Genomic DNA, 54,354 nt, shown 5'->3' on the forward strand with positions numbered 1-54,354 from the left:
AGATTCATGGGGTGCGGCTTCCAGCCGAAAAACACGATCCATTCCTTGCGCTTCTCGGCCCGGCGCACGGCGGTGAGCATGCCCGCCTCGCTGGATTCCACCAGCTGGAAGTCCTTGAGGCCGAAGCGGTCGGTCTTGATCATCTCGGCGGTGCCGCGATTGGCGCCGCTACCCGGCTCGATGCCGTATATCTTGCCGCCGAGCTTGTCCTTGAAACGGGCGATGTCGGCAAAGGTCTTCAGACCGGCCTGGTAGACGTACTCGGGTACCGCGAAGGTGGACTGGGCATCGGCCAGCAGCGGCGGGGCCAGCACCTTGACCTGACCCTTGTCGACGAAGGGCTGCACCACCGGCTGCATGGTGGGCTGCCAGTAGCCGAGGAAGACATCCAGGTTCTTGTCACCCATGGCCGCCATGATGATCTGTTGCGAGGCAGTGGTCGGCTTGACCCCGTAGCCGAGGCCTTCGAGCATGACCTCGGCCAGGGCGCTGGTGGCGACCACGTCGGTCCAGCCGACGACGCCCAGGCGCACGGTCTGGCAGCTGTCGGGATCGGCGGCGCGGGCGCTGCCTAGGGTGGCGGCGAGGAGGCCGCAGGCGAGGAGGGTGGCACTAAAGGTCTTGTTAGGCATGGCGAACTCCCTGGGTCGGCGGGCCGAGGATGACTGCCGGTGCCTTCTACCCTAGGCGCCTTGCCGGACCGGCATGCGCAGTCCGACGACCGGAATTTGCACCCTGGCGACCTTCTTGCTTGCCAAAGCGGATCGTTACCGAGGACGCCCCACCCATGCCGCAGTCCTTTGCCTTTCTCCTGCTGCCCGGCTTTTCCGCCCTGGGCTTCATCGCCACCCTGGAACCCCTGCGGGTGGCCAATCGATTCCGCCCAGGCAGCTATGACTGGCGCATCCTTGGACGTGACGGGGCAGCGGTCACTGCCAGCAACGGCATGTCGGTCAATGTCGACGGCGGCCTGGACGCGCTGGCGCCGGGCACCACCCTGTTCGTGGTGGCCGGTTTCGAGCCCCTGGCCCATTACGACGATGGCCTCGCCGGCTGGCTGCGTCAGGTCGCCCGCCATGGGCATCCCCTGGGCGGCATCGACACCGGCGCCCTGGTGCTGGCCCGCGCCGGCCTGCTCGATGGCCATAGGGTCACCCTGCACTGGGAGGCGGTGGCGGCCTTCCGCGAAGCCTGGCCGCAGCTGGCGGTGACCGGCGAGCTGTTCGAGATCGACCGCGGCCGCATCACCTGCGCTGGCGGCACGGCCAGTCTCGATCTGCTGCTGGAGCTGATCGGCCGCAGCCACGGCAGCGAACTGGCGGTGCAGGTCTCCGAGCAATTCGTGCTGGGCCGCATCCGCCCGCCGCGGGAGCACCAGCGGCTCCAGGTGGCCCAGCGCTATGGCATCGCCAATCGCAAGCTGATCCGCGTGGTGGAGCGCATGGAGCGCCATACCGAGACGCCCCTGGGTACCCTGGAGCTGGCCGCCGGTATCCAGGTGACCCGCCGCCAGCTGGAGCGGCTGTTCCGGCTCTATCTGCAGACGACGCCCTCCACCTTCTATCTGCAGCTGCGCCTGGACCGGGCGCGCCAGCTCCTGCAGCAGGGCGAGGCCAGCGTGCTGGACGTGGCTCTGGCCTGCGGCTTCGAGTCCGCCTCCTATTTCTCCCGCTGCTACCGGCAGCGCTTCGGCCTGAGTCCGCGGGAGGATCGGCCCCGCCGCGAGGGCCGGCTGTCGGCGGACGAGCTCGCCACGGTCGCTGACCGCTAGCGCGCGCCCAGGCCTGACGCTTCTGGTGATACCCCTGTCGTTTTTGCATCCGGTCGGCCGGAACCCCGGGGCTATGCTGGCCTCGAATCGCCGGCACCCGTTCCGGCGCGAGACCTACGCCGGAGCCCGTCATGAATGCCACCGAACTCCACGCCGACAGCATCGTCATCGACGGGCTGATCATCGCCAAGTGGAACCGCGAACTCTTCGAAGACATGCGCAAGGGTGGCCTGACCGCCGCCAACTGCACCGTCTCGGTATGGGAGGGCTTCCAGGCGACGGTCAACAACATCGCCGCTAGCCAGAAGCTGATCCGCGAGTGCAGCGACCTGGTGGTCCAGGTGCGCACCACCGCCGAGATCCGCCAGGCCAAGGCCCAGGGCAAGACCGGCATCCTGTTCGGCTTCCAGAATGCCCATGCCTTCGAAGACCAGATCGGCTACGTCGAGATCTTCAAGCAGCTCGGCGTGGGCATCGTGCAGATGTGCTACAACACCCAGAACCTGGTGGGCACCGGTTGCTACGAGCGTGACGGCGGCCTGTCCGGCTTCGGCCGCGAGATCGTCGCCGAGATGAACCGCGTCGGCATCATGTGCGACCTCTCCCACGTCGGCTCCAAGACCAGCGAGGAAGTCATCCTCGAATCCAAGAAGCCGGTCTGCTACTCCCACTGCCTGCCCTCGGGCCTCAAAGAGCATCCGCGCAACAAGTCGGACGAAGAACTCAAGTTCATCGCCGATCACGGCGGCTTCGTCGGCGTGACCATGTTCGCTCCCTTCCTGGCCAAGGGCATCGACTCGACCATCGACGACTACGCCGAAGCCATCGAGTACGTGATGAACCTGGTCGGCGAAGACTCCATCGGCATCGGCACCGACTTCACCCAGGGCCACGGCCATGACTTCTTCGAGTGGCTGACCCACGACAAGGGTTACGCCCGCCGCCTGACCAACTTCGGCAAGATCGTGAACCCGCTGGGCATCCGCACCGTGGGCGAATTCCCCAACCTGACCGAGACCCTGCTCAAGCGCGGCATGCCCGAGCGCACCGTGCGCAAGGTCATGGGCGAGAACTGGATGCGCATCCTCGGCGACGTCTGGGGCGAGTGATCCCGACGAACCCTTTCCACCCCTTTGTGATCGTCGGGCTTCGCTAGCGCTCAACCCGACCTACGACCCTCTGTTCTGGAGTATCCGCATGGCCAGCCACGCCCCCGAAATGCCCATCCAGGTCGACGACGAAACCGGCGTCTGGACCACCGACGCCCTGCCGATGCTGTACGTACCTCGGCACTTCTTCGTCAACAACCACATGGGCATCGAAGAAGTCCTGGGCGCCGACAAGTACGCCGAGATCCTCTACAAGGCCGGCTACAAGTCGGCCTGGCACTGGTGCGAAAAGGAAGCCGAATGCCATGGCATCAACGGCGCCGCGGTATTCGAGCACTACATGAAGCGCCTGTCGCAGCGCGGCTGGGGCTTGTTCGAAACCCAGAAGCTCGACCTGGAAACCGGCTACGCCGAGGTCAAGCTCAAGCATTCCGCCTTCGTCTACGTCTACGGCAAGGTCAATCGCAAGGTGGACTACATGTTCACCGGCTGGTTCTCCGGTGCCATCGACCAGATCCTGGCCGCCAAGGGCAGTGCCATCCGCACCGTCACCGTGCAGGAATACAGCGGCTCCGAAGAAGGCCATGACGACGGCCTGTTCGTCACCCGTCCGAAGTAACGTCACTCCAGCGGGTGGGGGGCGACCCGGTCGCCACCACCCCCGCGACACCCAAGAGCAAGAGCGCGGCTCAAGACCGCGCACCAGCCGATCGAGGAGAAGGTCATGGCCTTCGAAGCAATGTTCCAGCCGATCCAGATCGGCAAGCTCACCATCCGTAACCGCGTGCTCTCCACGGCTCACGCCGAGGTCTACGCCACTGACGGCGGCATGACCACCGACAGATACGTCAAGTATTACGAAGAAAAGGCCAAGGGCGGCATCGGCCTGGCCATCTGCGGGGGCTCCTCGGTGGTCGCCATCGACAGCCCGCAGCACTGGTGGAGTTCGGTCAACCTGGCCACCGACCGCATCATTCCGCACTTCCAGAATCTGGCCGACGCCATGCACAAGCATGGCGCCAAGATCATGATCCAGATTACCCACATGGGGCGCCGCTCGCGCTGGGATGGCGGCCACTGGCCGACCCTGATGTCGCCGTCGGGCATCCGCGAGCCCGTGCACCGCGCCACCTGCAAGACCATCGAGCCGGAAGAGATCTGGCGGGTGATCGGCAACTTCGCCCAGGCCGCGCGCCGGGCCAAGGCCGGTGGCCTGGACGGCGTCGAGCTGTCCGCCGTGCACCAGCACATGATCGACCAGTTCTGGTCGCCGCGCGTCAACAAGCGCACCGACGAATGGGGCGGCAGCTTCGAGAACCGCATGAAATTCGGCCTGGAAGTGCTCAAGGCCGTACGCGCCGAGGTCGGTGACGACTTCTGCGTCGGCATGCGCATCACCGGGGACGAATTCCACCCGGATGGCCTGTCCCACGACGACATGAAGCAGATCGCCAAGTACTACAGCGACACCGGCATGCTCGACTTCATCGGCGTGGTCGGCTCGGGTTGCGACACCCACAACACCCTGGCCAACGTCATCCCCAACATGACCTATCCGCCGGAGCCCTTCCTGCACCTGGCCGCGGGCATCAAGGAAGTGGTCGATGTCCCGGTGCTGCACGCCCAGAACATCAAGGACCCCAACCAGGCCACCCGCATCCTGGAAGGCGGCTATGTCGACATGGTCGGCATGACCCGTGCGCACATGGCCGACCCGCACCTGATCACCAAGATCAAGATGGGCCAGATCGACCAGATCCGTCAGTGCGTCGGCGCCAACTACTGCATCGACCGCCAGTACAACGGCCTGGACGTGCTGTGCATCCAGAACGCCGCCACCAGCCGCGAATACATGGGCCTGCCGCACATCATCGAGAAGTCCACCGGACCCAAGCGCAAGGTGGTCGTCGTTGGCGGCGGTCCCGCCGGCATGGAGGCCGCCCGCGTCTCGGCCGAGCGCGGCCATGACGTCACCCTGTTCGAGAAGCAGGAGCAGCTGGGTGGCCAGATCACCCTGGCCTCCCGTGCACCGCAGCGCGACCAGATCGCCGGCATCACTCGCTGGTACCAGCTGGAGCTGACGCGCCTGGGCATCGATCTGCGCCTGGGCACCGCTGCCGATCCGGCGACCATCCTCGACCTGCGGCCGGATATCGTCATCCTGGCCAACGGCGGCCACCCCTTCCTGGAGCAGGTCGATCACTGGCATGCCGCCGAGGGCCTGGTCGTCAGCAGCTGGGACATCCTTTCGGGCAAGGTCGAGCCAGGCAAGAACGTGCTGGTGTACGACACCATCTGCGAATTCACCGGCATGTCCGTGGCCGACTACCTGGCCGACAAAGGGGCCCAGGTCGAGATCGTCACCGACGACATCAAGCCGGGCGTGGCCATCGGCGGGACCACCTTCCCGACCTACTACCGCAGCCTCTATCCCAAGGAAGTGATCATGACCGGCGACCTGATGCTGGAAAAGGTCTACGCCGAGGGCGACAAGAAGATCGCGGTACTGGAGAACGAATACACCGGCGCCCGCGAGGAGCGCGTGGTCGACCAGATCGTCATCGAGAACGGCGTACGGCCGGACGAGGGGCTCTACTACGCCCTCAAGGAAGACTCGCGCAACAAGGGCCAGATGGACATCGAGGCGCTGTTCGCCATCGAGCCGCAGCCTGCGCTCGGCGAGACCGGCAACGGCTACCTACTCTACCGGATCGGTGACTGCGTGGCCCAGCGCAACACCCACGCCGCCATCTACGACGCCCTGCGCCTGTGCAAGGACTTCTAAGACGGCCTAATCGCTGCTCGAAAAGTCGCGGCCATGGGCCGCTCCTACAGGCTCCGAACGTCCCTCGTAGGAGCGGCCCATGGCCGCGATAGCTCACCTTCTGCGGCCTCCGGCGCTTTGCTACCCCGGCCGCGCCTGCGGGGCCCGCCCTGTGAGGATAGATCGATGTTGAACACCATCCTCCCCATCCTGCTCTTCGCCGCCCTGGCCCTTACCGTGATCGGCGCCGTGCGGCGTTTCAGTCTCTGGCGACAAGGGCGTCCGGCCGAGGTCGACTGGCTCGGCGGGCTGTTGAAGATGCCGCGGCGCTACCTGGTGGATCTGCACCACGTGGTCGACCGCGACAAGTACATCTCCAAGACCCACGTGGCCACTGCTGGCGGTTTCGTCCTGGCGGCCCTGCTGGCCATCCTGGTGCACGGCTTCGGCCTGCACAGCCGCATCCTCGGCTGGGCGCTGCTGGCGGCCACCGCCTGCATGTTCACTGGCGCCCTGTTCGTTGCCAAGCGCCGTCGCGATCCGCCGGCGCGGCTGTCCAAGGGCCCCTGGATGCGTCTGCCCAAGAGCCTGCTGGCCTTTGCCGCAAGCTTCTTCATCGCCACCCTGCCGGTCGCCGGTATCCTCCCGGAAGGCTTTGGCGGCTGGATTCTGGCCGCGGTCCTGGCGGTCGGCGTGGCCTGGGGCGTATCCGAGATGTTCCTCGGCATGACCTGGGGCGGCCCCATCAAGCACGCCTTCGCCGGTGCCCTGCACCTGGCCTGGCACCGTCGCGCCGAGCGCTTCAGCACGCCGCACAACGCCAGCGCCGCGCGCTCCAGTGGCCTCAAGGCCCTGAACCTGCACGATCCCAAGGCGCCGCTGGGCGTGGAAAAGCCCGCTGACTTCACCTGGAACCAGCTGCTCGGCTTCGACGCCTGCGTCCAGTGCGGTCGCTGCGAGGCCATGTGCCCGGCCTTCGCCGCCGGCCAGCCGCTCAACCCCAAGAAGCTGATCCAGGATATGGTGATCGGCCTCAAGGGCGGCAGCGATGCCCATTACTTCGGTTCGCCCTATCCGGGCAAGCCGGTCGGTGAGCACGCGGGTGGTCCGCACCTGCCCATCGTCGCGCGTCAGGGCAAGGCCCTGGTGGACGCCGAGACCCTCTGGTCCTGCACCACCTGCCGTGCCTGCGTCGAGGAATGCCCGATGATGATCGAGCACGTCGATGCCATCGTCGACATGCGCCGGCACCTGACCCTGGAGCGCGGCGAGACGCCGAACAAGGGCGCCGAGGTGCTGGAAAATCTCATCGCCACCGACAACCCCGGCGGCTTCGCCCCCGGTGGCCGCCTGAACTGGGCCGCCGACCTGGACCTGCCGCTGATGAAGGACAAGGGCCAGGCCGAGGTGCTGTTCTGGGTCGGCGACGGCGCCTTCGACATGCGCAACCAGCGCACCCTGCGCGCCTTCGTCAAGGTGCTCAAGGCGGCCAAGGTGGACTTTGCCGTGCTCGGCCTGGAAGAACGCGACAGCGGCGACGTGGCCCGCCGTCTGGGTGACGAGGCCACCTTTCAGCAACTGGCCAAGCGCAATATCGAGACCCTGAGCCAGTATCGCTTCCAGACCATCGTCTCCTGCGATCCCCACAGTTTTCACATGCTCAAGAACGAATACGGCGATCTGGGTGGCCACTACCAGGTGCAGCACCACAGCACCTTCATCGAGACCCTGCTCAGCCGTGGCTCCCTGCATCTCGGGCAGCATGCCCTGGCCGAGCAGGGCGCCACCATCACCTATCACGATCCCTGCTACCTGGGCCGCTACAACGGCGAGTACGAGGCGCCGCGTGCGGTGCTCAAGGCGCTGGGCATCGCGGTCAAGGAGATGGAGCGTTCCGGCTTCCGTTCGCGCTGCTGCGGCGGTGGCGGCGGAGCGCCCATCACCGACATCCCCGGCAAGCAGCGGATTCCCGACATGCGCATGGCCGACATCAAGGAAACCGGCGCCGAGCTGGTGGCCGTGGGCTGCCCTCAGTGCACCCTGATGCTGGAAGGCGTGGTCGCCCCGCGTCCGGAGATCAAGGACATCGCCGAGCTGGTGGCCGAAGCCATCGTCGAAGCACCGGTGGACAGCAAGCCGGCCGCCGCGCGGCGGCCAGTGGCGGAGGCCTTGTCGTGAGTGCGGTTTGTGGCCCCCTCACCCTGACCCTCTCCCCAGGGGGAGAGGGGATGGCTACCTGCGTCCGGGCAGTCCAGTCGCTTTTCACCCCCTCTCCCCTCAGGGGAGAGGGCTGGGGTGAAGGGGCCACCACCCCCATCGCCCAACATTCCCACACGGAGCGCACAGCATGAGCATCATTCGTCGCGACCCGCGCCGCGAGTGGATCGCGCGCAACCGTCTGCATCCGCTGCATGCGAGCATCGCCAGCAGCGCCGATGCCGAAAGCCGCTGGATGGGCCCCAATGGCCTGGTCCGCAAGAATCCCCACGCTGCTGCCGCCGGTTTCGTCGGTCCCCAGGGCGTCAAGCGGATTGACCGCAGTGGCGCCCAGCAGGGCGGCGGCCGTCGTGGCGCTGCCCAGGCGGTGGAAGAACAGCTGCCCCTGCACCGGATCGCCGAGCCGGCCTTCTACATCGCCGTGGTGCCGGACCTGGTCAGCGGTCGCCTGACCGCCCACGACCGCGACCTGCTGGGCCTGGCCCGGCAGCTGGCCGGAGCCGAGGGCGCGGTGCTGGCGGTGGTCTTTGGTGAGGTCAAGGAAACCGCCTTCGACACCGCCGGGGTGGATCGCCTGCTGCATCTGGAAGGCGAGCAATTCCAGGGCTATGCCCCCGAACAGCGGGTACTCGCGCTGCGCGCGGTCAACAACGAACTGCAGCCGCGCCACTGGCTGCTGCCCGACAGCCGCAGTGGTGGCGGTGAACTGGGTCGGCGCCTCGGCGCTGCCCTGCACGAGCGGCCCGCCACCCGTGTCTGGCAGGTCAAGGACGGCCTGGTCACCGGCCGCGCCGGTGCCGGTCGCCAGGATCTGCAGCAGCCGCTGCCGCGCCTGGTCCTGGCCCTGCCGGAGTGCGCGGAGCCGGTCGGCGAGACCCGCCACGAAGTCCTGCCCGTGCAGCTGGAAGGCAACATCGCCCGTCACCTGTCCCGCATCGAGGATCTCGGCCCGGTGGCGGTCGATCCCATGCAGATCCCCCTGGGCGAAGCCGAATTCATTCTTTCCGGTGGCAATGGCATCCGCGACTGGGATCTGTTCCACAGCACCGCCGCGCTGCTGGGTGCCACCGAGGGCGCCTCGCGGGTGGCGGTGGACGACGGCCATATGCCGCGCAACCGCCAGGTCGGCGCCACCGGTACCTGGGTCACCGCCCGGGTCTATCTGGCCGTGGGCATCTCCGGCGCCGTGCAGCACCTGCAGGGCATCGCCAGCTGCGACAAGGTCATCGCCATCAACACCAATCCGGGCTGCGACATGGTCAAGCGTGCCGATCTGTCGGTGATCGGCAATGGTGACGCCATCCTGGCCGCCCTGGCGCGGCTGGTCGAACAACAGCGGGCAGGGGAGTTGCAGGATGTCGCTTGAGCAGAAGCTGCCGTCGCTGGACGGCGTCAATGTCGTAGCCCTGGTTTCCGTTGGTGCTCACCCGACCTCCGGGCGGGCACGGCGGGCGGAACAGGATGCCCGCGCGGTGGAACTCGGCCTGCGCCTGGTCGGCGAACGTCTGCGCGTGCTGCATGCCGGTAACCCCGCCGAAGAGGCCCTGCGCGGCTATCTGGGCATGGGCGTGCCGGCTCTGCACGTGCTGGAGCAACCGGCGGGCGCCGATGCCCTGCCGGCGCTCGGCGATACCCTGCGTGACGTCGGTGCCGGCCTGGTGCTGACGGGCAGCCAGGCGGAAACCGGTGAGGGCTCCGGCCTGTTGCCCTATCTGCTGGCCGAGACCCTCGGCTGGCCCCTGGTGGTCGGCCTCGCCGCGGTGGAAGCCGTGGAAGGCGGCCAGGCGACCGTGCTCCAGGCCCTGCCGCGTGGTCAGCGGCGTCGGCTAAGGGTGCGTCTGCCCTTTGTCGCCAGCGTCGACAGCGCCGCCCCTTCGCCCCGCCAGAGCGCCTTCGGCCCCGCCCGCCGTGGCGAGCTGCAGGTGGAGACCACCGAGGTGGTACAGGACAGCTTGTTCGCAAGCGGCGAACTGCAGCCTGCCAAGGCACGCCCCAAGCGTCTCAAGGTGATCAAGGCCAAGACCGCCGCCGACCGCTTCAAGGCCGCCACGGCCAAGGCCTCGGGCGATGGCGGCCAGGTCCTCAAGGACCTGACCCCGGAAGCGGCAGCAGCCGCCATCTTCAAGGTGTTGCGCGAGGAAGGGGTAGTACGCTGAAGCTGTACCTCCCTCTCCCTCTCCCTCGCCCTCTCCCTCAGGGAGAGGGCCGGGGTGAGGGCGCCCTTCGCACCTGAGTTTCAGGTGGAAAAGGCTGCGCCGTTTTCCATGCTACGGAGCTACCACGACCTGCAGGACCCGTAGGTTGGGCTGAGCCTGCGAAGCCCAACGATCCCAACCTCCGGCACTCATCAGTGCGCCTCATCCCAGTTACCACCCACCCCAGACTCCACCAGCAGCGGCACGTCCAGCTCGCCGGCACCGCTCATTAGCGGTAGCAGGCCTTCGCGCAGGCGCTCCACCTGGTCTTCGCGGACTTCCAGCACCAGTTCATCGTGTACCTGCAGGATCACCCGGGCATCCAGGTCCGGGGTCGACTGCAGCCAGGCATCCACCGCGATCATGGCGCGCTTGATGATGTCCGCCGCGGTGCCCTGCATGGGGGCATTGATCGCCGCCCGCTCGGCTGCCCGACGCAGGCCCTGATTCTTGGAATGGATGTCCGGCAGGTACAGCCGGCGACCATAGAGGGTTTCCACGTAACCCTGGTCCACCACCTGGGCGCGGGTACGCTCCATGTAGGCCAGCACGCCGGGATAGCGCTGGAAATAGCGATCGATATAGGCCTGGGCCTCGGCCCGGCCGACACCGATCTGCTTGGCCAGGCCGAAGGCGCTCATGCCATAGATCAGGCCGAAGTTGATGGCCTTGGCGCGGCGGCGATCCTCGTTGCTGACCTCTTCCAGCGGCACGCCCATCACCTCGGCGGCAGTGGCGCGGTGCACGTCCAGATCGTTCTGGAAGGCGTGCAGCAGGCCTTCGTCCTGGGCCAGGTGAGCCATGATGCGCAGCTCGATCTGCGAATAGTCCGCCGCCAGCAGGCGATAGCCTTTTGGCGCGACGAAGGCCTGGCGAATGCGTCGGCCCTCGGCGGTGCGGATCGGGATGTTCTGCAGATTCGGATCGCTGGAAGACAGTCGGCCGGTGGCCGTCACCGCCTGGTGATAACTGGTATGAATGCGCCCGGTACGCGGATTGATCTGCTGCGGCAGCTTGTCGGTGTAGGTGCTCTTGAGCTTGCTCATCTGCCGGTACTGCATCAGCACCTTGGGCAGCGGGAAATCCTGATCGGCCAGTTCCTGCAACACCGCCTCGGCCGTCGAGGGCTGGCCGGAGGCGGTCTTGCTGACCACCGGCAGGCCCAGCTTGACGAAGAGGATCTCGCCCAGCTGTTTGGGCGAACCCAGGTTGAATTCCTGGCCGGCCAGCTCATAGGCCTCCTTTTCCAGGGCGATCATCTTCTCGCCCAGCTCACGGCTCTGCACCCCGAGCAGCGCCGAATCCACCAGGGCGCCGTTGCGCTCGATGCGCGCCAGCGCCGGCACCAGCGGCATCTCGATGTCACGCAGCACCCCAGCCAGGCCGGGGATGGCTTCCAGCTTGGGCCAGAGCGTCTCGTGCAGGCGCAGGGTGACGTCGGCATCCTCGGCGGCATAGGGCCCGGCCTGCTCGATGGCGATCTGGTCGAAGGTCAGCTGCTTGGCGCCCTTGCCGGCGATGTCCTCGAAACGGATGGTGCTGTGGCCCAGGTACTTGAGTGCCAGGCTGTCCATGTCGTGACGGGTGGCGGTGGCATCCAGCACATAGGATTCGAGCATGGTGTCGAAGGCGATGCCCTGGATGCCGATGTCGTAGCGGGTCAGCACATTGAGGTCGTACTTGCCGTGCTGCATGACCTTGAGCTTGGCCGGGTCCTCCAGCAGCGGCTTGAGCGCTGCCAGCACCGGCTCCAGCGCGAGCTGGGTCGGCGCGCCCATGTAGCTGTGGGCCAGAGGCACATAGGCGGCCTGGCCCGGCGCCACGGCAAAGGACAGCCCTACCAGCTCGGCACGCTGGGCGTCGATGCTGGTGGTCTCGGTGTCGAAGGCGAAGCAGTCGGCGGCCTGCAGCCGCGCCAGCCAGGCGTCGAAGTCGGCCTGTTCCAGCACGGTGTCGTAGTGGGTTTCCACCTGGGTGGTGGCGGCATCCTCGGCCAGCGGCAGGGGCGCGCCCTGGCGTTTGGTGTCGCGGATCAGGTCATCCAGCCAGGACTTGAACTCCAACTCCTGGTAGAGCGCCATCAGGGCTTCCACATGGGGCTCACCGACTTTGAGCTCGTCGAAGGTCAACTCCAGCGGCACGTCCAGCTTGATGGTGGCCAGCTGGTAGGACAGGTAGGCCTGCTCGCGATGCTGGTCCAGCTTGGCGGCCAGCGACTTGGCGCCGCGCAGGGGCAGGGCGGCCACGGCGTCGAGGTTGGCGTAGAGGGTATCCAGGCCACCACCTATGCCATTGAGCAGGCCGGCGGCGGTCTTCTCGCCTACCCCCGGCACCCCGGGGATGTTGTCGATCTTGTCGCCCATCAGGGCCAGGTAGTCGATGATCAGCTCGGGGCCCACGCCGAACTTGGTCTTGACCCCTTCCACGTCCAGCACGCTGCCGCTCATGGTGTTGACCAGGGTGACAAAGGGGCAGACCAGCTGGGCCATGTCCTTGTCGCCGGTGGAGATCACCACCGGGCGCTCGGCGCTGGCGCAATGACGGGCGAGAGTGCCGATGACGTCGTCGGCCTCCACCCCTTCGATGGCCAGCAGCGGCAAGCCCAGGGCGCGGATGCAGGCGTGCAGCGGCTCGACCTGGCCGCGCAGGTCGTCGGGCATGGCCGGACGCTGGGCCTTGTAGTCGGCGAAGAGGGCGTCGCGGAAGGTCGGGCCCTTGGCGTCGAAGACCACCGCGAAGAGGCTGTCCGGATACTGGCGGCGCAGCGAGAGCAGCATGTTGAGCACGCCCTTCACCGCGCCGGTCGGCTTGCCGGTGGAAGTCATCAGCGGCGGCAGGGCGTGGAAGGCGCGATACAGATAGGAGGAACCGTCCACCAGGACGAGAGGGGCGTGGCTCATGGTCTAGACCTTTGTCGTGGCGTGTGCGGCGTCTGTCCGGCCAGTCTCGACGACGGCAAGGCCGGGTTCTAGAATCGACCACTCGCTCCGTTCAAAAGGTCAAAGGTTACCATGGGTGCTCGTCGCTTCCTCTTCGCCGCGTTGCTGCTGGCCCCGCTGGTGCAGGCTGCGGAACCGCTGCCGCCGGGGGAAAAGCCCCTGCCTGACGAGATCAAGGTGATCCGCTACCAGGCCGGCGACCAGACCATCGAGGAGACGCGGATACGCGGCGTGCTGCAGTCCACCCGGGTCATCCCCAAGCACGGCGCACCCTACGAGCTGGTGCCCGCCGATGGCAGCAGCACCGCCGCCAACGACAAGCCGACCCTGCACGTCCCCAGCTGGCGACTGTTCAGCTGGTAGGCGCAGGGCGCCTGGACCGGTAAACTGCGCGCCGCTCGCACACTCTCCCGCCAGGCCCTGTCATGTCCGTCTTCACGCCCCTCGATCGTCCCACCCTCGAAGCCTTTCTCGCGCCCTATGGCCTGGGTCGGCTGCGGGATTTCCGGGGCATCGCCGAGGGCTCGGAAAACACCAACTACTTCATCAGCCTGGAAGGCGGCGAATTCGTCCTGACCCTGGTGGAGCGCGGCCCGGTGGCGGAAATGCCGTTCTTCATCGAGCTGCTCGACGTCCTCCACGACGCCGACCTGCCGGTGCCCTATGCGGTGCGTACCCAGGATGGCCAGGCGCTGCGCCAGCTGGCGGGCAAGCCGGCGCTGCTGCAGCCGCGCCTAGCCGGTCGCCATGAGCGCGCGCCTAATCCCCATCACTGCAGCGAAGTCGGCCACCTGCTGGGGCATCTGCACCGGGCCACTGCCGGCGAGCGGCGCATCGAACGTGCCAGTGACCGTGGCCTGGCCTGGATGCTGGCCGAAGGCGAGCGCCTGGCGCCGAGCCTGGACGCCACGGCCCAGCCGCTGCTGGAGCGCACCCTGGGGGAAATCCGCAGCCTGCTGGCCGAGCAGCCGCCGTTGCCCGAGGCCAACCTGCACGGCGATCTGTTCCGCGACAACGTGATGTTCGATGGTCCGCAGCTGTCGGGCGTCATCGACTTCTACAACGCCAGTTCCGGCTGGATGCTCTATGACCTCGCCATCACGGTGAACGACTGGTGCTCCACCGCGGATGGCGCGCTGGACCTGCCGCGCGCCCGGGCGCTGCTGGCGGCTTATGCCGCCGACCGCCATTTCACGCCCCGTGAAGCGGAACTGTGGCCGGTGCTCCTGCGGGTGGCCTGCGTGCGTTTCTGGCTGTCCCGGTTGATCGCCGCCCAGGCCTTCGCCGGTCAGGACGTGCTGATTCACGACCCGGCCGAATTCCAGCAGCGCCTGGCGGCGCGCCAGCAGACCCTGCTGGAATTGCCGCTGACCCTGTAAGCCGGGTTCCACGTGGAACCTGTCGGCTGGCCGCTCGCTACAGCTGCAGCCGACGCTCGATGACCGGCTGCGCCTGCCCTTGGCGTTGCCAGGTCAGGGTCGCGCGGATCAGGCTGCCTGGCGCCGCGCCCAGGCGATTGGCCAGCGGACAGCTGTCGCCCTCGGCCTCACCCGCTTGCCGGGTACGGGCGACGCCAGCGGGTCCATGCAGTTCGACGACCAGCTCATAGCGAAGCGGCGCGCTCTCGTGGACGAAGCACAGTTGGACCCGAGCGCCATCTCCCTGGGCTTGCAGCTCCAACTTGGCGCTGGCAGTGGCGCCTCCCGCCAGTGGCAGGAGGACGGGCAGCAGCCAGGTAGCGCGGTTCACCGCTGGTTGATGGTGGCGTTGTTGCCGAAGCCGTTCTGCGAGATCCGCGCGCTGTCGTTGTAGCTGTTGAAGTTGGCCGAAGTCTGCAGAATGCTCGCGTGGTTGCTGTTGCCGACCTGGTCGATGGTGGCCGTGCTGTAGGCGCTGGTGGTGTCGAGGCGTGCCTCGTTGCCATTGCCGTTCTGCACGATGCTGGTGGTGTTGCTGTCGCCCTGGACGTTGAAGGTGGCCAGGTTGTCGTCGCCCGTGGAGCTGCCGGTGGTGTGGTTGCCACGGCCCGACTGGTCGACCTTCAGTTCATTGCGATTGCCATCCTGGGTAAAGGCCAGCTCGTTGAACTTGCCGGACGACGAGGCCGTGATGCTATTGCCCTGACCCCGCTGGGTCAGCTCGGCAGTGCCGCCGGGATAGCCGATCTGGGTCAGCTCCATGCGGTTGTCGCTGCCGAGCTGGGTGAGGGTGGCCACGGCGCCGTCGCCGCTCTGGTCGACCCGCACCTGGTTGTTGTCGCCATTCTGGTCCAGGGTCAGCTGGGCGCTGGAGGCCGACTGGACCAAGGTACCGCTGTTGCTGCCCACCGAGGTGACCGTGGCCTGGTTGCCGAAGCCGTCCTGGGTCAGGGTATGGACGCTGCTGCCGCCTTCCTGGCGCAGGGTCGCCACGTTGCCCTGGGCATAGCCGTAGATATCGCCGCCCTGAGTGATGGTCGCACTGCTGGCGCCGGTCTGGACCACATTGATCTCGTTGCTTTCACCCTGCAGCTGATAGAGGGCGGCGCTGTTGCCGGCGCCGCTCTGGTCCAGGGTGATGGTGCCGCTGTTGCCATTCTGCTGGACAGTGGCGGTGCTGTTCTCGGCGAGGGCGTTACCGGCGACGAGGGCCAGCGTCAGGGCGGCCAGGGGCCTGAGTAGAAACATCTGTCTGATCTCCATGAGGGTCATCAGCGGTACTGCCGTACCACCGTGTTCTGGTTGCTTCCGTACTGGACGATGCGGCTGGACAGGCCCGAGCCGTGTTGTTCGATGCGGGCGTTGCCCTGGACGCCGAGCTGAAGGATGTCCGCCTGGTTGCCACTGCCGACCTGCTCGATACGCGCGACGTTGCCGTAGCCGCCTTGCAGGATGACCGCGCTCAGCTCGGAGCCGTCCTGCAGGATCGTGGCCTCCTGGGCCGCGCCGCTCTGGACGATCTGGCCCCGTAGCGCGGTGCCGCGCTGGTCGATGAGCGCCTGGTTGTTCACACCGAGTTGGCGGATGGCGGCGTCGTGCTGGGCCGCCGGCGCCTGACCCAGATCGCCGGTTTCCATGAGATCGGCGGCCGAGGCCGTAGCCGTCAGGCCGAGTGCCAGGGTGAGGATCACGGCCAGGCCGCGGGGTAGGCTGCGCATCTCTATCACCGTCATTGCCTGAATTCTCCGTCCGGCATTGTCCGGAGCCGCCTGGCCCATCGCTATCGCTCCAGGGAGCGAAACCCCGGGGGGAGGCGGCTTAATCCCTAGCGCCGGGTCGGCTCCAGGTACTTGGTCAGGGCCGGGTCACGGGGATCGCGTCCGTCCGCCACCAGCCATAGCCGCCGCTCGACGCCCTGGGCAACCAGGTGAGCGACGGCCGCCTCGATGGCCGAGAGCACGCACAGCTGCGCCGGCTCGTTGGTGGTGTAGCCGGACTCGGCTTCCAGCAGCTTCTTGAATTCGATGAATTTGAAGACGCCGGCCTGGCGACCGATGGAATAGATGGTCTTGGAGGTCATGACATTGGCCAGCACCCGGCCGCTGCGGGTATCGATGGCGCGCAGATTGACCGTGACCTGATCCACCCGATACTCCTCGGACAGGCCGATGCCCAGGTAGCGGGCCCCTTCGCCGCCGCTGCGCACATTGGTGTCATAGGCCACCACGCCGCCTTCGAGCAGCAGGTTGGCCGCCTGCAGCGACGGCAGCGCCTGCTGCAGGTTTTCCGGCAGATCCGGCTTGTTCTGGGTGGCGCGGATGATCTTGCGCTCGGTCAACAGGTTCTGCAGCCCCTCGCGTTCGAGCACCACGAACCAGCCGCTGGCTTGCAGGGCGTCCACCAGCATGCTGCCGGCCCCCTGGGTCACAGCGGTGGAAAAGGAGCTGGCCGGGTTGGGCTTGTACTGCCCGGTCTGATCGCGGAAGCCGTAGACGGCGGCTACCAGCGGTCCCTTGGGTGGCGGCAGCGCCAGCAGGTCGTAGTAGGTGGAGGCGCGCGGCGTCAGGGTTGGGGCGGCGTTCTGCTCGGCGGGCATGGGGTCGCGTACGCAGCCGGTCAGGACGAGAGCAGCGGTCAGGGCCGCCGCCAGGGAAAAGGCGTTCATGGGTGGCGTCCGTGCTCAGGGTTGGTTGAAGCCGTTGACGGAGATTTCCGAAATCTCCCCGGTACCGCGGTCAGTGATCTGCACGGTGAGGTTGCCGGAGTCGTCGACGATGTTGACGATGAACTGGTCGGTAGACAGCGTGCCCGAGTTGCCATCCTTGATGTCGGTCAGCACCTGGGACAGCAACCGCGATTCCAGCTGGCTGGTGAAGCGTTCCAGCGCCGACTGGCTGTTGGCGCTGCTGCGCAGGTCCGGATCCTTGTGGCGATCCTGGGCGGTGGCGTTGTTCAGCAGGTAGGTACCATTGAGCGGATTGCCGCCAAAGGACGGATTCACCGGCGAGTAGACCAGTTCGGTCGCCGCGGCCGAGGCGATTCCCAGAGTCCAGAACAGGGGCAGGACCTTCCAGGCGTGCGCGTTCATAATTCGTCCTTATCCATGTCGAAAGTGTCCTGCAGCAGGTTTTCCAGGCGGCGCCGGGTGATGCCCTCGTGAACCTGATCCGCGGCGGCGTAGGCCGCATCCTTGAGTTCGCTGTTGTTTGGCGGAATGAACTGGCGATAGAGCAGCCGCTGCTCGTACTCGACCCAGACTAGGCTGCCCCAGCGCGCCGAGGGCCGTTCGCGCACCACCAGGTTGAAGTCCAGGTCGGTGGTGTCGGTCAGGCGATCGGAAAAGTGGCGATAGAAGTCGTGGCCGAAGCGGGAGATGGTGTTGTCCACCAGCAGTCCCTGGATCAGATCGCCTTCGGCCCGCAGCGGTCCGGCCAACAGTAGGCCGAACAGCAGCCAGACCGCCTTCATCCCGGCAGGTCCTGCCCGGCATGGAAGCGCAGCGCCGCCTCGGCGCGATTGGCGGCGCCGGTCTTGCGGAGCAGGTTGTGCATGTGGCTTTTTACCGTGTGGGTGCTCAGGCACAGCGCCTCGCCGATGGCGGCGTTGGAGAGTCCCCGGCCGACCAGCCGCAGGATCTCGCGCTCGCGGCGGGTCAGGCCATCGGCGGCCTGACTGGGCCGGTCGCGGGAACGGCGCAGCAGGTGGGCCAGGACGGCGCGGGGCAGCCAGTCCTCGCCGGCCAGGAGCGCGCCCAACCCCTGCAGCAATTGCTCCCGGCTGGCCTGGGGGGCGAACACGCCCTGGATGGCGGGAAAACGCTCCACCCAGGGCAGCGCCTGTTCGACGCTGGCGTTGAGAAAGGCCACGGTGACCGCCGCGGGCAGGCTGGCCAGCCAGCGTTCGAGCGGCGCCTCGGGCACGCTGCCGAGATCGACCAGCACCAGGCTTGCGTCCCCCGCCTCATCCAGCTCGCGGGCACAGCCCAGCTCGATGCCGTGGCGTTCTTCCAGAAAGGGTTTGAGCAGTTCCGCCAAGAGGACGTTTCCCGTCGTCAGGCGGACCTTGTTCGCAGGTATCGTGCTAATGTCCATATGTGCTGCCTCATCATCCGTTGCGCGAACGCTGAGACAAATCGCCGGGAGCGACAAGAAAAAAGTGACCGATTTCCAGCGACTTACCGGCTCTGTGGACCGCTTGGCAGATTGTTGCCCGGCAGGCACCCACCGGCTAGATCGAAAGAGCTAGCTCCAAAGGTGGGTAGGGCCGGGAGGGCGTCGGCGTCCCACCCTGGGACGCCTGGGTGAAGGGAGCGGCTCAGCGAGTCAGGGTGACCTTGCGCAGATGGCGGGGCTGGTCCGGGTCCTGGCCACGCGCCTCGGCCAGCAGCGCGGCCATGCGGTAGAAACTCTGGATCGCCAGCAGACCGTCCAGGTCCGGGTGGCCAGCGACGGCGAGCGGCAGATCGCGCTCGGCAACGTCGTCCGGGGCCGCCAGCAGCACCCGGGCACCGCGTCCGCGCAGATCTCGCGCCAGCTGCAACAGACCGGGCTGCTCGGGCCCGCGCAGGGCGAAGATCAACAGCGGATAGCCGCGTTCCACCAGCGCCAGGGGTCCATGCTGCAATTCCGCGCCGCTGAAGGCCTCGCCCTGCAGCGCCGAGGTTTCCTTGAGCTTGAGCGCGGCCTCCTGGGCGATGGCGAAACCGGGCCCGCGGCCGACCACCATGCAGCGCTCGGCGTCGCGCAGCACCGGCAGCGCGGGCGCCCAGCTCAACTCGGCCGCGCGATCCAGGGCCTCGGGCAAGGCGACTCCAGCGGCAAGCAGGGTCTCGTCCTGCTGCCAGTGGGCGATCAGGCGAGCGGCGGCGGCCAGGGTAGCGATGAAGCTCTTGGTAGCCGCGACGCTGCGTTCAGGACCGGCCTGCACCCCGATGGCGTGGCGACAGGCCAGGGCCAGGGGGGAATCGATCTCGTTGACTAGAGCGGCGGTGCGGGCGCCATAGCGATCCAGCGCGCTGAGCGTCTCAATCAGATCGGGACTGCGCCCGGATTGGGAAAAGCCCAGGGCGAGCTGGCCTTCGACGCGTAGCGGTGCTTGGCGCAGGGTCACCAGCGAGGGCGGCAGGGACAGCACCGGCAGGCCGAGGTGGGCCATGGCCAGGTAGGCGAAATAGCTGGCTGCGTGGTCCGAGCTGCCGCGGGCCACGGTCAGGGCGAGCTGCGGCGGCTGGGCTCTGAGGTCGTCGGCCAGAGCCGTCAGGGCCTGGTCGATGGTCGCCAGTTGGCGAGTGACCGCCGCGCCGCTGGCGGCGGCTTCTTCGAGCATGAGCGAGGTCAAGAGGATCTCCTTGCGCGAACGCCTGTTGCATGACGCCTGATTACCGCACTCTGCCATTCCTGGACAGGCGCGACCAGCCGACCTTGGCCTAGTCGCCCTCGTCCGCCGCGCCGCCGGTGAATTGCAGGTCATGCTTGCGCAGCTTGTCGGACAGCGTCTTGCGCGGCAGGCCCAGGGCCTCGGCGAGGCTGCGCAGGGAGGCATGGGGCCGGGCCAGTTCGCGCTGGATGAGGTCGCGCTCGAAGGCCTCGACCTGCTCGCCCAGCCCGGCGGCCAGGCCAGCCGAGGACGGCGCCGCAACGACCGCTGCCGAGGCGGCCACGGGGGTGGCGCTCATTGGTGCCAGGGGCGCGAAGGCGCTGCTGTCCAGCGCCAGGTCCAGGCCCAGAGCGAAGCGCTCGGCGGCGTTCTGCAATTCCCGCACGTTGCCTGGCCAGCTGTGGGCGATCAGGGCCGCGCGCTGCTCGGCATCGGGCTCGCGCCCCGGGGTGCCATGGCGCTCGGCGGCGGCCCGGGCGAAGTGGTGGAACAGTGACAGGATGTCTTCGCTGCGCTCGCGCAGGGCGGGGATGCGCAAGGTGGCGACATTGAGCCGGTAATAGAGGTCGGCGCGGAAACGGCCCTGGTCGGCGGCCTGGCGCAGGTCTTCCTTGGTGGCGGCGACCACCCGGATATCCAGCGGGATCTGCTGGTTGGACCCGAGTCGCTCGACCTTGCGCTCCTGCAGCAGGCGCAGCAGCTTGACCTGGACATCCAGGCTCATGCTCTCGATCTCGTCGAGAAAGAGGGTGCCACCGCTGGCGTATTCGAACTTGCCGATGCGGCGCTTCTGAGCCCCGGTGAAGGCACCCTGTTCGTGACCGAAGAGTTCGCTTTCCACCACGGATTCGGCCAGGGCGCCGGCGTTGATGGCGACGAAGGGGCCGTCGCGGCGATTCGACAGGTCGTGCAGGGCGCGGGCGACCACTTCCTTGCCGGCGCCGGTTTCACCGTGGATCAGCACATCGGCCTGGGTGGCCGCCAGGGCGCCGATCTGATCGCGCAGCCGGGCCATGCCCGGGGTCTGGCCGATCAGCCGGGTCTGCAGTTCATGGCGCTCGGCTAGGGCCAGGCGCAGGCTGCGGTTTTCCAGGACCAGATGGCGAGCCCCCAGCGCACGCCGCACGCTGTCGATCAGGGCGTCGTTGGCGAAGGGCTTTTCCAAGAAGTCATAGGCGCCGGCGCGCATGGCCTGCACCGCCAGGGGCACGTCGCCATGGCCGGTGATCAGCACCACCGGCAACTCGGCGTCGCGCTGATGCAGCTGGGCCAGCAGCTCCAGGCCGTCGATGCCGGGCATGCGGATGTCACTGACCACCACGCCGGGCCAGTCGCGCACCGCGGCCATCTCCAGCTCGCGGGCGTCAGCCAGGGTCGTCACCTTGAAGCCGGCCAGGTCCAGGGTCTGGCTCAGCGCCAGGCGCAGGTGGGCGTCGTCGTCGATCAGCAGGATCTGGCTGGCGGGATCGAAGGGGGGCAGGGCACTCATGACAAAGACCTAAGGTAGAGGGGCTTGGCGGTCATCCGCGGACTTCTTCCTGGGGCACCGAGGCGACCCCCGGCTTGCCGTGCTGCAGGTAGAGGCGTACCTCGGCTCCGCCGTCGGCGTGGTTGGACAGGTGCAGGTGGCCACCCAGGGTCCGCAACAGGTTATCGCAGATCGCAAGGCCCAGGCCGAGCCCCTGGGCGGTGGCCTTGGTGGTGAAGAAGGGTTCGTGGGCACGGGCCAGGGCTTCGCTGGAAAACCCCGGTCCATTGTCTCTCAGGATCAGGGTCACACCGCGCTCATCGAGGCTGGTGGTCAGCCATAGTCTGCGGGTGCTGGTCTTTTCCGCCAGGGCGTCGAGGGCATTGCTCAGCAGGTTGCTGATGATCTGTCGCAGCCGGGTCTCACCAGCCTGCACCCACAGGGGCGCATCGGGCAGGTCGCGGATCAGCTCCACCTGCATGGCGCGGCGGCGAGCGGCGACCATGGCCAGGGCGTCTTCCAGGGCGCCCTGCAAGACCACGCTTTCCGGCGCGCGGCGGGCGCCGCGGGCATAGGCCTTGAGGTGGGCGATGATGTTGGCCATCCGCGTGGTCAGCTCGCCGATCAGCTTGAGGTTGCCACGGGCATCGTCCAGCCGGTCATGGTCGAGCAACACGACGGCGTTTTCCGTGTAGCTGCGGATGGCCGCCAGGGGCTGGTTGAGTTCGTGACTGATGCTGGCGGACATGGTCCCCAGGGCCGACAGCTTGCCGGCCTGCACGGCTTCGTCCTGGGCGCGCATGAGTTCGCGCTGGGCCTGTTCGCGGTCGTGCACCTCCTGCTGCAGGCGCGCGTTGAGCGTCTGCAGGTCGCGGGTGCGTTCCTCCACGTTCAGCTCCAGGTCGCGCTTGGCCCGGGCATCCAGCGCCAGGCGCTCGATGAAGTGCCGCCGCCGCAGGGTCATGACCACCAGCAGCAGGAGCAACGCCAGCAGGGTCGCGGCCCCCACGTAGAGAGCGCTGCGTACCTGGCGCTCGACCATCTCCCGCGGTGCCAGGATCTGCGCGGTCCAGCCCACCTCGTCGAGATTGCGGGTCTGGGTCAGCCAGTCGTCAGGGACCAGCGTCAGGGGCGCGGGATTGGTGGTGGGGTAGGGGCGGTTGGCATTGACCTGCTCGCGCTGGCGCTTGTCCAGCGGATGGGTCGCACGAAAGCGCCAGGCGTCGTGGGAGGTGAGAATGACCACGCCGAGGTCGTCGGTGACCAGCAACTGCTCGGGGGCGTTGCCCCAGAGCCTTTCCGCGCTGTCCAGATCGACCTTGACTACCACCACGCCGGTGGCGCGCTCGCCGTCGCGCACCGCGGCGGCGAAATAGTAGCCGCGCTTGCTCGACGTGGTACCGAGGCCGAAGAACCGACCCGGTTGGCCCTGCATGGCCGCCTTGTAATAGGGTCGGAAGGAGAAGTCGCGACCGACGAAGCTGTCTGGCTGGCGATAGTTGGAGCTGGCCAGGCAGGTGCCGTCACCCTGCATCAGATAGATGACATCCGCTCCGGTACGCTGCCGGATGTCTTCCAGCATCTGGCTGGCAGCGTCCTGGGCGCTGCCGTCACCCTGGCGCGCCAGGGCGTTGCGCAGCACCGGCAGGTCGCCCAGCAGGTCGGGCAGCACCTCGTAGCGCCTCAGGGTGCCGAGCAGGTTGGCGACATAGAGGTCCAGGGTCTGGCCGTTCTGCTCGGCCAATTGCGCCTCGTAAAAATGCTGGGCCGCATAGCGCAGCGGAATCAGCAGCAGCGTCAGGCCTAGGGCCAGCAGCAGCAGGCTGCTCCAGCGGGGGCGCTTGGGAAGGTGAGGGCTCTTGGGCATGCGCGGCAACGGTAGGGGGCGTCCAGGCATTATGCCCAAGCTGGGACCCTGGCGAAGGGGTCGGCAGACTGTTAACGCCTTGGCAGTCGGTTGAAATATCTTGTTACCAATGGCCTGGCTGTGGAAGAGGACACGGTTTTGCCTGGCGAAAGCCGGCTAACTGAAGCGGCAATCAGCCACCGAAGGAGTGATTTCCATGAAAAGCACCACTCTCTGTCTGACCCTCGCCGGCCTTCTGGCCACCTCTGCCGCCTTCGCCCAGACGGCGCCGACCGATCCCGGTACGCCGCCGGCAGCTACCACCAGCAGCCCTGCCAAGACCGGCAAGCAGGCTACCACCCACCACAAGAAGGTGGCGCACAAGAAAGCCCACAAGGCCAGCACCAGCGGCAGCTGACCCGCGGCGCGGCACCTCCCCGCGCAGGAGGTGCCTAAACAGGAGTGAATCTGTCCAGAGGAGTCCTCCCATGCGCAAGTCCCTGCTGCTTCCCACCTTGATCCTGGGCCTCGGCCTGTCCGGCGCCGCCCTGGCCCAAACCAGCCCAACCAATCCCCCCGCTACCCCCGCGCGTCCCGATCCCACCAGCACCCATGGCATGGAAAAGGCCCCCAGCACCGGTGTGGGCGCGGCCGACAACGGTTCCAGCGGCGGTTCGGGTAGCGATACCGGCGCCGATCACGTCAAGAAGCCAAAGACCCAGCACAAGGATCACTAGGCCTTCCACCCATTCCCCCGGGGAATGAACCGATGAGCAAAGATCGCTTGAGCAGCGCGCGGGGGCGTGTCGAAATCGACGTCTAGCCTGAGCCAGGAGCCGCTCCCATGACCGCCGCGTCGCTGCTTTCCCCGGACCTGATCCGTACCCGCTTTTCCCAGGCCATGTCGGTGATGTATCGCCAGGAGGTACCGCAATACGGCACCCTGCTGGAGCTGGTCGCCGAGGTGAATGCCGGGCAGCCGGGTTTCTCCCGGGATTCCGCGGAGCGCCTGGATCTGGAGCGCCATGGCGCCATCCGTGTCGGCACGGCTGACGAGTTGGCCACCCTGCGCCGCCTGTTCGCCGTGATGGGCATGCAGCCGGTCGGCTACTACGACCTCAGCGTGGCGGGTGTCCCGGTGCATTCCACTGCCTTCCGCCCGGTCGAGCCGGCAGCCCTGCAGGCCAATCCCTTCCGCGTCTTCACCTCGCTGCTGCGCCTGGAGCTGATCGAAGACGCCGAGCTGCGCCAGCTGGCTGAAAAGGTCTTGAACGAGCGCCGCATCTTCACCCCGGGCGTGTTGGAGCTGATCGAGCGCGCCGAGGCCCAGGGCGGTCTCACCGACGCGGAGGCCGATGCCTTCGTGCAAGAGGCGCTGGAGACCTTTCGCTGGCACCGCGAGGCCAACGTCGATGCTGGCCTCTACGGGCGCCTGCACGATGCTCACCGACTGATCGCCGACGTGGTCTGCTTCAAGGGCCCGCACATCAATCACCTGACACCGCGCACCCTCGATATCGATGCCGTCCAAGCCCGGATGCCCGCCCGCGGCATCACGCCCAAGGAAACCATCGAGGGCCCGCCTCGCCGCCAGTGCCCCATCCTGCTGCGCCAGACCAGCTTCAAGGCCCTGGAGGAACCCATCCTGTTCCAGGGCGAGGTCCAGGGTTCGCACACGGCGCGCTTCGGTGAGATCGAACAGCGCGGCGTGGCCCTTACCCCGGCCGGTCGGCAGCGCTACGACGAACTGCTGCACGAGGTCCGCCAGCGCAGCAAGACGGCGGGCAGCGACTACGCGACCGTGCTGGCCGAGGTGTTCCAGGCACTGCCAGATACGTGGGACGAACTGCGCCGCCAGGGTCTGGCCTGGTTCCGCTATCGCGCCGCCCAGGGCACTGGCTCAGGCGTCGAGACCACGGATACCGAGGCCCTGATCGCCGCCGGCCAGCTCATCGCCGATCCCATCACCTACGAAGACTTCCTGCCGGTCAGCGCCGCGGGCATCTTCCAGTCCAACCTCGGCGCCGGCAGCCAGCAGGAGTACCAGAGCGGTGGCAATCGCGCCGCCTTCGAGTCCGCCCTGGGTGCCTCGGTGCTCGACGAGATGGCGCTCTACGAACGCCAGCAGCGCGAATCCCTTAGCGCTGCCCTGGCTGCCCTCGGCCGCCTCGCCTAGAATCACGGCTCCCGCGTCGGTGGCCACTGCCTCCGACGCCCGCCCCTGGCAGGCAGCCTGATGTTCACCAAACTCGATCCGACCGACTGGCAGCTCATCCACCTGCTGCAACAGAACGCCCGCGCCTCCAACGCCACCCTCGCGCGTCAGCTGGGCCTGGCCCGTACCACCGTGGTGACCCGCCTGACGCGGCTTGAGCGCGACGGCATCATCCAGGGCTACGGCCTGCGCCTGGGCTCCGAACTGGAACAGGCTGCCGTACGCGCCTATTGCGCCATCAGCGTCCTGCCGCGCAGCACCGCCGGCGTCATCCGCGCCCTGGAAAAGATGGTCGAGGTCGAGGAAGTCTCCTCGGTCAGCGGTCAGTTCGACTACCTGGCCTTCCTGCGCTGTACCACCCACGAAAAGCTCGACGAGCTGCTCGACCGCATCGGCAACCTCGACGGGGTCAAGCAGACCCAGACGTCGATCATCCTGAATCGGAAGATCGACCGGCGCAGTGGCACTTAACGACCTTTCATAATCAGGGGGGAATGATATCGGCAGGTCGTGGAAGGCCTAGTTTGTTGTCAGCTCATTTAGCCGTACTACGACAGTTCACTGCTGGTATCTGCGGTGTTTGTCCTGTAGGCATCTAGCGCCTGGTGAGCGCTAGATTATGGTGCCCAAGGCCACCTGTTTGAATCGTGAAGCTTGAGAGCCAATTAGCGCCCGATTCAACAGGCGGCTTGGTCCATGACCGCTTGAGAGGCCTGGAAGGTCAGGTCGCCCAGGATCCCGGCCTGCGCTTCCTGACCGCTAATCATGAAAAGCAGGTTCGTCCACAGCGTCTCATAGCCACGGAGCCAGGCGAGCAGGTCTGCATCCAGGACGTGGCTGTACATCAGGGCAGTGGCAGCGCTGTGAAGGCGATAGGGCTGTTCAGGCAGGTAGTGGTAGCAGTAAGGCCGGCGCAGCGGACCTTGCCAGGGGTACCACAGTGAACCGTCGTCCTGTTCCACGCACAGATCGACCACCAGCTTGCCCAGGTCCTGCAAGAGCGACGCATAGGCAACGCCCGCTGTCCAGGCTTCAGCTTGCGCTGCTTGCTCTTCAGGCGGCGCACCGATGGGTAGCAGACAAGCCTGACGCAGACGCAGGGCATAGCAGACCCGGCGCAGGGCGTGGTCGAGCATGCCGCCTGCATAGCGGTACGGCCCGTCCGGGGAGACCGGAAAGGCCTGGACCAATCCGGCGTAGCGTTGCAATGGCGTCTGGTACAGCCGCTCAAATTGCTCGCGGGATACGGCGGTTCGCTGCCAGATCTGTTCCATCAAGGCCTTGCGTTCGGGGTGTTCCAGCAACACCGTGCCGGGTAGAGGATGATGCAGGCCGTCACTCGATAAGGCAGGGGTATCAGAGACCGGCAATACGGCCGCATGGAAGCGGCGACGTAAACGCGTCAGCATGGTGAGCGCTCCTGGGGTGTGATTGATCTGATCCGCCTGCTCGAGCGGTCTGCGTGACGTTGTGGCATGTCCTATGGCCATCAGCGCATCCCTTGCCGAACGACGTCCGTCCCTCTCGCGCTGGCGCCGCGCGCATCCTGCGTACCGCTCGCCAGTGCCTGAAGGGCCGCGCCGACGCGCAAGCCAACCCAGGTCAAGGCGGTCATCCAAAACGTCGGGAAGGCGATAAACATCGTGGCCATGACGAAATTCAGCAAGAGGTCACCGAAGGCGTTGTTCAGGCCGATTAGAGGATCGAAATTTCGGTGCGGACGTCCGGCGCCAAAGCCCCAACCATAGAGCGCGTCCAGGATGGTGCTGTCGAGCCAACGCGCCAGCTGAAACCAGAACTCTACAAAGAAGAGCGCGAACTGCACTGTGCTGAGTGTCAGCGTGGTCTTGAGGTCGTAGGTGCCTATTACCAGCAGTAAGGGAAGGCCAATAACCAGCGCCATTTTCAGCAGCGACAGCACCATCGGCAGTGCCTGACGCACGACGTCCATGGCTGGAAAGAACCCCAAGGATCCCAAGGCCAATCCTGTGTCGCCAGCCAGGCGTGCGGCCATGTTGGGCAGAGACATATCCACCTGCCCACCATAGTCGGTATAGACCTGACCCTGATTGAGCTTCTGCTGGCGCGGCGCGACGACAGCGCGTATGACCGCATCGTCTACGGTCTGCCGGGAGACAAAGCCTGCCCACTGCGCCAAGCGGTTCAGCAGGCCGGCATCAACCTGGGTCAGCAATCGCTCGCGCAACCCGCGTCCTGGATCGGACCACCATTGGCGACAGGTTGGATAGCCCGCGCCGTTGGGACCCGGTGCCAAGCCTGCATCACGCGTCGCTTCGTGAGGCCAGGCGGCACGTGGGGTACGCGCCCGGTCAATGTCATAAAAGCCGGGTGAGTTGAGAAAATAGCGAGAGCCGATCCAGGTGACGTCATAACGCTGATCCGGAGCCAGGCCAGGGCGCTGCATGAACAGCCGGGCGCGCGAGGGGCCGTAGCACTCACGGGTAAAGTCGGCTACTTCCTGCGCGAGCAGTGGATCGGCAATGCGTGTGGCATCGAGCTCCATGCGGATCTGTCGCAAGTCCGTGCCACAGGGAATGGCCGCAATGGCTGCGCCGGTCACAGCCTTTGACAGGGCGTGCACAAAGAACCACCAGACCGGTATCAGGGCCTGCTGTCCGTTGAGTTGGGTATAGCTCAAGGCCCAGCCCGTCTTAGCAGGGGCCGCGACATCGACCTGGCATTGGCGGGAGCGGGTCGTATCAAACTGAAGGGTGTTCAGCGATACCGGGATCATGGGAATCGCTGCAAAGGCAATAACGCCGATCGCCAGGAGCATGCGGCTTTCGATGCGCCGGCTGGATAGTAGGCTTTGCTGACTTTCATCCGTACTGACGGTACGGACGTGTAGCCATTCCTGGACCACGATCAGCAGAAAGGGCAGCGCAAAAAGACCGCTGGCCAGCAATAGATTCCAGATGCCGTTATGGATAAGCCAGCCGACCAGGGTGAGGTAGTACTCAAGGTAATCCGTGGTGTAGAGCGTCATGACGTGGGTGTCCTCACTAGACGGCGTGGGCCCAAAGACGCCATTCCGCAACCGCCAGCGTCGACAGGGCGAGGCCTTCCAGCAGGTACAGACGTACCACGCCGCGTGATGACCCTTCGCGGGCGCGTACCCGTTGGTGCAGCCCATACCAGCCCCACGCCGTGAGGCCATACAGGCACAGCCGCCACAGCAACAGGAGTATCGCGTGCGCCTCCAGCCAAGCGGTCCAGGCCTGTAGCCGGTCTAGGGAGGGTTGGCCGAATTGCGGTGCCAGGAGGAACACCACCAGGAGCACCAGCGCGGCCAGTGAGCGACGCCGCAGGCATTGTTTGCGGACCGCACGCCAAATGAGTCGGCTCATGGCGCAGCCTCCTGAGGGGCCTGAATCACATCCAGGCGGCGGGGCGTGGCATCACCCTGGAAGATGCCGCCTGAGCGAGCGGCGCGTTCGCGTTGGCGATCTACCACGCGCGACGCCGCATTGGTCGTCAGCGTCCTGCGCAGCTCCAGCTCGGTCTTGAGGTTACCGACCTCCTGGGTCAGGGTTTCCTGCTCGGTACGAAGGGTGCGTGTGGCGATCTCATTTGCGGCGACGTTGGGCTCCTTGAGGCCGGTCAGCAGCAACCGCTGGAGCAACAGCGCTTGCTCCACGACGCGTGACAAGGCCACCTCGGAGGCGAGGCGCTCGCTTAGTACGTCTCGGTCCGGCTCATCGCGTAAGGCCTCGATGACGCCTCGGGTGACGGGCAGTGCGCGGCTACCGGCAGCGGCGAGCTGCTCGGAGGTGGTAGGCGTGGTGCCTGCGACGAGGTCGCGCAGCGCGTGCAGGACCTTGTCGTATTCCTCCTGGATCAGCGGCGTCAGGCCTACGCCCGGTGTGGTCTGGGTCTTGGTGCACTGCGTGCAGGTTCTGAGTTCGCGCTCTCCCAAGACCTGATTGGCCCAGGCCGTCGCAGCCTGCGGTGACGGCCAGACCTGACAGATCAACCGGTCGTGGCACTGCGCGGGATCCAGGTCGGTGGTCTCTTGAGCATTTCGCCCGTTGAGCAGGTTGTAGCCTGCCTGGGTGACATCGCTGATCAGGCGGATCGGGGGCTGATCACGTCCTCCTGCTGGCGCTCCGGCCACCCACGGCACGCCCTGCTGACCTCCGCGGGTTTCAGCCTGCTCGACCGCGGACACTCCGTCGCGACTGGCGAGGGTTTGCTTGAGCGCCATGCCTTCGGCGAGCTGATCCCATCCGGCGCTTCCGCCTGCAAGATCTGCCATGCGACCGGCCAGGGCGCGGCAACTGGCCTTGGAGCGATCGAAGTCCAGGCGCGCCTGCAGGATGCCGTTGGTGAGGAGGTTATACAGGGCAGGATCTGCCCGCTGGATGATGAGCGCGGGGAGTGAGGCCACTGCACTGGTGGCGTTCTGGATGACATTGTTCATCAGGCTGTGAAAGCCGTTGGTGACGCCATTGAGCTGGTTTTGCACCGTGGTCGACAGGCTCATGTCGCCGCAGACCAGGTTGCTGTTCCAGCCAACGCCCACACCCAAGCTCTCCATGTTGCCCGCCGGGCTCATGGACACCGCCCGGCCGCCGCCAATGCTGTAGAACACCTCGTCACTGAAGACCGGTCCGCTGAGGTTGATGCCTGTGTTGTCCAGGCGAAGTGATTGCGCGCCACTGCTGGTGAGCAGCAGCAGCATGCCTGCGGCGAGGTGCAGGGCCCGCCAAAGGCCCATTCGATGAGGAGGGGTCATGGAGATACCTGCTGAGATCGCTACAGAAAGTCCTGGCTGCCCAGTAGCACCTGGCCCTGGCGCTCACAGCAGGCATAGGGTCGCCACAACGCCCAGGCGTAGTCGCCTTGGGGCGCCTGTGGTCCTGCTTGGTCATGCGGGAACACCACGCAGGTGGACGAAAGCCGAGGCGCCAAGGGCTGCCACCTACCGGTTTGGGCATCGCCCTCTTTGAGCGGGCCGGCAGGCCAGTAGCCCGGTTGCGGCTGCGCCCGCAGCGGCTGGTAGACGTGGGGCTGTCCCTCACGTGTGACGATATCGCCTGCGCGCTGGGCGATAACGGCGGCGCCCTTGTAGTCATCGGCTTGATGCACAAAGCCGGTACGGGGATAGACGGTGCCCCAGAGGTTGGCTTGCGCGCGGGTGCCAATCTCCCGTAGGCCGGGTGACACCGCTTCAGGATAGGCGCGCTCGGGTATGCCATATCGCCAGGCCAGGGTATCGAGCGTGCTGAGCAAATAGGGTTTGAACGGTGTCCCGGCGCCACCGCAGGTGTAGCCAAACTGGCCGGCATACTGACCCAGGGCGGCAGCGCCGGGATGACCGATCACATCCGCATTCTTGAATAGGGCAAGGTTGTTTTCATGCACCTCGGCGCTGGTTCCTGCGCCGCCTGAGCGCGCCATGGCAGTCGCCGGACTCAGTGCACGCAGGGCCTGCCACGGGTTTTCACCGGTGTTCGAATAGCTGGCAACGACGGCGTCCGGAACGTAATGCCTGACCTTGAGCGAGGTGCGGACGCTACAGCCGCCTAAGGTGCAGTAAAGCCAGTAGCAGATGCCGACAACGCGGTACTGCAGGCAGTCGGGTGAGGCCACCGAAGCCACGATCGCCGAGGTATCCAGTGCCAAAGCCGCGGTCGTGCTGGCAAGGGTTCCGGCCAGCAGCACAGGACGCAGGCGAGCAGAACGCTTCATGGCCGGCGGCCCTGCTGGCGTTCGATACGTGCCATGGCCCGGGCCACGTTCGTATCGCCATAGACGACGTAGCGGTGATCAACCACTACGGCCGGCAGGTGGGTAAGCCCTAGATGCCAGGCCTGTAGGAGGTCTTGGTAGGCATTGGCTAGTTGTTGGGCGAGGGCTGGCGTCTGTTTCAGACGATGGCGAACCCTTTGTTCAGCAGTCGCGAGGTCGGGTGGTAGGTCTCGAGAAAGCTCTCCTTGCAGCCACGAGGCCTTGTCGAGCAGAACGACACGGGCACCCTGAGTCTGAGTAAGTGGATGGTGGCGGTCCGTATAGGCCACAACGTCCACAGCCTCTGCGCGAAGGCAGGCTAGCCCCAGGACCAAGGGCCCCAGGCAAGTAGGGCGATACCGGGCATTACGATGGGGCATGGCGGCAGTCGTCTCCAGGCACGGGGATATGCCTAGTTCAAAAGACGACGAAGCCGAGTACCAGAAAGAATAGGGAAGCGGGCCTTACCGGATTTTTAACGACGTTTTTGCTTGAGCAAGCAGGCGGCTGGCGGGCGGGGGCTAGCTAATCGTGCCCGCTTGCCTTCCTACCCGCGCATCTCATATTGAGATGCGCGCTGGTTGGCGCTAGAATGAGCGAAGTACAAGGTAGTGAAAGGTACGAAATGCGGATTATCAGCGAGGCCCGAATCCGAGAGGCAAAGTTGAAATGGCCGCATGCTGCTTCCGCGCTAGAAGCCTGGCGACAGTTGTTCAGGAATAACTCACCTAAGGATTTCGCCCAGCTCAAACAGCTCAATCCTGCTGCTGACAAGTACAAGGATAAGTACATCCTCGACGTTGGTGGTAACAAGATCAGGATTATTGCTGTCATTCATTTCAAGGCCGATACCCTGTACATCAGGTACGTCTTGGATCACAAAGAGTACGATTCCGGGAAGTGGAAGGACTGATCATGAGCGCACTGCTAAAACAAGCTATCGAGCATTGGGCGTATGTCGCTCCAATGGTGAAAAAGCCAACCAATGACCAGGAGTATCAGGTCTTGGTGCAGGCACTTGATGATCTGCTCGATTATGTCGGCGAAGACGATAGCCATCCGCTTCATGGCTTGATCAAGCTGATGGCCGACGGTATTGAAGCGTATGACGCCGATACGTATCCGGCTGAACCGGTACCTCCACGTGACATGCTGGCGCTACTCATGCAACAACATGGTTTACGCCAAAGTGATCTCCCTGAGGTCGGATCTCAAGGCGTGGTATCGGAAATACTCAGTGGGAGGCGCGATCTCAACTTGCGTCAGATGATCGCTTTGGCAGAGCGCTTTCAGGTGTCGTTATCCACGTTTGTACCTGATATTTCGCGAGCCACCGTCAAGCCTTCAGATTGACGCGTGCTGATGTACCATGCAAACGATGAAAGATCTGCACAAGCCGCCGCTAATCAGTCAGGCGGCGGCCTAGGAGGGTCAAGGAGGGCCGTGGTAATGCCACGCTGCCGGTCAAGCGCCTCTGCCATTTTGAACGCTGCGTCCAACTCGCTGAGCCCGTCCTGCATATAGCGGTAGCGCTCAGCTTTTTCTTCCGGGTCGGTCATGGCCAAGGCCAGAACGAGGCTAGGCGGTACCACGCGAAAGAGCGTTTCCATCGACTTGGACAGGATGACCCCTTCGCTAAACTTGCCCGCATCCTTGCGCGCAGAGCGCATCAAGGCCTTCTGTGCCGGCGTCAGCTCGCGGAAGCGGGCGATCTTCTCGATCTCATCGGGCGGCATCGACAGGCAGATCCACCACTCGATCATGTTGAGCATGGGTTCGGCCGCTGCTGGCAAGTCGTCCAGGTTCTGAGTGGCCAGCCAGAACCAGGCGCCGAGCTTTCGCCACATCTTGGTGATCTTGACCACATAGGGTGCCAGCAGTGGGTTTTTGGTGATGATGTGTCCTTCGTCGGTGACGTTGATCAAGGGACGCCCCAGGAACTGATCGCGCTCAGCCAGATTGTTCACGGCGTTGATGAGGCTGACGTAGGCCACGGCAAGCTGCGCGCCATAGCCCTCCCGGGCAAAGGTCGCCAGATCCACCAGGGTGATGTCAGCCTCAGGCCACGGCGTGCCAGGGCGATCAAAGAGTTCGCCGTCGCTGCCCTGACAAAACAGGCTCATGGCTTCGGCCATGTCCAAGAGGCGAGCGCGTCGAGGTTCGGGAAGGGCGTCGTCGCGTGCCTGCTCGCGTAACGTGGCGCAGAGATCGCGGGTCAGCACGGGCTGTCCCTGCGCTACACAACGTTCGGCGGTCGCCAATAGGCACTGACGCAGCAGGCTCCGGTCTGCGCGGGTCATGCGTGCGTCCTCGCGTGGATCTCCGCCGGTAATCATCAGGCGCGCGATGATCTCTAGTTCGCCCAGGACATCACGCTGCTCATCCGACGCCTCCGACTGCTCACCCTCTGCACTGTCGAGCGCTTTGGGGGAGGTCGGTGTGACCAGCCGCCAGGCATCGGCGAAGGGGGCCAGGCTGATGCCGCTGCCCGGTGTGAGGGTTACGCGGTGAACGGATAACCCCAGGCGGGCGGCGAAGTCGGCAAACAGCCCAAAGGAGTTACCGGCCTCGACGATGAATAATCGAGGTCGGTACAGCGCGGTCACCTGCTGCAACAAGTAATTCAAGGTCGCGCTCTTGCCCGACCCGGTTGGGCCGAACAGAAACAGGTGGGCGTTCATTTGGCGATCAAGGCGGCTCAGCGGGTCGAAGGTCACCAGACCCCCACCTCGATTGAAGAAGGTGATGCCGGGATGACCCGTTCCAGTACTACGGCCCCAGACCGGGGCCAGGTTCGCGGCGTGCTGCACGAACATCAACTGGGTATACCAATGCCGGCGGTCGGCCGCAGGATCAAAGACTGCGGGTAGCCAACGAAGGTAGCTGTTAAGCGGCGCCACCTCCGCGTCTTCGCGTACCACTTGCAGGCCTGCCGTCAGCAGCACGTTGGTCAGCGTGTGGCAGCGTTGGCGCAGACTCTCCCTCGCCGGTGCGCGCACATAGAACGCCAGCGCGCCTCGATACAACTTGTGCTGTCCACCGATCAGAGCCCGGGCCTGCTCGACATCCTGGCGAGTGTGCAGGGAGGCGAGGGTATCGCCCACGGCCTTGCGTGCCAGCGTATTGAGCTGCGCCTCCAATCCATCCTGTGGCGTTGCGACTACCGTCAGGCACATCACCGTGCCCTCTGGCAGCTGATCCATTACCGCATTGAGGGCCTCACCATGCCGCATCTCACCGCTTAGGTGGCCTGCTTCCGGAGGCTGACGTAGTCGATCAACCACCAGGACGCGATGAGGTTGATCGTCGAAGTACCACACCCCGGTGGTTCGGTCTGAGCGAGGTGGCGTGAAGAAAAGGCGCTGCGCAAAATCGGTCCCGCTGGCCAATTCCAGGGCGTCGGGTGGTGTCGTGTCCGGATAGCGGGTCAGGGCGTAGAAGCGTGCCTTATCGGCGTCGGTATGGCCCAGGTGAGTGGGATCGGGATTGAACCAGCGCAGCAGCCAATCGTGGATGGCGGCAGCGTCCAGGCGTGTGCTGGACACACCTGCGCTGGCGAGCGCCGCAGTAAGGCGGTCGCAGGTTGCATTCAGATCCTGCTCAGGCGCTGAGACAGGGCTGCGGCGCGCGGTGGCGGGAAGGCGCCGGTACACGACCATCCGGGTACGGCGGTGCTGCCCACGCCAGGGCAACTGGGTCACGGTGGTGTCGTCGAACAGTCCGCCAGGCGTGCTGACCGCCTGCAAGTGGCGGGCGGTCAGGCGCAGGTAGTAGTCCGTGAAGACACTGTGACGCGCGAGAGGGCGGACGTAGTTGGCCAGGGTGTTGAGGTAAGCCTCGAAGGTGGATTCGTCCTGGGCATAGAACTGCACGACCCAGGGACTCTCGTCGTGCTCATCGAATGTTTCCTGCAGGGCGGTTTCGACGGCGTCGCGCGCTTGCGCGAACCAGTCAGGCTCGCGTCCTTCTGTCGCCAGTGGTTGCAGCTCGAAGAAGGCCGCCACCGAGCGTCCATCGTCCAAGAGCATGCACTGCGCGTCAGGCAGGTACTCCACCCACGGCAGGAGATCGACGAACGAGGGCGCCTGGGCGTACAGCCTGTCCTGATCCGCCTGGGTAGCAGGCCGGCGTTTGGACTGGTCCAGGCAGGCACCCGGGGCGGCCAGCCCGTGTTTGGCCAGCCGCATGACATGGGCCTGCCAGGCATCCGACGAGTGAGGGTCTAGTGTCGTCTGGCGCAGGCGCGGCCAGCGGAGCCAAGCGCGGCGCATCAGTAGTCCTCCACGCGCTCACCAGGCAGGGCGTAGGGTACGTGTCGATAGAGCGGAAACACCGTGCTATAGCCAGGCACTGGAACAGCCTCCTCGCCGGCCAAATGCGGGAAGACATACATCACCAGGTCAGGGTTGGGCAGTCGGGGAAATTGCTGGTTGAGGGCCTGAGCACGCTGGCGCAGGTCCGCGCGCATGCTGCTGGGGGATGGCTCATCCCCAACGGACAGCGGACGACGCACGTGCTGCCGGACCTCGTTCAGGCGAGCCTCGGCGCCCTGGACACTGCTCGTGTGGGCACGCCAGAGGTCGAGCATGGTGTGATCACCGGGCGGCAGTAGCGTGTCCTTGCTGGCGCAGCCTGCCAGCGCAAGGGTTAGCAGCGGGGTGGCAAGCGCGAAAGTCACGTCAGTCCAAGGGCGCTGCATGGGAGCCTCCTGTCAGGTGATGAACGCGTCGCCCCTGGGGGGCGTAATCCAGCGTGACGGGCCGTTCCAGGTGAACCGCAACCTGGGCGCCGGGTTTGACGTACACCGCCGCGAAGGCTTGGCCATAGAACCGATTGACCCACTGCGACAGGTCCTGCATGCCACTGGCCAGGATCTGGTTGAGCGCCCCCTGTCCGGACGTGCTGGTGGTGCCGAACGTGCCGGCGCCGCTGAAGACGGCATGCGTGCCCTTGTCGGCTGACAGGAGCGATGCCGCGCCAGCACCTGCGGCGGTGATCAAGGCCTGCGAGCCCAGGTACTGGGCCGCATTGCTACGCCGCTCACCCGCTACGCAGGGAATGCCCTGGTCATCGCTGATCCAGCCCAAGGCGTTGTCTGCCGACTCACCGCGCCGGGCCTGGCCGCTGGGCGGGTCATCGTCAGGCAGGGTGCGGATCGTGCCGTCGGTAAAGACGAAAGTCAGGCTGCGGATCTGTCCGCGGACGCAGGACAGGGTCCAGTCACCGGAGGCCGTTCCGCTAACCACGGCGCCGGCCACGTCGGGTAATTCGATGCCGTTGGCAGTGAGGTTGTCCGGGCCGATCAGCACCTTGAAGGGGTAAGGGTCATTCACCGTGCCGTCGACAGGGACTCGGCCGATCAGGGCGGTCATGGCGACCGAGCCCACCAGGGTGGCATTGGCCGGTAAGGTATAGACCGGTTTGGCCGGTGCGTCAGGCGCGTGGCTCATTCGGTCGTCAGGGGCTGAGGCAGGTGGCGACTCAGGGGCTAAGCCCAGCTGCAGTGGCCGCGCCTGGCTCTTGCTGGGCGCAGCGTCAGGCGGCACATCGCTTGGCTCAATCCAGCGCAGTGGTACTTCAGTCGACGCCTCTTGGGCGGGCTCCAGGCCGAGTCCTACCGGCAGCTCCGTGGCATCGTCCTGTGCGGGGGTGTGCAGGCGCTGCTTGACGTCGTTGAGCAGTTGTTCGGTCTGCTGCCGTTCACGCGCCAGCTGCTCCTGAGCCTGCTGCCGCTGCGCCCGCTCAGCCTGCAAGGCGTGTTCGATTCGCTGATCGACTAGCGCGGTTGCATCCTCAGGACGGCCGGACGCCTGACGCGAGTGCTGCACATCGCGCGTCGCAGTCTCCAGTTCCTGACGCAGCTGCTTGACCTGCGCCACCAGGGTCGCGACGGTATCCCGAGGGGAGTCACCTTCAACCCCCAAGGCGGCGCGTTCCTCTCGGGTCAGCGCATTAGCGGTTTCGGGCTCAACATCAGACGTACTGGAGGACCCGGTGCATCGCGTAAGGCCGACGGCAGTCATCATTCCAGCCAGGGGAATGGCCGCCCATTTGAATAGGCTATTGGTCTTCATCGACATTACCGTGGCGCAGCGTGGGTAAGACAGGAGGGCGAGGTGTGACGTCTGGGAAGGGCGTGACCCTGGGGAGCAAGGCGCCCCGCAGTCCCTGGTGGCGCGTGACGAGATAAACCACTGTGGTATCGGTGGCCTGACCGGACGGGCCAAGGTCGGGGTGCTGGAAGGTGGCAGCCACAAAGTCGCCCTGTAGTGCCTCGGGTACCAACGCGATAGGACGTGCGCTTTGATTGCTCAGGCGAACTGCGGTGATCCGTAGGTGCTGCAGTTGCCAGGCGGCGAGGGCGCGTGCCCTAACGGGGAGCCCTGGCAACAGGCTGTCCAGGGGCAGCTCTTTCTCCACCGTGGCTGGGCGAATGCCCTCGACTGGCTCAAGGGTGCGTAAGGGTGCATAGAGACGCTGCGCGGCATAGCGGGTCAGGGTCATCGCCAGGGCCGCGTCCGGAGCGCTCTGCGCAGTACCGGCTTCAGGCGTAGTCGGCGCAGGCGGCGAGCCCTCGTCTGGCGCATCCAGGACGATACGTATCGGCTCCGCTGCCGGTTGCCCCGATTGGGCCGGCTCCGCGGCGACGTCGAGCAGGATGATCATGCCCGTTTGCACATCCTGTACCTGCAGCCGCGTGGGCGGAAGCACGGTGCTGGCGCGCAAGTACAGCGCGCCGCCAGTGCTTTGGATACGCAAGCGATCACTCAGGACTGTAGGGACGCCAACGCGCACCTTGCGGTCAAGGAGCACGACACGTTCCTGGCCTACCGTGAGCGGCACCGCGAGGGGCAGGCGCTTCCAATGCAGGATCTGTGTGGCCTGACCGGGTGCTGCCACACCGAGCCCAAGGAATAGCGCGGCGAGCAGGGATAGGGGCTGGCGAGTCATGTGGCGGCTCCTGGTTCTTGAGCAGGCGTCGGGTCCGGGTGGGTGTCGATGCGTTGTGGCGGCTGGGCATAGCAGTCCAGCGCAAGGCCGAACGGGTTGTGCTCAGGGTCTTGATCCAGCCGTACGACCTTGAGCTGGTAGCGCACTAGCGCCCGCTTGATCTGCTCGCTGCTGTAGTACTCATCCGCCGTCAGATCCAGCGTGACGATCCAGTCGCGAGCCGAGATCACCCTGACCCGACGCGCCGGGTCCTCGCCGTAGCCGCGTCCTGGGATTTCGTAGACGCCCCGGACGCGTAGCCGCAGCTCGCCGTTGGCGCGTCGGCGCTGATAGTCCTGCTCGAGGAAGGCCTGGCAGGCGGGCGTGAGGTAGGCCGAGAGGGTTTTGAGGTTGCGCGGGTAATCCGCCTCGCCATCGCTGGGCCAGCGCTGCAGCTGCTGCCAGATGTAGAAGGCGAAGGCATAGACGTTTTCGGGCGGTACGTCCCACCAGCGACGGGTGCTACCTGAACGCAGGTCAGGCGGGATATGGATGGTCAGATCCCGCGGCGCGCTCCACCAGCCAAGGCCCAGTAGCAACGCCAGTAGGGCCAGGGCACCGGCGGCCAGACGAAGGGTGCGTATGTGCGCCTGCAGATGCACGATTTCGTGGCGAAAGCGGCTCATGACCAGCGCTCCCCTTTACGCAGAAGCGGCCGGGAACGTCGTGTGCTCCAGGTGCCTGAGCGCAGGATCAACGTCTGTCCGCCGACCCAGGCGGCCAGGAGGGGCAGGCGGATTGCTACCTGCCATTGCAGGTGCCGATGCAGCCAGGTATCAGGTCGTCCGCGCTTGAGGGTCTGCAGCAATCCGCTGCTCAGGTAGAGCCCAACCGCCAGGGTGATGAGGATGCCGGTGGGCAGCACCGCCAGCTGCCCAACCACAACCGCCAGCGGCAGACTCAGCCCTAGCCCGATCAACGCAAACAGCGTGGTGGCAAACCAGAGCTCGTCCGCGGTCAGCCCTCGGACGACGGCCGGTTGGCGATTGAGTCGGTGGGGCAGGAACAGAACCTGGCCGTCTTCGGCGCGTACGGTCTCCATGGTGAGGGGCCGCTCCGCGCGTCAGAGCACACCGATGGCGGTGGTCAGGAGCCAGATCCCCACGACCAACAGCATGGCGCCTACGGCCACGGTGAGACCAAATTGCCCCCAGGTGGCGCGGCCAGTGTGGATCTCGGAGTAGCGGGTATAGGCGTGGTAGCACACCCCGATAAACATGGACGCCACAACCAGCAGCGCGACCAGCATGACGATGTCGTAGCCGTAGTTCTGCAGGGTTTGCAGGATGCCGGTGCCCTGCCCACGGGTGGGTGCTTCCATCTTCGGCAAGCCAGCGGCGTAGGCGCCTTCAATCAGCCCGATACCAGTGACGGCTGTCAGGGATTGAGCAAGACGGCGAGGGCAGATGCGCAACAGCGACGTAGACACGTTCAGGTCCTCCGCAGGTCAGGAAAGCAGTAGAAAAATCAGGGCCAGGTACAGGAAGAAAAAACGCACCGCGACGCCCAGCAGTTGGCGTTGGGTCATGCGGTGTTCGGCCCAGCTCACGAAGGCCGTGCGCAGGGCCCAGACGCCCCAGAGCTGAAAGACGGCAAAGACCAGGCTCAGCACCACCGTGGAGACGGCGGCAGGGGTGAAGCCACCGCTGGCCTGGAAGGCCGCGCTTTGTGCGGCGGAAAGGGTCATGGCGAGGCCGCCTCATGTGGGTCGACCTCGCGGGCGTAGTCACCTGCCAGCGGCTGCAGATCCCTGGGCTGGGCGCGGGAGGGTGTCAGGTAGTGCTCGATGCCTTGGCGGATGCGCTGCAGGTCTTGCTGCAGGCGGGCATAGTCGAAGTGGTAGCGGGTGCCTGCAGGGGCTGCGCGCGCAGCGGTCTGGACAGCCAGGTGTTCGGTGATCGTCAGCTGCCGGATGACGGCGGCTAGCTGCTCACGCTGAGCGTCATTGTCACCCGCCTGCGCATGGGGGGTGCTTAGCGCAACCGAGAGCGATGTGAGGAGGAGTGCCCAGTGAAGTAGGGCGAGGCCTTTGCGCGTTGCCATCTTGCTCGCGTCCTGAGCAATTCGATGGCGCGAAAGTGCCGTTTACGGGAGCGTCACGCCGCAGAAAATCCGATTCAGCGCGTACCCGGTTTTTTGTGGACGGCGGCCTCACCGAGAAAGCGGAGCGCATGCCAGCCGGTTTGTTGGTTGCAACCGGTAACCGCGAACGTTAGATTTTGGCTGTCGTGGTCAATCCCGCGACCGGGCGTCAGAACCCGTTAAACCAGGGCGCGGCAGCGTCATAGCCAGGCGAATATGGGTCGTTTGATCCGTTCCGCTTTTCTATGGCAGGCCGTGCGGGGCAGGCTATTGCCTGGCCGGTTCCCTTGGTTTCCGGTTTCTGACCCCCGTACGGTCTGCCACCACTTCTGTGTCAGAACGGATGGTGGCAGCTCCTTAATCAAACCAGGGAGCATAAGTAGAATGCCTCGTCCTCCTTTTAAGCCCGGGCTCCGCCTGGCCTATCCGATTGTCTGTTTCACCTCCTGTACGGAGGTGCGCCATGACTAATTGCACCAACACCATTGTTCCTTTTCCAACACCTCCGATTCGAGCGCGACAACCCGACTTCGAGCCGGATACGCCGGAAGCCGAGGCTGAATTGCACGTGTCGGTTCTGAACGATCTGCTAGATCAGTTGGCGTCTGAATCGGAGGGAAAGGGAGAGCTTCGTCAGCGGTTGCTCGCGTCTATGATGCGCGACCTGCTTGACGACGTTGTCGTGCTTTATCGACGAGCACTGACAGAGGCTCGCATTAACAACAACCTCAGGTGAGGACGCTGCGCCTGTTGGAGCGGTTAGTACTGACAGGCGCGCTCGTCTTGCCCCCGGAGACGATCAATTCGGCATTGCCTGTATTGCTTATGTCGCCTGGTCTGCTCTAGCCGTTGAGCAAGCAGGTAAGCCTGCGGGGTAGAGCCATCTTGCCAGGCAATTTGCATACAGCCGGCGAAACGGCTTGTCGGTTGCAACTGGGTGCATCGGGCGTTAGATTTTGGCTGTCGTGGTCAATCCCACGACCGGGCGTGAGAACCTGGAAGTTGTCCAAAGGCGCGGTAGCGTCATAGTGCTTAGCCAGTATTTGCATGCTGCGCTAATGCTTCTCTATGGCGGGCCGTGTGAGGCAGGCTTTTGCCTGGCCGGTTCCCTTGGACGCCGGATTCTCACCCTTGCACGGTCCGCCTCCTATGCTCGTGAGAAGGCTGGTAGGCGGTTCCTTAACCTGTCCAAGGAGTAAAAAGAAAATGCCTCGTCCTCCTTTCAAGCTCGGGCTCCGCCTGGCCTATTCGATTGTCTGTTTCACCTCCTGTACGGAGGTGTGCCATGACTAGTCGCACCAGCACTATTGTTCCTTTTCCAACGCCTTCGCATCGAGCGCGCCAACCTGACTTCCAGCCAGATACGCCGGAAGCTGAGGCTGAATTGCACGTTTCGGTGCTGAACGATCTGCTAGATCAGTTGGCGTCTGAGTCAGGAGAGAAAGGTGAGCTTCGTCAGCAGCTGCTCGCGTCCATGATGCGCGGACTGCTTGACGATGTGGTCGTGATGTACCGCCGAGCCCTGACAGAGGCTAGACGTTAACCACAGTCCAGGGTAATGAGCCTTACCTGTCGGAATAGGTGGGTTTGGCAGTGCCCTGGCTTTTAGGTCCAAGTTAGCCACGGATTCGCCCGTCTCAACCTGAAAAAAGCGCCTATCAAGGCCGATGCAGTGGCATTTCGGGCATCATTACTTATGAAATGATATTAAATTGCCACCCGCCCTTTAGAAACGACCGCTTGGCGAGGTAGCGGTTAAGGATAGTGCAAAGGTGCCGACCAATATTTATCGCAATCATCATTGGTATGTGACCATGTCCTTCCGCTCTTTCAGTATCGCTACCCGTAGCCTTATGTGCTTCAGCCTTCTGGCCGCTCTGGTCGCAGGACTTGGCATCTTCGGCATCACACAGCTGTCTCACGTCCGTGAACTAGGCCGGGTGATGGAAACTGACAATGTTCCCAGCATTGTCGAAGCAGATAACTTGGCACTGCAGCTTTCCCGTACTCGCCTCGAAGTGGTGCGTCTACTAGCTGTTCCTGACGCCGCTGCCGCCACCCGCAAAAAGATCGACAACCTTGGTATCGAGGTTGCGGCTGGCTTCAAACGCTCAGAAAAATTGATCAGCTCCGCTCGGGAGCGCACGGCCTATGAAGCATTACACAGGGTCTACGAAGGCTATTTCGCTAATACCTTGAAGGTAGCTGAGTTGGTAATGGCGGGCCGGCTGGATGAGGGGCGCGCGATGGTGCAATCATCAATGCTTCAGCAGGGTGAGCAGATGAACGATTTTGCTGAGGATCTGCGCCAGATCAGCCAAGAGGATATTGCGGCAGCCGCAGAGGCTGCCGAAGTAGCTTACGTCCAGTCCAAATCGATCACTTGGCTGGTCATCGGACTGGCGTTGGGTCTGACCCTGCTGTTGGCCTGGCGCCTGACTGTGAGCATGACCCGTCCCCTTGCGGACGCCGTTGACGCGGCCAAGGCTATCGCCGGTGGTGACCTAACTCAGACTCTCGATATTCGAGGCCATGATGAAGCTGCTCAGCTCCTTCAGGCTATGCAGCAAATGCAGACCAATCTACGCGACACACTGGGGCACCTAGGTCATTCCGCCACGCAGCTCGCCTCGGCAGCTGAGGAGATGACGGCTGTCATGCAGGAAAGCGCATCTGGACTGCAGCAACAGAACAGCGAAATCGAAATGGCGGCCACCGCTGTAACCGAAATGAGTCAGGCAGTAGAGGAAGTGGCTGGCAATGCCGCCTCTACGTCCTCTGAGTCACGCCAGGCCGTCGAGACAGCTCATCTAGGCCAGCTACAGTTGGGCAATACGCTTAACGCGATCGAAACGTTAACCAACAACGTCATGGGTGCTAGTGACCGTGCTCGGGAACTCGCTGAACACACGCGTGATATCAGCCAAGTTCTGGACGTCATCCGATCGGTTGCTGAGCAGACCAATTTGTTAGCCCTGAATGCGGCGATTGAGGCGGCGCGTGGCTTTGCGGTCGTGGCCGATGAGGTCCGTGCGCTGGCCCATCGCACCGGCGAGAGCACTAGAGAAATTGAAGGGATGATTGGCAGCATTCAGCAAGGCACCGGCCAGACCGTAGATGCGCTACTAACCAGCGCTGACCAGGCCCGCCAGACCCGTGACCAGGCCCAGTCCGCCAACGCCGCCCTGGCGGCCATTGCGCAGTCGGTATCCGGTATTGATGAGCGCAACCTTGTGATCGCCAGTGCGGCTCAGGAGCAGGCTCAAGTGGCTCGCGAAGTCGACCGCAATCTGGTTCGGATCCGTGATCTTTCGGTGCAAACTGCAGCAGGTGCTGAACAAACCCGCGCGGCTAGCCAGCAGCTATCAGAGCTTGCGGTAGGGCTCAATGGTCAGGTCCGTCGTTTCCGTGTGTAACTGATTCTAGGGACCGTTTTACAGTATCCCTATCACACTCATCTCCGTCGCAGAGCCCTTCTATCACCATGACCGTTTGACGCTGATCAGCCACATGATTCGCGCAGCGAGCAACTCAGCTTATTGGATAGGCTTAGGTTTTCTCGGCGAAAAAGTATCCAGTTGAGGCGTACACGATTTCTTATGGAAGCCGACCGCCTTGAAAAATGGAGCGCACGCCAGCGGGTTTGTTGGTTGCAACAGGCAAGCCTGGACGTTAGATTTTAGCCGTCGTGGTCAATCCCACGACCGGGAGTCGAAACCCGAGTTGTCTGAGGGCGCGGAAAGGCGCCATAGCGTAGTGGTCGTTGCGATGCATCGAGCACTGCGATTCTATGGCGGACCGTGCGGGGCAGGCTTTTGCCTGGCCGGTTCCCTCGGACGCCGGTATTTCGACCCCCGTACGGTTCGCCACCCTTGCCGAGTCGAAACGGTATGAGTGGCTCTTCAACCTGTCCGAGGAGCATGCCGAATGCATCGACTTCCTTTTAAGCCCGGGCTCCGCCTGGCCTATCCGATTGTCTGTTTCACCTCCTGCACGGAGGTGCGCCATGACTAGTCGCACCAGCACCATTGTTCCTTTTCCAACATCTCCGATTCGAGCGCGACAACCCGACTTCCAGCCAGATACGCCGGAAGCCGAAGCGGAGTTGCATGTGTCTGTGCTGAACGATCTGCTAGATCAATTGGCGTCAGAGTCGGTAGAGAACGGAGAATTTCGCCAGCAATTGCTTGCGTCGATGATGCGCGATTTGCTTAACGATGTTGTCGTGCTTTACCGCCAAGCCCTGACAGAAGCTCGACATTAACAACCCTCTTGAGCGATGACGTTGTACCTGTCAGATAAGGTAGAGCTGGCAGGTGCGCTACTGTTTTTGCGAAGAAGACAGGTTAATACCTGCTAGCGCTTTAGTAGAAAGCCGGCGGCCTGGAGTGCTTCACTCAGCGAAAGATCAACGACTGGTGAGCTGCGCCACCTGTGCGAGCGCCGTCGCCGACAGCGATCGCCACGTTACCGGTAGCCACTGCCACATCTCCACAGGCGAACACACCTGCCACACTGGTTTCCCGCATCTGGTCTACGGTGAGGAAGTCGCCCAAAGGGCCGCTTTCAACGGCAAGGCCTAGCTGCTTGATCAGGGGGTTGTTCAGATGCGTGCGTGGTTGGACGAACAGTCCTGCAAGCGTAATCACACGACCACTGGCCAGTGTCACTTCCAACCGCTCCCCGCCAATAGAATTAACCGGCTCCTGCTCGAGCGAAACGCCACGCTGTGCAAGCTTTCCGCTCTGTTCCGCATCCGGCTGGAAGGCGCCGTTGAGGAACAAGGTTGTTGGTCCCCAATCAGGCAACATCAAGGCCTGATGGATAGCCAGTGGTGAGCTGGCCAGAACACCGATGTTTCCTCTGTCGAGCTCATACCCATGGCAGTAAGGGCAGTGGAAGACCTGGCGCCCCCAGCGCTCAGCCAAGCCAGGGATATCTGGCAGCTCATCGATTACCCCGGAAGCCAGAATCAGCCGACGGGCATTGAAGGTGAGGCCATCGCTTGTAGCGATCGAGATCACATCAGCCTGTTTCTCTGCCGCAACCGCGGACGCTTCATGCCAGATAACGGAGCGGTAGGCGAGCAGTTGCCGACGCGCTTGGTCAGCAATTGCATCTGGGCTATTGCCGTCTTGCCCCAAGAATCCATGAGACGTGGCAGCGAATCGATTACGGCGTTGCCCAGCATCAATCACCAATACAGAACGGCGCGCCCTAGCCAGCTGCATGGCGGCGGACATGCCAGCGTAGCTGCCACCCACAACGATCACATCATAGATCATGGAGTTTCCCCTTGAGAATTTCAGGAAACAACATAAGTTACATGATCGCCGAAAGTCTAGGTCTTGTAACTTTTCCTGTGTCGAGAGAAGCTGGGCGGCTGAAGTGAGGTTTTTGAGCTATGAGAAATGACACGCGCCTATCGCGGATGCTGCATACGCTGATTCACATGGCTCGCCATGAACAGCCAGCGACCTCTGACACCTTGGCGCAGATGCTGAGTACCAATCCGGTGGTGGTACGTAGAACGATGGCGCTGCTCAAGGAGCAGGGGTACGTTCGCTCTGAAAAGGGTCATCGGGGAGGGTGGAAGCTGGCAAAGCCACTTGCGGAGATCACACTTTTCGATATCCACCAAGCGCTTGGTTCGACGTCGATTTTCGCCATAGGTTTGGCGACCGATCATCCTGAATGTCTGGTTGAACGAGCCGTAAACAATGCGCTGACCGAGGCGTTCGATGCCGCGCAGGCTTTGCTGCTGACGCGCCTGCAAAGTGTCACGCTGCAGCAGCTAGCGGATGATTTTGAACAGCATGCTGAGCTACTCGAGACGACCAGAGCGTAACGTCTTCATGCAGCGCAGCCTGATCCTCACAGCAATTCTTGCGTGGAGTAAATGATGGGACAGCCGTCATAAGTTTATCTTGCTTCGCTCGATGGGCTGACTTATTGACTGACCGGTAAGGGCGCCGTATGCATCAGCAACGCTGATTGCCCTGAGTCGTAAGACAGCGTTCCACGTGAAACGTGTTGTATTCGAGACTGACGATCACTGCCATGAACGTCTGGCTCGGATGGAATAGCCAAACATGTTCATCAGAAATGCACCTTGAACGACCCGACAGTGAATGCGGCCATCAGGCTGACATGATCGCGCTAACAGGCGCCAAGCTGCCAACGGATAGGCTGATCGCCAGCATGAGATACACGCACTCTGACAGCGGCGTGAGCGGAAGGTGGAGGGCTTTTGCGCGGTGATGAAGGTAGTCCTATTCCCACTGAATGTTGAAAAGGCGCACCTCGCGTCGTACTAAGCCATCGACGACGCCTACGAGCAAGCTCAGTATCAGCAAAAGTGCGGCTTGAAGCAGCACCAGGCTTCGTACGCCAACGCTAAGCGCACTGTAGCGGACCACCAACAAAGCACCTTTTGGCCACGGACTTTCCATTGAAGGTGACCGTAGAATCTTGCGGCCAAGGATGCTGGGCGCGTATGGGAGCGCACGCTCTAGCTAGATCCAGCGGATAGATAACGCGGCAAGCACTGCTGACCGCTTGGTCTATAGGCACGTGAGCAAAAGAGGCTGCCATCGATCTAATTAAGACGTGCTGGCAAGGTCATGCAGATCTTGCTCATAGAGCACTTGCGCGTGCTGAATGCGATTACCGATCCGTGCCTCGATATCCGATAGAGTCTGTGTATAGGCCTTAATTTGAACGCTAGCGCTGCCGCCTTATTAACTAGAGGGATGGTCCATCCCATAATAGCTTGTTGAACATCAGGATAGTGGTTGATAGTCGGCAGGGCTTTGCCCATATAATTTCATATTATTCCGCATCTGACCTGAGCCCATGCCTGATTCAATAGATTTCATTGCCTCCGCAAAGCGCACCATAGATATAGAGCGAGCAGCGTTGGCTGCTATGAGCGCCCGCGTTGAAGAGAGCTTCTCCAAGGCCTGCCGCTTGCTGCTCGATTGCCATGGTCGCATCGTCGTCTTGGGGATGGGTAAATCCGGCCATATCGGCAACAAAATCGCTGCGACACTGGCAAGCACTGGCAGTCCGGCCTTCTTTGTGCATCCGGCCGAAGCCAGCCATGGCGACATGGGCATGATCACTCGCAACGACGTCATTATCGCCATCTCCCAGTCGGGCACCTCGAGCGAAATCCTTACTTTGCTACCGCTGATCAAACGCCTGGGTGTTACCCTGATTAGCTTTACCGGCAACCCCGCCTCGCCATTGGCCAAGGCTGCGGACGTCAACCTGGACACCAGCGTCACCACCGAGGCCTGCCCGCTCAATCTGGCGCCCACCTCCTCCACTACCGTTACTCTGGTGCTGGGCGATGCTCTGGCTATCGCCCTGCTCGAAGCCCGTGGCTTCACCGCCGAGGACTTTGCCTTCTCCCATCCGGGAGGCGCCCTAGGTCGCCGCCTGCTGCTTAAGGTGGAGAGTGTCATGCATGCCGGCACCGACCTACCACAGGTGAGCGAAGACGCGCTGGTGTGCGATGCCCTGCTGGAGATGTCACGTAAAGGTCTGGGCATGACCAGCATCCTGGCTGCCGACGGCCGGCTCGCCGGCATCTTTACCGATGGCGATCTGCGCCGTGCCTTGGATCGCGGCATTGATGTTAGAAGCACGCCCATCGCAACCGTGATGACCCGCGGTGCTCGAACCGCCACCGCCCCGATGCTCGCCGCTGAAGCATTGAAGATCATGGAAGAGCACAAGATCAACGCCCTAGTGGTGATTGATGAAAAGCTGTGCCCGATCGGTGCCCTCAACATAGGTGACTTGTTGCGCGCTGGAGTACTGTAAGCCAGCTTATATTGAGTGGCTCCTGCGCCGAGCATTAGTTCGGTGCCATCGATGAGGTAGTTTTGATAGCACACTATAAACGGCACGCCACGGTCGCCGGTGGCGAGCGGCATGATGCTATAGATATTTCTTGAACGACCCCATCACGACACTGGCTACCAGCGCCAATGCCGTAGCGGTTGCAATCACGAAGCTACTTGGAGATAGGGAAAGTGGAAGCACTAGGTACACAAACCCTGGCAGCAGCGTGAGCGGAAGGAAGAGGGCCTTCGCGCGGTGATGAAGATAGCCCGATTCACGCTGTACGTTGAAGCGACGCATTTGCCGTCGGACCAAGCCGTCTACGGTACCTACGAGCACGCTCAGTATCAGCAAAGGCAGAGCCTGAAGCAGCAGTAGGCTTCGTATGCCAACGCTCAGCGCGCTGTGCCGGGCTGCAGATAAAGCCTCTTTTACCCCCGAACGCTCTTTTGCCCAAGGCAAGCGCGGCGTCTTATGGCCAAGGATGCTGGGTACGGCTGAAAGCCTGCTCTGCAGCTCGATCCACGGGTTGGATAGCGCCGTAAGCTGCACTGAGCCTTTGGTATCCAGCCACGTACGGGAAATCGACTGCCATCGATCTGGCCAACGCGTGTTGGCCAGATCGCGTCGATCCTGCTCGTAAAGGATCTGCGCGTGCAGATCGCGGTTATCCGGCCAAACAAACAGCATGCCAAAGCCTTCCAGTAAAAGCCGAAGGAGCAGCGCGGCGCACAGCAGGCCCAGGACCGCAAAGGGCAGCATCAGAAGCTGGGTAAACCCTCCGTAACGACGCGGCCGGGTGTCTACGGCTTCATTCATGAGGAGATGCCTCCGTAGCCGAAGTCGCCGGTGGCTCTGGAGCAGCCTGGAGTGTTGAGTCTGGTTCGCCAGATTGCTTAGCCGTCTTGGGCCCGAGCGGGTGCCGGCGCATGGCAGCGGTTAACGTGCGAAGATCTGTCGGTAAATCATCATCGGCGTCTGGTAGCGGTAAGGGCATGCGCACCTTCCACAGCGCACCACCTTCAAGCAGCGCAAAGCACTGCCCCTTGGGCAACGCGACGAGATGGGCAGGCTCGATGAGAGGCCGGCGGCTGCCCATGAGCTGATCTTGAGTGCTGGAGGTGAAAGCGCTGGCGGCCTGTGGATCGGAGGTGTCGGTGACGCTACTGGATTGCGTGGGTGTATAGACGTCGACCTGCGGGAGTTGGCGGGTTAACAGCTCCGCCGTGGCCGTTTCGCGTACCCGTAGCATGAACAGGTTATTGAAGTTGCCAATCACCTGGCCGGCCTTGGCGCGATTACCTAGCCGCGCCTCGATATCCGACAGGGTCTGGGTGTAGGCCGTAACCTGAACGCCAGCGCCGCCGCCCTTGTTGACCAGGGGGATAAACTCATCACCCATCAGTTCGTTGAATTCATCGGCATGGAGATTGATGGTGGGCTTGGTGCCTGGCTTGGCGCCGGGTAATCCGCTGTCGACGCCGAACTTGTAGAGGTGTCCCGCCACCGAAACCAGATCCGCGAACATGGAATTGCCTACGGCTGCCGCGACCTCGGCATCGGACAGGGCATCCAGGCCCACATAGACAATGGCGCGTTGGCGAACGACTTGCATCCAGTCGAAGATCGGCCGCGGATCTTGCAAATCCTCATAGTCCGGCGAGAGCAACTGGACGATTTTGCCCGTGGTGAGCTTCTCCAGCAGGGGCAGGAGGGAAGCCACGATCTTGTCGAAGAAGCTGCGCTCGTAGCGTACGGCGCTGCGCAGGCCATCAAGCACTGGATCGAAGTGATGCGTATTGGAAAGGTATTGCTCGAGGGCAACGACCCGGGTCTCCCGTCCAATCATGTGCCGCGGCAGATTACGGCTGTTCAGTCCCGCCTCAAGCCTGAGGATCGCCTCCCACGCCTCGGGTTCGCGTGTAGCGAAGTAGTGTTCGGCGTACTGAATAAACAGCGCATCAATGTTGATGACATAGCGCTGGATCAACCGATAGTCAGGACGCTGACCAAGCTCCACCAGAGCGCGCGCAATGATGTTGACGAAGCGCCAGGCAAACTCGCGAAAGGCGGCGCTATCGCCCTCACCGGAGAGTTGCCCGGCAAGACGAGTAGCCACCTCGGAGATACGGCCAAAACGGCCGACGGCGTTGTACCGAGCCGAGCTGTCTGGCCAGCCCAGATGGAACACCAAAAACTCCTGCTCACGGCCGGCGCGCTTGGCTTCGGCGTACATCCGCTTGAGCAGATCTGCATCGCCTTTGGGATCGAACACGATGACCACCTCATGCTCGCCCTGCGCATTGCGGCGGCGGATGTCCTGCGCGATGAAGAGCTCGGCCAGCCGCGTCTTGCCGACCCGCGTGGTACCCAGTACCAGCGTATGGCCCACACGCTCGTTCAAGGGTAGGCAGACGTCTTGTTCGTCAGGCTCGACGCCATGCAGGCGAGGCAAGCCGCCAATGGCGGCTTGAGCCAGGTGAGCAGGCCGCGAAGGCTGTTTGAAAAGGTGTTGGATAAGGCGGTCGTACCGGCTTGGCTCAACATAGCGGCGGCACTGCGGCAAATAGGTCTCGAGCAAGCGTTGGGTATGCCGCGCCTCCCAGCGAAACCCCCGGCCGATGAACAGCGTCTGCGTACTGACCGGTATCGCAGCGCTGGACAGGGTGTAGGCAGGCAGCCGCCGAAGATTGCGTCGGTAGCGCAGTATGCGATGAGCCTGATACAGCCGTGCGGCGGCGAGGCATAGGAATGCCGTTGTGGCGAATGAGGCCATTGGGGCCGAGAGCCCGAACGTTTCGGGGATGAGTGCGACAAGGCCAGCCGCTAGCATGCAGGCGACAACGCTGTACAACTCCACGGCGGGGCGAAGCCAGCGCTCATAGCCGGTCGGATGGGACATGGCCTGCGCTACCTGTCATCCGCCATTGGCAGGAGCAGCACAGGGTAGTGGTGCAGCCCCAGGCGTTGGGCGAGGTCATCCCCTGAGGTTGGAATGAGGGTGAGGTCGGGGGCCAGGCGCCGAAGTTCGGCCAAGGCCGCGGCAGTGTCGATATTTACCACCAGGCCAATAGCCTGCTGGTCCTTCAGCTGCCGCCGCTGCTGGCGCAGCCAATGACGTGAATACTCATCATCACCGATGAGAAACAGGGGGCTAAGCCCAGGTGCCTGGAGCGCTCGTGTCGAAGCTTCGCCAGGAAGCAGTCTTTGTGATCGCACCGGTAGCATTGCGGACTCAGCCTCATAAGCATCGGCAGGAAAAGGCGTCACAGTGGCCGTACGTGGTGGAGCTATCCGCTTGAACGGCTCGAAGTACGGCTGGGTGGACACACCTCCCTCGTGACCCACCACGATGAGTGGGTCCGCCACTGCCTGCAGGGATAGCCATCCTGTACAGAGTACGAACAGCGCGCGTCTTCCGAAGCCAGGTCTCACGGCAGCCCTCCCGCCTGCAGTCCATTAGCTACATGACCCTGTAGGCGATCCAGATGCGCTTGGACGAGGCGCTGATAGCGTGCGGCAAGGACGCCGCCGGCCGGGCGGTGGTAGCGGCCGATAGCGGCTGGCCAATCAGGCGCGGCTGCACTCTGCTCAACGAGGATTGCAGCGGCAATCGCAAGGTTTTGATAGGGGTCTAGCAAGTCACAAGGATGGGTGACGCGATGGCGGTGGTAACCCAGGTTGATCTGGCCGAGACCCACGTCGATCCTGCGGTCTGGGGTAGTGTCCATGGCCTGAAGCAGGCCGGTGCACGCCGTATGGCGATTGGCAAACCGCTTGGCCTCGCCAGCCACGTTTAGGGTCCAGGGCCACGGCACTGACCGTCCTTGCAAGCGTCGGCCGCTTTCCTGCAGTGCTATGGCATACAGAACCAGAGAGGGAACACCGGCTTGCTGGGCTGCAAGCTGATAGGCCGGTGGCGGCAGCTGAGGTTGCGCCCAGGCGGCGACACTGGCCAAAGCCAACAACAAAAAAACCACGCCAGCGACTGCTCGACGGCGCCTTGTTGGCGTGGCTACTGTCGCTGCCATTGTCCATTCACCCGCTGTGCGACGACGGGCAATTCGCCGGCAAGACCCAGCGACTGAAAGCGGCCATTGTCATGGTTTGAGGGTGATGGTCCGCTGTTGAACGCGCGTGGGATCCAGGCGAGCCTGACGCGCCCAACGCCGTAGTCGTGCGTCATCGCCTTTGCTATCCACCAGGTACAGGTCGAAGGTCCGACCCTGTGCTTGCAACTGCCGGACACGTTCAAGGCAGGGCGGGCACTCGGCTTTGACGAACACGGAAAGGCGCGCTTCCTCTACCACCTTGGCATCCTCAAGCGTGACCCGCTGCAAGTCAGGTGCAAGGCGCTGCCAGGCAGCGTCGTAGGCGCGCTGATAGGTCAGCAGTTTCTCGACGCGTCGGGCCTCGGCTCTGACCTGCAACTCCGCGTAGCGCGTCCGCTCTTCGTCACTGCGCGCCTCGATACCCAAGGCGGTCAACGGGTCCAGGTGCGGCGCGTAGATACCCAGCGGCCCCTGCATCAGCTCGCGATAGCGTACCCATTCATTGGCCTGCAGACCCCATGCCTGGGCCTGTGCGTCCTCGCTCAGCACGAGGCGGCTGTGTTGGGTCTCGCTCCAACGCGTCTGGTCGTGGGAGGCGGGCGCAGGGGATGCCTGAACAGCCTGGATTGAGCTGAGGATCAGGCTGAGCAACATGATCGCGGGTAACCGTTGTGTCATCGCATGTCTCCTCCAGGCAGTGGCAGACGCCGCACCTGGCCATCCACCCGAAATGTCACGGTGTCCTGGGTCAAGCCGGTGAGCTGCCAGTGGCCCAGGGACTCGCCCACGCGGAGCAGCGTGACGGCGTTGAGCCCTTGTTCATGAGCCGGTAACAGGGACAGAAAGGTGTGGCCGCCACGTTGCTCTGCACCAAGTAGCTGAAAGGGCGGTTTGGACGCCTTGGCCTTTGGCGCAGGTCGTGCCGGTGTTCGGCGCTTCTCGCGAGGCGCCGTTGCTTGACGCATCAGGGCGTGCAACTGAGCCTCAAGTCGGTCAGTGCGTTGGTGCAAGGTCAGCACGTCCGCAGCCTGGGCATGCTTTTCTTGTTGCTGGGCAACGGCAGCCAGGCTGGCTTTAAGGTCCTCGCGTACCGCGCTTAGCTCGGTCGGGCTGACCAGGTGCTCTGGCGTTGGTAGGGCATCCAGTCGGGCAGTGAGGGTGGCCATATCTGCCTGCAGCTCATGAAGGTTCGGCTGGTCATCGTGTTGCGCTAGCTGCTGACGCAGGCGCGATTGGCCCATGTGGTCATGCACGATCAGGATGCTGAGTGCGAGTAACCAGGCGGCGCCGCCCAGGCGTTGTAGACGATCAGCACGCATGGCCAGAAAAGACGCTCGCACCCTCACGATGGCTGACCCTCGGTTGGATGGGTGGGCGCAGGTGCAAAGCACACACGCCGAGCGAGCGAATCAACCTGGAGCGTCCAGGCAGGACCTGCCAGGGTCTTTAGGGCTTCACGCAGCGGCAGCGGCCCCAACTGCAGGTGTGCGGCCGGCAAGGGCAGCGCATAGAGCTGAGCCGCCTCTTGCGTCTCGCACAGCGAAAAGCCGGAGCGGATCAGTACATAGTGCAGGGCCTCGCCCACAGTACGGTCGGCGCCGGCGGGGATGGAAATGTCCACAACCTGACGCATCAGGTTGCGTTGAGCGAGTTCAGGTCCTTGTTCGACCAGGGTGTAGCGTCCCTGGCGGACAACCAAAAGATCCTGTTCCGGTACGGGCGCTGGAGAGCGTACAGGAGGGGTGTCGGACAACGCGCTTTCTGGGTCGGATGACAGTGGGGTGCAGCCTTGGAACAGGAGGCCTAGGGCCGCCCCGGCGCAGGCGGGTATGAGGGAAGCGGTAGCGTAGGGTGCGCGCATGGAAGACTCCCGAGAAGGCGAGTCCCTACTTTCCAATGCAGGGCCGTCTTGAGGCTGCGATTAAGGCGTACTGGGGCTTTACCAGTTTTCGCTAGGTGTTAGCTAAGCGCGTCGGTTGCGAGCCGTGTGATAGCTATCCCCTGGGGATAGCTCCGGGATAAGCCTCGCTGGGCTATGCGACATTGATCCAAGACGTGTGATTTATCTTGGGTCCCGTCACCTATCCCCTGGGGATAGATCAGGTCCGCGACTGCACGGCAGCCCATGCAAGAAGCCAAGATAGTGAGAGGTCTACATCCAGCATGAGTCCTGGAGCTATCCCCAGGGGATAGCTTTCAAAGGACAATGGCGCTGAGTTGAGTACCGTAGATCCCGTTACTACTACCCCATCTGGGAGTCTCGAGCTATCCCCTGGGGATAGCTCAGCAAGGAGTGCGTGGTCGGTCATG

General features: G+C 64.0%; 56 protein-coding genes and 1 pseudogene (1 of these 57 cut by a window edge). 21 read left to right on the forward strand and 36 right to left on the reverse strand.

The features are described from left to right. Positions 1–632, reverse strand: the 5' portion of a protein-coding gene (gene choX, locus ACWPW1_RS01095) for a choline ABC transporter substrate-binding protein (protein WP_434775421.1). Its footprint begins 301 nt before the window's first position; the window shows 632 of its 933 coding nt (coding positions 1–632); the start codon lies at positions 630–632; its stop codon lies off the left edge, out of view. Positions 633–787: 155 nt separating this feature from the next. Between choX and ACWPW1_RS01100 the strand changes: the two genes are divergently transcribed. The 7 genes from ACWPW1_RS01100 (at position 788) to etfB (ending at position 10,017) form a co-directional block, all read left to right on the forward strand. Continuing rightward, entirely contained in the window at positions 788–1,771 is a 984-nt protein-coding gene (locus ACWPW1_RS01100) for a helix-turn-helix domain-containing protein (protein ID WP_434775422.1), read from the forward strand. 131 nt (positions 1,772–1,902) lie between these two features. Continuing rightward, the gene (locus ACWPW1_RS01105; RefSeq protein ID WP_059313099.1) at positions 1,903–2,880 is read left to right on the forward strand and encodes a dipeptidase; all 978 of its coding nucleotides are present in this window, start codon (positions 1,903–1,905) and stop codon (positions 2,878–2,880) included. 88 nt (positions 2,881–2,968) lie between these two features. After that, positions 2,969–3,499, forward strand: coding sequence for a DUF5943 domain-containing protein (locus ACWPW1_RS01110; protein ID WP_059313100.1), 531 nt, complete (start codon positions 2,969–2,971; stop codon positions 3,497–3,499). 105 nt (positions 3,500–3,604) lie between these two features. Further along, positions 3,605–5,665, forward strand: a complete 2,061-nt coding sequence (gene dgcA, locus ACWPW1_RS01115; RefSeq protein WP_434775423.1) for a dimethylglycine demethylation protein DgcA — start codon at positions 3,605–3,607, stop codon at positions 5,663–5,665. A gap of 165 nt (positions 5,666–5,830) precedes the next feature. Continuing rightward, positions 5,831–7,822, forward strand: a complete 1,992-nt coding sequence (gene dgcB, locus ACWPW1_RS01120) for a dimethylglycine demethylation protein DgcB (RefSeq protein WP_434775424.1) — start codon at positions 5,831–5,833, stop codon at positions 7,820–7,822. A gap of 169 nt (positions 7,823–7,991) precedes the next feature. Continuing rightward, a complete protein-coding gene (gene etfA, locus ACWPW1_RS01125; protein WP_434775425.1) occupies positions 7,992–9,227 on the forward strand; it encodes an electron transfer flavoprotein subunit alpha in 1,236 nt (411 codons plus the stop codon). Further along, entirely contained in the window at positions 9,217–10,017 is an 801-nt protein-coding gene (gene etfB, locus ACWPW1_RS01130) for an electron transfer flavoprotein subunit beta (RefSeq protein WP_059313103.1), read from the forward strand. The genes etfA and etfB overlap by 11 nt, the downstream gene beginning before the upstream one ends. A gap of 191 nt (positions 10,018–10,208) precedes the next feature. On the opposite strand, the gene polA is transcribed toward etfB, so the two are convergent. Next, entirely contained in the window at positions 10,209–12,956 is a 2,748-nt protein-coding gene (gene polA, locus ACWPW1_RS01135; RefSeq protein WP_434775426.1) for a DNA polymerase I, read from the reverse strand. A 111-nt stretch (positions 12,957–13,067) separates the two neighbouring features. Between polA and ACWPW1_RS01140 the strand changes: the two genes are divergently transcribed. Continuing rightward, positions 13,068–13,358: a DUF2782 domain-containing protein gene (locus tag ACWPW1_RS01140; RefSeq protein WP_027597317.1), complete on the forward strand. Its 291-nt coding sequence runs from the start codon at positions 13,068–13,070 to the stop codon at positions 13,356–13,358. A 62-nt stretch (positions 13,359–13,420) separates the two neighbouring features. After that, entirely contained in the window at positions 13,421–14,374 is a 954-nt protein-coding gene (locus tag ACWPW1_RS01145) for a homoserine kinase (protein ID WP_434775427.1), read from the forward strand. 37 nt (positions 14,375–14,411) lie between these two features. On the opposite strand, the gene ACWPW1_RS01150 is transcribed toward ACWPW1_RS01145, so the two are convergent. From ACWPW1_RS01150 to ACWPW1_RS01195, 10 genes are all read right to left on the reverse strand, one after another. Continuing rightward, positions 14,412–14,744, reverse strand: a complete 333-nt coding sequence (locus ACWPW1_RS01150; RefSeq protein WP_434775428.1) for a hypothetical protein — start codon at positions 14,742–14,744, stop codon at positions 14,412–14,414. Next, complete coding sequence (locus ACWPW1_RS01155) at positions 14,741–15,661, reverse strand: hypothetical protein (RefSeq protein WP_237140557.1); 921 nt, start codon at positions 15,659–15,661, stop codon at positions 14,741–14,743. The genes ACWPW1_RS01150 and ACWPW1_RS01155 overlap by 4 nt, the downstream gene beginning before the upstream one ends. Before the next feature lie 23 nt (positions 15,662–15,684). Then, entirely contained in the window at positions 15,685–16,131 is a 447-nt protein-coding gene (locus tag ACWPW1_RS01160; protein ID WP_313650006.1) for a curli fiber surface-exposed nucleator CsgB, read from the reverse strand. A 107-nt stretch (positions 16,132–16,238) separates the two neighbouring features. Then, positions 16,239–17,078 (reverse strand): CsgG/HfaB family protein, encoded by an 840-nt coding sequence (locus ACWPW1_RS01165; RefSeq protein WP_017641598.1) that lies wholly within the window; start codon positions 17,076–17,078, stop codon positions 16,239–16,241. A 15-nt stretch (positions 17,079–17,093) separates the two neighbouring features. Then, positions 17,094–17,501: a curli assembly protein CsgF gene (locus ACWPW1_RS01170; protein ID WP_059313109.1), complete on the reverse strand. Its 408-nt coding sequence runs from the start codon at positions 17,499–17,501 to the stop codon at positions 17,094–17,096. Beyond that, on the reverse strand, positions 17,498–17,881 hold the full coding sequence (gene csgE, locus ACWPW1_RS01175) for a curli production assembly/transport protein CsgE (protein WP_059313110.1): 384 nt from the start codon (positions 17,879–17,881) through the stop codon (positions 17,498–17,500). The genes ACWPW1_RS01170 and csgE overlap by 4 nt, the downstream gene beginning before the upstream one ends. After that, positions 17,878–18,447: a LuxR C-terminal-related transcriptional regulator gene (locus ACWPW1_RS01180; protein WP_434775429.1), complete on the reverse strand. Its 570-nt coding sequence runs from the start codon at positions 18,445–18,447 to the stop codon at positions 17,878–17,880. The genes csgE and ACWPW1_RS01180 overlap by 4 nt, the downstream gene beginning before the upstream one ends. A 280-nt stretch (positions 18,448–18,727) precedes the next feature. Then, positions 18,728–19,738 (reverse strand): SIS domain-containing protein, encoded by a 1,011-nt coding sequence (locus ACWPW1_RS01185; RefSeq protein WP_434776675.1) that lies wholly within the window; start codon positions 19,736–19,738, stop codon positions 18,728–18,730. 100 nt (positions 19,739–19,838) lie between these two features. Next, a complete protein-coding gene (locus ACWPW1_RS01190; RefSeq protein WP_434775430.1) occupies positions 19,839–21,278 on the reverse strand; it encodes a sigma 54-interacting transcriptional regulator in 1,440 nt (479 codons plus the stop codon). Between the two features lie 31 nt (positions 21,279–21,309). Continuing rightward, a complete protein-coding gene (locus ACWPW1_RS01195) occupies positions 21,310–23,124 on the reverse strand; it encodes a sensor histidine kinase (protein WP_454252289.1) in 1,815 nt (604 codons plus the stop codon). 196 nt (positions 23,125–23,320) lie between these two features. On the opposite strand from ACWPW1_RS01195, the gene ACWPW1_RS01200 reads away from it, so the two are divergent. From ACWPW1_RS01200 to ACWPW1_RS01215, 4 genes are all read left to right on the forward strand, one after another. Next, positions 23,321–23,521, forward strand: coding sequence for a hypothetical protein (locus ACWPW1_RS01200; protein WP_434775432.1), 201 nt, complete (start codon positions 23,321–23,323; stop codon positions 23,519–23,521). A gap of 70 nt (positions 23,522–23,591) precedes the next feature. Further along, positions 23,592–23,840 carry a hypothetical protein gene (locus ACWPW1_RS01205; RefSeq protein ID WP_434775433.1) on the forward strand — a complete coding sequence of 83 codons (249 nt, stop codon included), beginning with the start codon at positions 23,592–23,594 and terminating at the stop codon, positions 23,838–23,840. 107 nt (positions 23,841–23,947) lie between these two features. Next, entirely contained in the window at positions 23,948–25,279 is a 1,332-nt protein-coding gene (gene hglS, locus ACWPW1_RS01210; protein WP_434775434.1) for a 2-oxoadipate dioxygenase/decarboxylase HglS, read from the forward strand. Between the two features lie 60 nt (positions 25,280–25,339). After that, positions 25,340–25,789, forward strand: coding sequence for an Lrp/AsnC ligand binding domain-containing protein (locus ACWPW1_RS01215; protein WP_434775435.1), 450 nt, complete (start codon positions 25,340–25,342; stop codon positions 25,787–25,789). 206 nt (positions 25,790–25,995) lie between these two features. Here the strand turns inward: ACWPW1_RS01215 and ACWPW1_RS01220 are convergent, their stop codons facing one another. From ACWPW1_RS01220 to ACWPW1_RS01245, 6 genes are read right to left on the reverse strand one after another with little or no spacing between them, the layout of a single operon-like run. Next, complete coding sequence (locus ACWPW1_RS01220) at positions 25,996–26,808, reverse strand: TraI domain-containing protein (RefSeq protein WP_454252290.1); 813 nt, start codon at positions 26,806–26,808, stop codon at positions 25,996–25,998. Continuing rightward, on the reverse strand, positions 26,808–28,325 hold the full coding sequence (locus ACWPW1_RS01225) for a conjugal transfer protein TraG N-terminal domain-containing protein (protein WP_434775437.1): 1,518 nt from the start codon (positions 28,323–28,325) through the stop codon (positions 26,808–26,810). The genes ACWPW1_RS01220 and ACWPW1_RS01225 overlap by 1 nt, the downstream gene beginning before the upstream one ends. 16 nt (positions 28,326–28,341) lie before the next feature. Continuing rightward, the gene (locus ACWPW1_RS01230) at positions 28,342–28,686 is read right to left on the reverse strand and encodes a hypothetical protein (RefSeq protein ID WP_434775438.1); all 345 of its coding nucleotides are present in this window, start codon (positions 28,684–28,686) and stop codon (positions 28,342–28,344) included. Continuing rightward, positions 28,683–30,074 carry an integrating conjugative element protein gene (locus tag ACWPW1_RS01235; RefSeq protein WP_434775439.1) on the reverse strand — a complete coding sequence of 464 codons (1,392 nt, stop codon included), beginning with the start codon at positions 30,072–30,074 and terminating at the stop codon, positions 28,683–28,685. The genes ACWPW1_RS01230 and ACWPW1_RS01235 overlap by 4 nt, the downstream gene beginning before the upstream one ends. 20 nt (positions 30,075–30,094) lie before the next feature. Further along, on the reverse strand, positions 30,095–31,030 hold the full coding sequence (locus ACWPW1_RS01240; RefSeq protein ID WP_454252291.1) for a TIGR03756 family integrating conjugative element protein: 936 nt from the start codon (positions 31,028–31,030) through the stop codon (positions 30,095–30,097). Beyond that, entirely contained in the window at positions 31,027–31,449 is a 423-nt protein-coding gene (locus ACWPW1_RS01245) for a TIGR03757 family integrating conjugative element protein (RefSeq protein ID WP_434775441.1), read from the reverse strand. Before ACWPW1_RS01245 ends, ACWPW1_RS01240 begins: the two co-directional genes overlap by 4 nt. A 212-nt stretch (positions 31,450–31,661) precedes the next feature. Between ACWPW1_RS01245 and ACWPW1_RS01250 the strand changes: the two genes are divergently transcribed. Together ACWPW1_RS01250 and ACWPW1_RS01255 are read left to right on the forward strand one after the other, a co-directional pair. Then, positions 31,662–31,982 carry a type II toxin-antitoxin system HigB family toxin gene (locus ACWPW1_RS01250; RefSeq protein ID WP_434775442.1) on the forward strand — a complete coding sequence of 107 codons (321 nt, stop codon included), beginning with the start codon at positions 31,662–31,664 and terminating at the stop codon, positions 31,980–31,982. A gap of 2 nt (positions 31,983–31,984) precedes the next feature. Next, positions 31,985–32,422 (forward strand): helix-turn-helix domain-containing protein, encoded by a 438-nt coding sequence (locus ACWPW1_RS01255; RefSeq protein ID WP_434775443.1) that lies wholly within the window; start codon positions 31,985–31,987, stop codon positions 32,420–32,422. 53 nt (positions 32,423–32,475) lie between these two features. On the opposite strand, the gene ACWPW1_RS01260 is transcribed toward ACWPW1_RS01255, so the two are convergent. The 9 genes from ACWPW1_RS01260 to ACWPW1_RS01300 are packed head-to-tail and all read right to left on the reverse strand — an operon-like array spanning position 32,476 to position 40,102. Then, a complete protein-coding gene (locus ACWPW1_RS01260) occupies positions 32,476–35,340 on the reverse strand; it encodes a conjugative transfer ATPase (RefSeq protein WP_434775444.1) in 2,865 nt (954 codons plus the stop codon). After that, positions 35,340–35,768, reverse strand: a complete 429-nt coding sequence (locus tag ACWPW1_RS01265; protein WP_434775445.1) for a TIGR03751 family conjugal transfer lipoprotein — start codon at positions 35,766–35,768, stop codon at positions 35,340–35,342. Before ACWPW1_RS01265 ends, ACWPW1_RS01260 begins: the two co-directional genes overlap by 1 nt. Then, positions 35,749–37,143 (reverse strand): TIGR03752 family integrating conjugative element protein, encoded by a 1,395-nt coding sequence (locus ACWPW1_RS01270; RefSeq protein WP_454253893.1) that lies wholly within the window; start codon positions 37,141–37,143, stop codon positions 35,749–35,751. Before ACWPW1_RS01270 ends, ACWPW1_RS01265 begins: the two co-directional genes overlap by 20 nt. Continuing rightward, positions 37,130–38,020, reverse strand: coding sequence for a TIGR03749 family integrating conjugative element protein (locus ACWPW1_RS01275; RefSeq protein WP_434775447.1), 891 nt, complete (start codon positions 38,018–38,020; stop codon positions 37,130–37,132). The genes ACWPW1_RS01270 and ACWPW1_RS01275 overlap by 14 nt, the downstream gene beginning before the upstream one ends. Further along, positions 38,017–38,685 (reverse strand): PFL_4703 family integrating conjugative element protein, encoded by a 669-nt coding sequence (locus ACWPW1_RS01280; RefSeq protein ID WP_434775448.1) that lies wholly within the window; start codon positions 38,683–38,685, stop codon positions 38,017–38,019. The genes ACWPW1_RS01275 and ACWPW1_RS01280 overlap by 4 nt, the downstream gene beginning before the upstream one ends. Further along, positions 38,682–39,101 carry a TIGR03750 family conjugal transfer protein gene (locus tag ACWPW1_RS01285; protein WP_434775449.1) on the reverse strand — a complete coding sequence of 140 codons (420 nt, stop codon included), beginning with the start codon at positions 39,099–39,101 and terminating at the stop codon, positions 38,682–38,684. Before ACWPW1_RS01285 ends, ACWPW1_RS01280 begins: the two co-directional genes overlap by 4 nt. A gap of 21 nt (positions 39,102–39,122) precedes the next feature. Further along, on the reverse strand, positions 39,123–39,494 hold the full coding sequence (locus ACWPW1_RS01290; protein ID WP_434776676.1) for a TIGR03745 family integrating conjugative element membrane protein: 372 nt from the start codon (positions 39,492–39,494) through the stop codon (positions 39,123–39,125). Positions 39,495–39,506: 12 nt separating this feature from the next. Beyond that, positions 39,507–39,746 (reverse strand): TIGR03758 family integrating conjugative element protein, encoded by a 240-nt coding sequence (locus tag ACWPW1_RS01295; RefSeq protein ID WP_007160000.1) that lies wholly within the window; start codon positions 39,744–39,746, stop codon positions 39,507–39,509. Further along, positions 39,743–40,102: an integrative conjugative element protein, RAQPRD family gene (locus ACWPW1_RS01300; RefSeq protein WP_434775450.1), complete on the reverse strand. Its 360-nt coding sequence runs from the start codon at positions 40,100–40,102 to the stop codon at positions 39,743–39,745. The genes ACWPW1_RS01295 and ACWPW1_RS01300 overlap by 4 nt, the downstream gene beginning before the upstream one ends. 502 nt (positions 40,103–40,604) lie before the next feature. Between ACWPW1_RS01300 and ACWPW1_RS01305 the strand changes: the two genes are divergently transcribed. The 4 genes from ACWPW1_RS01305 (at position 40,605) to ACWPW1_RS01320 (ending at position 44,405) form a co-directional block, all read left to right on the forward strand. Further along, entirely contained in the window at positions 40,605–40,877 is a 273-nt protein-coding gene (locus ACWPW1_RS01305) for a hypothetical protein (RefSeq protein WP_434775451.1), read from the forward strand. 549 nt (positions 40,878–41,426) lie between these two features. After that, a complete protein-coding gene (locus tag ACWPW1_RS01310) occupies positions 41,427–41,684 on the forward strand; it encodes a hypothetical protein (RefSeq protein ID WP_434775452.1) in 258 nt (85 codons plus the stop codon). A 271-nt stretch (positions 41,685–41,955) separates the two neighbouring features. Beyond that, complete coding sequence (locus ACWPW1_RS01315; RefSeq protein ID WP_434776677.1) at positions 41,956–43,557, forward strand: methyl-accepting chemotaxis protein; 1,602 nt, start codon at positions 41,956–41,958, stop codon at positions 43,555–43,557. A 590-nt stretch (positions 43,558–44,147) separates the two neighbouring features. Beyond that, positions 44,148–44,405: a hypothetical protein gene (locus ACWPW1_RS01320; RefSeq protein WP_434775453.1), complete on the forward strand. Its 258-nt coding sequence runs from the start codon at positions 44,148–44,150 to the stop codon at positions 44,403–44,405. Between the two features lie 133 nt (positions 44,406–44,538). Here ACWPW1_RS01320 and ACWPW1_RS01325 read toward each other — a convergent pair whose 3' ends face one another. Next, on the reverse strand, positions 44,539–45,426 hold the full coding sequence (locus ACWPW1_RS01325) for an FAD-dependent oxidoreductase (RefSeq protein WP_434775454.1): 888 nt from the start codon (positions 45,424–45,426) through the stop codon (positions 44,539–44,541). Positions 45,427–45,545: 119 nt separating this feature from the next. On the opposite strand from ACWPW1_RS01325, the gene ACWPW1_RS01330 reads away from it, so the two are divergent. Further along, the gene (locus ACWPW1_RS01330) at positions 45,546–45,989 is read left to right on the forward strand and encodes an Rrf2 family transcriptional regulator (protein WP_434775455.1); all 444 of its coding nucleotides are present in this window, start codon (positions 45,546–45,548) and stop codon (positions 45,987–45,989) included. A 424-nt stretch (positions 45,990–46,413) separates the two neighbouring features. Here the strand turns inward: ACWPW1_RS01330 and ACWPW1_RS01335 are convergent, their stop codons facing one another. After that, positions 46,414–46,593, reverse strand: a complete 180-nt coding sequence (locus ACWPW1_RS01335; RefSeq protein WP_434775456.1) for a DUF4400 domain-containing protein — start codon at positions 46,591–46,593, stop codon at positions 46,414–46,416. Positions 46,594–46,996: 403 nt separating this feature from the next. Between ACWPW1_RS01335 and ACWPW1_RS01340 the strand changes: the two genes are divergently transcribed. Further along, positions 46,997–47,971, forward strand: a complete 975-nt coding sequence (locus ACWPW1_RS01340) for a KpsF/GutQ family sugar-phosphate isomerase (RefSeq protein WP_434775457.1) — start codon at positions 46,997–46,999, stop codon at positions 47,969–47,971. A gap of 117 nt (positions 47,972–48,088) precedes the next feature. On the opposite strand, the gene ACWPW1_RS01345 is transcribed toward ACWPW1_RS01340, so the two are convergent. The 7 genes and pseudogenes from ACWPW1_RS01345 to pilL2 all read right to left on the reverse strand — a co-directional run bounded on the left by ACWPW1_RS01345 (position 48,089) and on the right by pilL2 (position 53,905). Further along, a complete protein-coding gene (locus ACWPW1_RS01345) occupies positions 48,089–48,811 on the reverse strand; it encodes a DUF4400 domain-containing protein (protein ID WP_434775458.1) in 723 nt (240 codons plus the stop codon). Next, the gene (gene traD, locus ACWPW1_RS01350; protein ID WP_434775459.1) at positions 48,804–50,894 is read right to left on the reverse strand and encodes a type IV conjugative transfer system coupling protein TraD; all 2,091 of its coding nucleotides are present in this window, start codon (positions 50,892–50,894) and stop codon (positions 48,804–48,806) included. The genes ACWPW1_RS01345 and traD overlap by 8 nt, the downstream gene beginning before the upstream one ends. Positions 50,895–50,902: 8 nt before the next feature. Then, positions 50,903–51,427 carry an integrating conjugative element protein gene (locus ACWPW1_RS01355; protein ID WP_434775460.1) on the reverse strand — a complete coding sequence of 175 codons (525 nt, stop codon included), beginning with the start codon at positions 51,425–51,427 and terminating at the stop codon, positions 50,903–50,905. Beyond that, positions 51,424–52,023: a transglycosylase SLT domain-containing protein gene (locus ACWPW1_RS01360; RefSeq protein ID WP_434775461.1), complete on the reverse strand. Its 600-nt coding sequence runs from the start codon at positions 52,021–52,023 to the stop codon at positions 51,424–51,426. Before ACWPW1_RS01360 ends, ACWPW1_RS01355 begins: the two co-directional genes overlap by 4 nt. Next, positions 52,008–52,722 (reverse strand): annotated as a pseudogene (locus ACWPW1_RS01365) (TIGR03759 family integrating conjugative element protein). The gene ACWPW1_RS01360 and the pseudogene ACWPW1_RS01365 overlap by 16 nt, the downstream one beginning before the upstream one ends. Continuing rightward, complete coding sequence (locus ACWPW1_RS01370) at positions 52,719–53,363, reverse strand: hypothetical protein (protein ID WP_434775463.1); 645 nt, start codon at positions 53,361–53,363, stop codon at positions 52,719–52,721. Before ACWPW1_RS01370 ends, ACWPW1_RS01365 begins: the two are co-directional and overlap by 4 nt. Before the next feature lie 23 nt (positions 53,364–53,386). Continuing rightward, complete coding sequence (gene pilL2, locus ACWPW1_RS01375; RefSeq protein ID WP_454252292.1) at positions 53,387–53,905, reverse strand: PFGI-1 class ICE element type IV pilus protein PilL2; 519 nt, start codon at positions 53,903–53,905, stop codon at positions 53,387–53,389. Between the last annotated feature and the right edge of the window lie 449 nt (positions 53,906–54,354).

It is taken from the genome of Pseudomonas sp. Marseille-Q7302 (assembly GCF_965111925.1).

Excerpts from the sequence above, each read along its gene's own strand:
- ACWPW1_RS01100 (WP_434775422.1), top strand. The coding sequence starts at position 788 with ATGCCGCAGTCCTTTGCCTTTCTCCTGCTGCCCGGCTTTTCCGCCCTG.
- ACWPW1_RS01105 (WP_059313099.1), top strand. The coding sequence starts at position 1,903 with ATGAATGCCACCGAACTCCACGCCGACAGCATCGTCATCGACGGGCTG.
- ACWPW1_RS01110 (WP_059313100.1), top strand. The coding sequence starts at position 2,969 with ATGGCCAGCCACGCCCCCGAAATGCCCATCCAGGTCGACGACGAAACC.
- dgcA (WP_434775423.1), top strand. The coding sequence starts at position 3,605 with ATGGCCTTCGAAGCAATGTTCCAGCCGATCCAGATCGGCAAGCTCACC.
- dgcB (WP_434775424.1), top strand. The coding sequence starts at position 5,831 with ATGTTGAACACCATCCTCCCCATCCTGCTCTTCGCCGCCCTGGCCCTT.
- etfA (WP_434775425.1), top strand. The coding sequence starts at position 7,992 with ATGAGCATCATTCGTCGCGACCCGCGCCGCGAGTGGATCGCGCGCAAC.
- etfB (WP_059313103.1), top strand. The coding sequence starts at position 9,217 with ATGTCGCTTGAGCAGAAGCTGCCGTCGCTGGACGGCGTCAATGTCGTA.
- polA (WP_434775426.1), bottom strand. The coding sequence starts at position 12,956 with ATGAGCCACGCCCCTCTCGTCCTGGTGGACGGTTCCTCCTATCTGTAT.
- ACWPW1_RS01140 (WP_027597317.1), top strand. The coding sequence starts at position 13,068 with ATGGGTGCTCGTCGCTTCCTCTTCGCCGCGTTGCTGCTGGCCCCGCTG.
- ACWPW1_RS01145 (WP_434775427.1), top strand. The coding sequence starts at position 13,421 with ATGTCCGTCTTCACGCCCCTCGATCGTCCCACCCTCGAAGCCTTTCTC.
- ACWPW1_RS01155 (WP_237140557.1), bottom strand. The coding sequence starts at position 15,661 with ATGTTTCTACTCAGGCCCCTGGCCGCCCTGACGCTGGCCCTCGTCGCC.
- ACWPW1_RS01160 (WP_313650006.1), bottom strand. The coding sequence starts at position 16,131 with ATGCGCAGCCTACCCCGCGGCCTGGCCGTGATCCTCACCCTGGCACTC.
- ACWPW1_RS01165 (WP_017641598.1), bottom strand. The coding sequence starts at position 17,078 with ATGAACGCCTTTTCCCTGGCGGCGGCCCTGACCGCTGCTCTCGTCCTG.
- ACWPW1_RS01170 (WP_059313109.1), bottom strand. The coding sequence starts at position 17,501 with ATGAACGCGCACGCCTGGAAGGTCCTGCCCCTGTTCTGGACTCTGGGA.
- csgE (WP_059313110.1), bottom strand. The coding sequence starts at position 17,881 with ATGAAGGCGGTCTGGCTGCTGTTCGGCCTACTGTTGGCCGGACCGCTG.
- ACWPW1_RS01185 (WP_434776675.1), bottom strand. The coding sequence starts at position 19,738 with ATGCTCGAAGAAGCCGCCGCCAGCGGCGCGGCGGTCACTCGCCAACTG.
- ACWPW1_RS01190 (WP_434775430.1), bottom strand. The coding sequence starts at position 21,278 with ATGAGTGCCCTGCCCCCCTTCGATCCCGCCAGCCAGATCCTGCTGATC.
- ACWPW1_RS01195 (WP_454252289.1), bottom strand. The coding sequence starts at position 23,124 with ATGCCCAAGAGCCCTCACCTTCCCAAGCGCCCCCGCTGGAGCAGCCTG.
- ACWPW1_RS01200 (WP_434775432.1), top strand. The coding sequence starts at position 23,321 with ATGAAAAGCACCACTCTCTGTCTGACCCTCGCCGGCCTTCTGGCCACC.
- ACWPW1_RS01205 (WP_434775433.1), top strand. The coding sequence starts at position 23,592 with ATGCGCAAGTCCCTGCTGCTTCCCACCTTGATCCTGGGCCTCGGCCTG.
- hglS (WP_434775434.1), top strand. The coding sequence starts at position 23,948 with ATGACCGCCGCGTCGCTGCTTTCCCCGGACCTGATCCGTACCCGCTTT.
- ACWPW1_RS01215 (WP_434775435.1), top strand. The coding sequence starts at position 25,340 with ATGTTCACCAAACTCGATCCGACCGACTGGCAGCTCATCCACCTGCTG.
- ACWPW1_RS01220 (WP_454252290.1), bottom strand. The coding sequence starts at position 26,808 with ATGGCCATAGGACATGCCACAACGTCACGCAGACCGCTCGAGCAGGCG.
- ACWPW1_RS01225 (WP_434775437.1), bottom strand. The coding sequence starts at position 28,325 with ATGACGCTCTACACCACGGATTACCTTGAGTACTACCTCACCCTGGTC.
- ACWPW1_RS01230 (WP_434775438.1), bottom strand. The coding sequence starts at position 28,686 with ATGAGCCGACTCATTTGGCGTGCGGTCCGCAAACAATGCCTGCGGCGT.
- ACWPW1_RS01235 (WP_434775439.1), bottom strand. The coding sequence starts at position 30,074 with ATGACCCCTCCTCATCGAATGGGCCTTTGGCGGGCCCTGCACCTCGCC.
- ACWPW1_RS01240 (WP_454252291.1), bottom strand. The coding sequence starts at position 31,030 with ATGAAGCGTTCTGCTCGCCTGCGTCCTGTGCTGCTGGCCGGAACCCTT.
- ACWPW1_RS01245 (WP_434775441.1), bottom strand. The coding sequence starts at position 31,449 with ATGCCCCATCGTAATGCCCGGTATCGCCCTACTTGCCTGGGGCCCTTG.
- ACWPW1_RS01250 (WP_434775442.1), top strand. The coding sequence starts at position 31,662 with ATGAGCGAAGTACAAGGTAGTGAAAGGTACGAAATGCGGATTATCAGC.
- ACWPW1_RS01255 (WP_434775443.1), top strand. The coding sequence starts at position 31,985 with ATGAGCGCACTGCTAAAACAAGCTATCGAGCATTGGGCGTATGTCGCT.
- ACWPW1_RS01260 (WP_434775444.1), bottom strand. The coding sequence starts at position 35,340 with ATGCGCCGCGCTTGGCTCCGCTGGCCGCGCCTGCGCCAGACGACACTA.
- ACWPW1_RS01265 (WP_434775445.1), bottom strand. The coding sequence starts at position 35,768 with ATGCAGCGCCCTTGGACTGACGTGACTTTCGCGCTTGCCACCCCGCTG.
- ACWPW1_RS01270 (WP_454253893.1), bottom strand. The coding sequence starts at position 37,143 with ATGAAGACCAATAGCCTATTCAAATGGGCGGCCATTCCCCTGGCTGGA.
- ACWPW1_RS01275 (WP_434775447.1), bottom strand. The coding sequence starts at position 38,020 with ATGACTCGCCAGCCCCTATCCCTGCTCGCCGCGCTATTCCTTGGGCTC.
- ACWPW1_RS01280 (WP_434775448.1), bottom strand. The coding sequence starts at position 38,685 with ATGAGCCGCTTTCGCCACGAAATCGTGCATCTGCAGGCGCACATACGC.
- ACWPW1_RS01285 (WP_434775449.1), bottom strand. The coding sequence starts at position 39,101 with ATGGAGACCGTACGCGCCGAAGACGGCCAGGTTCTGTTCCTGCCCCAC.
- ACWPW1_RS01295 (WP_007160000.1), bottom strand. The coding sequence starts at position 39,746 with ATGACCCTTTCCGCCGCACAAAGCGCGGCCTTCCAGGCCAGCGGTGGC.
- ACWPW1_RS01300 (WP_434775450.1), bottom strand. The coding sequence starts at position 40,102 with ATGGCAACGCGCAAAGGCCTCGCCCTACTTCACTGGGCACTCCTCCTC.
- ACWPW1_RS01305 (WP_434775451.1), top strand. The coding sequence starts at position 40,605 with ATGACTAATTGCACCAACACCATTGTTCCTTTTCCAACACCTCCGATT.
- ACWPW1_RS01310 (WP_434775452.1), top strand. The coding sequence starts at position 41,427 with ATGACTAGTCGCACCAGCACTATTGTTCCTTTTCCAACGCCTTCGCAT.
- ACWPW1_RS01315 (WP_434776677.1), top strand. The coding sequence starts at position 41,956 with ATGTCCTTCCGCTCTTTCAGTATCGCTACCCGTAGCCTTATGTGCTTC.
- ACWPW1_RS01320 (WP_434775453.1), top strand. The coding sequence starts at position 44,148 with ATGACTAGTCGCACCAGCACCATTGTTCCTTTTCCAACATCTCCGATT.
- ACWPW1_RS01325 (WP_434775454.1), bottom strand. The coding sequence starts at position 45,426 with ATGATCTATGATGTGATCGTTGTGGGTGGCAGCTACGCTGGCATGTCC.
- ACWPW1_RS01330 (WP_434775455.1), top strand. The coding sequence starts at position 45,546 with ATGAGAAATGACACGCGCCTATCGCGGATGCTGCATACGCTGATTCAC.
- ACWPW1_RS01335 (WP_434775456.1), bottom strand. The coding sequence starts at position 46,593 with ATGGAAAGTCCGTGGCCAAAAGGTGCTTTGTTGGTGGTCCGCTACAGT.
- ACWPW1_RS01340 (WP_434775457.1), top strand. The coding sequence starts at position 46,997 with ATGCCTGATTCAATAGATTTCATTGCCTCCGCAAAGCGCACCATAGAT.
- ACWPW1_RS01345 (WP_434775458.1), bottom strand. The coding sequence starts at position 48,811 with ATGAATGAAGCCGTAGACACCCGGCCGCGTCGTTACGGAGGGTTTACC.
- traD (WP_434775459.1), bottom strand. The coding sequence starts at position 50,894 with ATGTCCCATCCGACCGGCTATGAGCGCTGGCTTCGCCCCGCCGTGGAG.
- ACWPW1_RS01360 (WP_434775461.1), bottom strand. The coding sequence starts at position 52,023 with ATGGCAGCGACAGTAGCCACGCCAACAAGGCGCCGTCGAGCAGTCGCT.
- ACWPW1_RS01370 (WP_434775463.1), bottom strand. The coding sequence starts at position 53,363 with ATGCGTGCTGATCGTCTACAACGCCTGGGCGGCGCCGCCTGGTTACTC.
- pilL2 (WP_454252292.1), bottom strand. The coding sequence starts at position 53,905 with ATGCGCGCACCCTACGCTACCGCTTCCCTCATACCCGCCTGCGCCGGG.